This is a genomic window from Clostridium sp. BSD2780061688st1 H5 (genome assembly GCF_005845155.1).
Classification (GTDB): Bacteria; Bacillota; Clostridia; order Lachnospirales; family Lachnospiraceae; genus Claveliimonas; species Claveliimonas intestinigallinarum.
Genome location: NZ_SPGT01000008.1, coordinates 1 through 57,671, shown reverse-complemented (window position 1 = coordinate 57,671; position 57,671 = coordinate 1). Strand labels below are relative to the sequence as shown.

51 protein-coding genes (1 of these 51 running past the window's edge) are annotated in these 57,671 nt (G+C 54.4%); 8 read left to right on the top strand and 43 right to left on the bottom strand.

Annotated features, from left to right (window positions below):
• From FGQ86_RS06845 to ylxM, 7 genes are all read right to left on the bottom strand, one after another.
• Window positions 1–340 carry the 5' portion of a M20 family metallopeptidase gene (locus tag FGQ86_RS06845; protein ID WP_033125424.1) on the bottom strand. The gene continues 893 nt to the left of window position 1, outside the view, so the window shows 340 of its 1,233 coding nt (coding positions 1–340); it begins with the start codon at window positions 338–340; its stop codon lies beyond the left edge, outside the window.
• 259 nt (window positions 341–599) lie between these two features.
• Complete coding sequence (gene trmD / locus FGQ86_RS06840; protein ID WP_330637041.1) at window positions 600–1,421, bottom strand: tRNA (guanosine(37)-N1)-methyltransferase TrmD; 822 nt, start codon at window positions 1,419–1,421, stop codon at window positions 600–602.
• Window positions 1,418–1,930: a ribosome maturation factor RimM gene (rimM, locus tag FGQ86_RS06835; protein ID WP_138303288.1), complete on the bottom strand. Its 513-nt coding sequence runs from the start codon at window positions 1,928–1,930 to the stop codon at window positions 1,418–1,420. The genes trmD and rimM overlap by 4 nt, the downstream gene beginning before the upstream one ends.
• Before the next feature lie 84 nt (window positions 1,931–2,014).
• Window positions 2,015–2,245, bottom strand: coding sequence for a KH domain-containing protein (locus FGQ86_RS06830; RefSeq protein ID WP_076777611.1), 231 nt, complete (start codon window positions 2,243–2,245; stop codon window positions 2,015–2,017).
• An 18-nt stretch (window positions 2,246–2,263) separates the two neighbouring features.
• Window positions 2,264–2,509: a 30S ribosomal protein S16 gene (gene rpsP, locus FGQ86_RS06825; RefSeq protein ID WP_033125421.1), complete on the bottom strand. Its 246-nt coding sequence runs from the start codon at window positions 2,507–2,509 to the stop codon at window positions 2,264–2,266.
• A gap of 63 nt (window positions 2,510–2,572) precedes the next feature.
• On the bottom strand, window positions 2,573–3,934 hold the full coding sequence (gene ffh, locus FGQ86_RS06820) for a signal recognition particle protein (RefSeq protein ID WP_138303287.1): 1,362 nt from the start codon (window positions 3,932–3,934) through the stop codon (window positions 2,573–2,575).
• 32 nt (window positions 3,935–3,966) lie between these two features.
• On the bottom strand, window positions 3,967–4,311 hold the full coding sequence (ylxM, locus tag FGQ86_RS06815) for a YlxM family DNA-binding protein (protein WP_138303286.1): 345 nt from the start codon (window positions 4,309–4,311) through the stop codon (window positions 3,967–3,969).
• Window positions 4,312–4,452: 141 nt separating this feature from the next.
• On the opposite strand from ylxM, the gene FGQ86_RS06810 reads away from it, so the two are divergent.
• The 3 genes from FGQ86_RS06810 (at window position 4,453) to FGQ86_RS06800 (ending at window position 5,622) form a co-directional block, all read left to right on the top strand.
• Entirely contained in the window at window positions 4,453–4,692 is a 240-nt protein-coding gene (locus tag FGQ86_RS06810) for a chorion class high-cysteine HCB protein 13 (RefSeq protein ID WP_138303285.1), read from the top strand.
• 125 nt (window positions 4,693–4,817) lie between these two features.
• Window positions 4,818–5,378 carry a hypothetical protein gene (locus tag FGQ86_RS06805; protein WP_052083986.1) on the top strand — a complete coding sequence of 187 codons (561 nt, stop codon included), beginning with the start codon at window positions 4,818–4,820 and terminating at the stop codon, window positions 5,376–5,378.
• Entirely contained in the window at window positions 5,335–5,622 is a 288-nt protein-coding gene (locus tag FGQ86_RS06800; RefSeq protein WP_033125416.1) for a hypothetical protein, read from the top strand. Before FGQ86_RS06805 ends, FGQ86_RS06800 begins: the two co-directional genes overlap by 44 nt.
• Before the next feature lie 80 nt (window positions 5,623–5,702).
• Here the strand turns inward: FGQ86_RS06800 and FGQ86_RS06795 are convergent, their stop codons facing one another.
• Entirely contained in the window at window positions 5,703–6,167 is a 465-nt protein-coding gene (locus FGQ86_RS06795; RefSeq protein WP_138303284.1) for an acyl-CoA thioesterase, read from the bottom strand.
• A 119-nt stretch (window positions 6,168–6,286) separates the two neighbouring features.
• On the opposite strand from FGQ86_RS06795, the gene truA reads away from it, so the two are divergent.
• On the top strand, window positions 6,287–7,024 hold the full coding sequence (truA, locus tag FGQ86_RS06790) for a tRNA pseudouridine(38-40) synthase TruA (protein ID WP_138303283.1): 738 nt from the start codon (window positions 6,287–6,289) through the stop codon (window positions 7,022–7,024).
• A 66-nt stretch (window positions 7,025–7,090) separates the two neighbouring features.
• Here the strand turns inward: truA and FGQ86_RS06785 are convergent, their stop codons facing one another.
• The 3 genes from FGQ86_RS06785 to FGQ86_RS06775 are packed head-to-tail and all read right to left on the bottom strand — an operon-like array spanning window position 7,091 to window position 10,715.
• The gene (locus tag FGQ86_RS06785; protein WP_138303282.1) at window positions 7,091–8,461 is read right to left on the bottom strand and encodes a YjiH family protein; all 1,371 of its coding nucleotides are present in this window, start codon (window positions 8,459–8,461) and stop codon (window positions 7,091–7,093) included.
• Window positions 8,461–9,540 carry an iron-containing alcohol dehydrogenase family protein gene (locus FGQ86_RS06780; protein WP_138303281.1) on the bottom strand — a complete coding sequence of 360 codons (1,080 nt, stop codon included), beginning with the start codon at window positions 9,538–9,540 and terminating at the stop codon, window positions 8,461–8,463. The genes FGQ86_RS06785 and FGQ86_RS06780 overlap by 1 nt, the downstream gene beginning before the upstream one ends.
• Complete coding sequence (locus FGQ86_RS06775; protein ID WP_033125411.1) at window positions 9,540–10,715, bottom strand: pyridoxal phosphate-dependent aminotransferase; 1,176 nt, start codon at window positions 10,713–10,715, stop codon at window positions 9,540–9,542. The genes FGQ86_RS06780 and FGQ86_RS06775 overlap by 1 nt, the downstream gene beginning before the upstream one ends.
• A 103-nt stretch (window positions 10,716–10,818) precedes the next feature.
• Here FGQ86_RS06775 and FGQ86_RS06770 point away from each other — a divergent pair, with 103 nt between their 5' ends.
• Window positions 10,819–11,664, top strand: a complete 846-nt coding sequence (locus FGQ86_RS06770; protein WP_171031522.1) for a MerR family transcriptional regulator — start codon at window positions 10,819–10,821, stop codon at window positions 11,662–11,664.
• Window positions 11,665–11,755: 91 nt separating this feature from the next.
• Here the strand turns inward: FGQ86_RS06770 and FGQ86_RS06765 are convergent, their stop codons facing one another.
• From FGQ86_RS06765 to garR, 6 genes are all read right to left on the bottom strand, one after another.
• Window positions 11,756–12,502, bottom strand: a complete 747-nt coding sequence (locus tag FGQ86_RS06765) for a DeoR/GlpR family DNA-binding transcription regulator (protein WP_138303279.1) — start codon at window positions 12,500–12,502, stop codon at window positions 11,756–11,758.
• Window positions 12,503–12,534: 32 nt separating this feature from the next.
• Entirely contained in the window at window positions 12,535–13,938 is a 1,404-nt protein-coding gene (locus tag FGQ86_RS06760) for a gluconate:H+ symporter (protein ID WP_033125408.1), read from the bottom strand.
• Between the two features lie 30 nt (window positions 13,939–13,968).
• The gene (gene pdxA, locus FGQ86_RS06755) at window positions 13,969–14,967 is read right to left on the bottom strand and encodes a 4-hydroxythreonine-4-phosphate dehydrogenase PdxA (RefSeq protein WP_138303278.1); all 999 of its coding nucleotides are present in this window, start codon (window positions 14,965–14,967) and stop codon (window positions 13,969–13,971) included.
• Window positions 14,968–15,033: 66 nt separating this feature from the next.
• Window positions 15,034–16,338, bottom strand: coding sequence for a four-carbon acid sugar kinase family protein (locus FGQ86_RS06750; RefSeq protein ID WP_033125406.1), 1,305 nt, complete (start codon window positions 16,336–16,338; stop codon window positions 15,034–15,036).
• 221 nt (window positions 16,339–16,559) lie between these two features.
• Entirely contained in the window at window positions 16,560–17,987 is a 1,428-nt protein-coding gene (locus FGQ86_RS06745; RefSeq protein WP_138303277.1) for a four-carbon acid sugar kinase family protein, read from the bottom strand.
• Window positions 17,988–17,999: 12 nt separating this feature from the next.
• Window positions 18,000–18,887, bottom strand: a complete 888-nt coding sequence (gene garR / locus FGQ86_RS06740; RefSeq protein ID WP_138303276.1) for a 2-hydroxy-3-oxopropionate reductase — start codon at window positions 18,885–18,887, stop codon at window positions 18,000–18,002.
• Window positions 18,888–19,263: 376 nt separating this feature from the next.
• On the opposite strand from garR, the gene FGQ86_RS06735 reads away from it, so the two are divergent.
• Window positions 19,264–19,908, top strand: coding sequence for a GntR family transcriptional regulator (locus FGQ86_RS06735; protein ID WP_138303275.1), 645 nt, complete (start codon window positions 19,264–19,266; stop codon window positions 19,906–19,908).
• A gap of 16 nt (window positions 19,909–19,924) precedes the next feature.
• Here FGQ86_RS06735 and FGQ86_RS06730 read toward each other — a convergent pair whose 3' ends face one another.
• The 3 genes from FGQ86_RS06730 to FGQ86_RS06720 are packed head-to-tail and all read right to left on the bottom strand — an operon-like array spanning window position 19,925 to window position 21,819.
• A complete protein-coding gene (locus FGQ86_RS06730) occupies window positions 19,925–20,518 on the bottom strand; it encodes an HD domain-containing protein (RefSeq protein ID WP_138303323.1) in 594 nt (197 codons plus the stop codon).
• Between the two features lie 22 nt (window positions 20,519–20,540).
• Entirely contained in the window at window positions 20,541–20,945 is a 405-nt protein-coding gene (locus tag FGQ86_RS06725; protein ID WP_033125402.1) for a secondary thiamine-phosphate synthase enzyme YjbQ, read from the bottom strand.
• Window positions 20,946–20,961: 16 nt separating this feature from the next.
• Entirely contained in the window at window positions 20,962–21,819 is an 858-nt protein-coding gene (locus FGQ86_RS06720) for a patatin family protein (protein WP_033125401.1), read from the bottom strand.
• Window positions 21,820–21,969: 150 nt separating this feature from the next.
• On the opposite strand from FGQ86_RS06720, the gene FGQ86_RS06715 reads away from it, so the two are divergent.
• On the top strand, window positions 21,970–23,604 hold the full coding sequence (locus FGQ86_RS06715) for an ATP-binding cassette domain-containing protein (protein WP_033125400.1): 1,635 nt from the start codon (window positions 21,970–21,972) through the stop codon (window positions 23,602–23,604).
• A 126-nt stretch (window positions 23,605–23,730) separates the two neighbouring features.
• Here FGQ86_RS06715 and FGQ86_RS06710 read toward each other — a convergent pair whose 3' ends face one another.
• The 10 genes from FGQ86_RS06710 to FGQ86_RS06665 form a co-directional block, all read right to left on the bottom strand.
• Window positions 23,731–25,203, bottom strand: a complete 1,473-nt coding sequence (locus tag FGQ86_RS06710; protein WP_243127181.1) for a polysaccharide deacetylase family protein — start codon at window positions 25,201–25,203, stop codon at window positions 23,731–23,733.
• Window positions 25,204–25,377: 174 nt separating this feature from the next.
• Complete coding sequence (locus tag FGQ86_RS06705; RefSeq protein WP_138303274.1) at window positions 25,378–26,541, bottom strand: phosphoglycerate dehydrogenase; 1,164 nt, start codon at window positions 26,539–26,541, stop codon at window positions 25,378–25,380.
• A 2-nt stretch (window positions 26,542–26,543) separates the two neighbouring features.
• On the bottom strand, window positions 26,544–27,626 hold the full coding sequence (gene serC, locus FGQ86_RS06700; protein ID WP_033125397.1) for a 3-phosphoserine/phosphohydroxythreonine transaminase: 1,083 nt from the start codon (window positions 27,624–27,626) through the stop codon (window positions 26,544–26,546).
• 50 nt (window positions 27,627–27,676) lie between these two features.
• Complete coding sequence (gene ilvB, locus FGQ86_RS06695; protein ID WP_138303273.1) at window positions 27,677–29,356, bottom strand: biosynthetic-type acetolactate synthase large subunit; 1,680 nt, start codon at window positions 29,354–29,356, stop codon at window positions 27,677–27,679.
• A gap of 60 nt (window positions 29,357–29,416) precedes the next feature.
• Complete coding sequence (gene ilvD / locus FGQ86_RS06690) at window positions 29,417–31,096, bottom strand: dihydroxy-acid dehydratase (protein ID WP_033125395.1); 1,680 nt, start codon at window positions 31,094–31,096, stop codon at window positions 29,417–29,419.
• A 33-nt stretch (window positions 31,097–31,129) separates the two neighbouring features.
• Window positions 31,130–32,215, bottom strand: a complete 1,086-nt coding sequence (gene leuB / locus FGQ86_RS06685) for a 3-isopropylmalate dehydrogenase (protein ID WP_033125394.1) — start codon at window positions 32,213–32,215, stop codon at window positions 31,130–31,132.
• A gap of 181 nt (window positions 32,216–32,396) precedes the next feature.
• Window positions 32,397–35,342, bottom strand: coding sequence for a glucosaminidase domain-containing protein (locus FGQ86_RS06680; RefSeq protein WP_138303272.1), 2,946 nt, complete (start codon window positions 35,340–35,342; stop codon window positions 32,397–32,399).
• A gap of 167 nt (window positions 35,343–35,509) precedes the next feature.
• On the bottom strand, window positions 35,510–35,815 hold the full coding sequence (gene yajC / locus FGQ86_RS06675; protein WP_033125393.1) for a preprotein translocase subunit YajC: 306 nt from the start codon (window positions 35,813–35,815) through the stop codon (window positions 35,510–35,512).
• 100 nt (window positions 35,816–35,915) lie between these two features.
• Window positions 35,916–37,049 carry a tRNA guanosine(34) transglycosylase Tgt gene (gene tgt, locus FGQ86_RS06670; RefSeq protein ID WP_033125392.1) on the bottom strand — a complete coding sequence of 378 codons (1,134 nt, stop codon included), beginning with the start codon at window positions 37,047–37,049 and terminating at the stop codon, window positions 35,916–35,918.
• Between the two features lie 22 nt (window positions 37,050–37,071).
• Entirely contained in the window at window positions 37,072–38,793 is a 1,722-nt protein-coding gene (locus FGQ86_RS06665; RefSeq protein ID WP_138303271.1) for a peptidoglycan binding domain-containing protein, read from the bottom strand.
• 175 nt (window positions 38,794–38,968) lie between these two features.
• On the opposite strand from FGQ86_RS06665, the gene aroC reads away from it, so the two are divergent.
• Window positions 38,969–40,072, top strand: a complete 1,104-nt coding sequence (gene aroC, locus FGQ86_RS06660; RefSeq protein WP_033125391.1) for a chorismate synthase — start codon at window positions 38,969–38,971, stop codon at window positions 40,070–40,072.
• Between the two features lie 12 nt (window positions 40,073–40,084).
• On the opposite strand, the gene FGQ86_RS06655 is transcribed toward aroC, so the two are convergent.
• From FGQ86_RS06655 to FGQ86_RS06595, 13 genes are all read right to left on the bottom strand, one after another.
• On the bottom strand, window positions 40,085–41,755 hold the full coding sequence (locus FGQ86_RS06655; protein ID WP_033125390.1) for a nucleoside kinase: 1,671 nt from the start codon (window positions 41,753–41,755) through the stop codon (window positions 40,085–40,087).
• A 43-nt stretch (window positions 41,756–41,798) separates the two neighbouring features.
• Window positions 41,799–42,578, bottom strand: coding sequence for a Nif3-like dinuclear metal center hexameric protein (locus tag FGQ86_RS06650; RefSeq protein ID WP_033125576.1), 780 nt, complete (start codon window positions 42,576–42,578; stop codon window positions 41,799–41,801).
• Between the two features lie 4 nt (window positions 42,579–42,582).
• Window positions 42,583–43,302 carry a class I SAM-dependent methyltransferase gene (locus FGQ86_RS06645; protein WP_033125389.1) on the bottom strand — a complete coding sequence of 240 codons (720 nt, stop codon included), beginning with the start codon at window positions 43,300–43,302 and terminating at the stop codon, window positions 42,583–42,585.
• A 13-nt stretch (window positions 43,303–43,315) separates the two neighbouring features.
• Window positions 43,316–44,428 (bottom strand): RNA polymerase sigma factor RpoD, encoded by a 1,113-nt coding sequence (rpoD, locus tag FGQ86_RS06640; RefSeq protein WP_033125388.1) that lies wholly within the window; start codon window positions 44,426–44,428, stop codon window positions 43,316–43,318.
• Between the two features lie 39 nt (window positions 44,429–44,467).
• On the bottom strand, window positions 44,468–46,243 hold the full coding sequence (gene dnaG, locus FGQ86_RS06635; protein ID WP_138303270.1) for a DNA primase: 1,776 nt from the start codon (window positions 46,241–46,243) through the stop codon (window positions 44,468–44,470).
• Window positions 46,244–46,329: 86 nt separating this feature from the next.
• A complete protein-coding gene (locus FGQ86_RS06630; RefSeq protein ID WP_033125386.1) occupies window positions 46,330–47,337 on the bottom strand; it encodes a deoxyguanosinetriphosphate triphosphohydrolase in 1,008 nt (335 codons plus the stop codon).
• Window positions 47,334–48,854: a phosphate--AMP phosphotransferase gene (locus FGQ86_RS06625; RefSeq protein ID WP_138303269.1), complete on the bottom strand. Its 1,521-nt coding sequence runs from the start codon at window positions 48,852–48,854 to the stop codon at window positions 47,334–47,336. The genes FGQ86_RS06630 and FGQ86_RS06625 overlap by 4 nt, the downstream gene beginning before the upstream one ends.
• Before the next feature lie 641 nt (window positions 48,855–49,495).
• Window positions 49,496–51,169, bottom strand: a complete 1,674-nt coding sequence (locus FGQ86_RS06620; RefSeq protein WP_033125384.1) for an amidohydrolase — start codon at window positions 51,167–51,169, stop codon at window positions 49,496–49,498.
• A gap of 3 nt (window positions 51,170–51,172) precedes the next feature.
• Complete coding sequence (locus tag FGQ86_RS06615) at window positions 51,173–51,922, bottom strand: gamma-glutamyl-gamma-aminobutyrate hydrolase family protein (RefSeq protein WP_033125383.1); 750 nt, start codon at window positions 51,920–51,922, stop codon at window positions 51,173–51,175.
• Window positions 51,915–53,300: an amino acid permease gene (locus FGQ86_RS06610; RefSeq protein ID WP_033125382.1), complete on the bottom strand. Its 1,386-nt coding sequence runs from the start codon at window positions 53,298–53,300 to the stop codon at window positions 51,915–51,917. The genes FGQ86_RS06615 and FGQ86_RS06610 overlap by 8 nt, the downstream gene beginning before the upstream one ends.
• 50 nt (window positions 53,301–53,350) lie before the next feature.
• Entirely contained in the window at window positions 53,351–55,126 is a 1,776-nt protein-coding gene (ade, locus tag FGQ86_RS06605; protein ID WP_033125381.1) for an adenine deaminase, read from the bottom strand.
• 39 nt (window positions 55,127–55,165) lie between these two features.
• Entirely contained in the window at window positions 55,166–56,491 is a 1,326-nt protein-coding gene (locus FGQ86_RS06600) for an NCS2 family permease (protein WP_033125380.1), read from the bottom strand.
• A gap of 104 nt (window positions 56,492–56,595) precedes the next feature.
• Window positions 56,596–57,671: Zn-dependent hydrolase (locus FGQ86_RS06595; protein WP_138303268.1), on the bottom strand; the 1,076-nt coding region annotated here is incomplete at its 5' end.

Below are 57,671 nucleotides of genomic sequence, written 5' to 3'. Positions count from 1 at the left end.
TAAAATCCAGATCATTGTCCTCCCGTATGGGGAGGGCATCCATGTCCGCCCGCAGCAGAATACAGGGGCTTCCGTGTCCGATGACAGCTGTGATCCCCACTGCTCTCTCCATCCGGGGAAATCCCGCCTCCACAAAATCCTTTGTCACCTTCTCCGGGAGATCCCCGCCACAGTTCTTCCACGGTATTCCCATCTCGTCCAGACGTCTCCTGATGTAGTCCGCTGTCCCTGGCAGATCCATCCCGATCTCCGGTATCTGATGGAGATGCCTCCTGTCTGCTGTGATCTGCCCGCGAAGCTCCTCTGCTCTCTTTTTAATCTCGGCCGCTGTTGTGCCCATGATCCTCTCTCACCCGTCTTTCCTGAGATCAATGACGTAAGCGTAACAGCGCCGGATGTCCATAAAAAAAGAAAAGAGTCCCTCTGGCGGAACTCTTCGAACCGACAACTGCCCATAACACTCCATTGCGCATTGTCTCAATATGATGTAATAGTTGTTTAAATTATATAATTGCAATTATAATAGCATTTTCCACTGCCTTTCGCAACTATTTTTCGGAATTTTCCCGCAATTGCTTAGATTTTCCTCAAGTGTTCCCTTAAGCTCTCTCATCTCCAGAAATCTCTTTCTTCTCCAGGATCCCCTCCGCCAGCCGTCTCTCCGCTTCCGTCAGCTCCGCCTTCGCAAGGAGATCCGGACGCCTCATAGCCGTGCGGATGACAGACTGCTCCCGCCGCCACTTCTCGATATTGGCGTGGTGTCCGGACAGAAGGATGGGAGGCACCTGCTTGTCATGCCACACCTCCGGGCGGGAATACTGGGGATACTCCAGGAGATTGTCCTGGAAGCTCTCGAATTCCGCGGACACGTCATTGTGGAGGACTCCCGGCACAAGGCGGGAGATAGTGTCCACCATGACCATGGCGGGCAGCTCCCCGCCGGTGAGCACGTAATCCCCGATGGAGACGTAGTCTGTCACGATCTCCTCCAGCACCCTCTCATCGATGCCCTCATAGTGGCCGCAGAGGAGCACCAGGTCCTCCTCCCTGGCCAGCTCCTGGGCCATCTCCTGGTTGAAGGTCTGCCCCTGGGGGGAGAGATAGATGACCCTTGTCTTTGCGCCGCCCTGCGCAGCGCAGGGCCGGCCGTCCTGGCCTCCTTCGCTTTCCGCCCTGCGCCTCTCGATCTGTTCCTCAATGGCCCTGTAGGCCAGGTACACCGGCTCCGCCTGCATCAGCATGCCGGCGCCTCCGCCGTAGGGATAGTCGTCCACGCTGTTGTGTTTGTTGAAGGCATAGTCCCGGATGTTGACAGCCTCTATGGAGAGAAGGCCGTTTGCGATGGCCCGGCCTGTAATGCTGGTGCCAAGGCCGGACATCACCATGTCCGGGAAAAGCGTCATAATATGAAAGTGCATCATGGCAGAAGTCCCTCCATCAGATGAATGTACATCTCATTTTTTTCTGTGTCAACGCTGAGGATGCACTGGCGGATAGCCGGGATGAGAACCTCCCCGTGGCAGTCAGAGTCGATGATGTACACATCGTTGGCCCCGGTCTCCAGCACGTCCTTAAGAACGCCGAAGTGCTCCGCCGGCTCGTCGGTGTAGACGTCCATGCCGATCATATCGCCGATATAGTACTCGTCCTCCCCCAGGGGGGAGGCGTCCTCCCTGTCGATCATAAGGCTCTTTCCTTTGTATTTTTCTATGTCGTTTATGTTATCGATCCCCTTGAATTTCAGGATAGCGAACTGCTTGAAGAATTTTACATGTTCGATCTCCAGGGGGATCTGTTCTTTTCCAGTGTCAAGATATACTTTTTTCAGCTCTCTGAAATACTGTGCGTCATCTGTGGTGGGAAATACCTTCACCTCGCCGCGGATGCCGTGGGTGGAGGTGATGACGCCTGCCTGCAGTTGTTTTTCCATCTTTATTCTCCTTGTAAAGAAAAGCGTGTCCCGGAAGATCCCGACATACTGTCTCTTTGTCCCTTCCTGGACCCGCTCTTTTTCTTAACCAGCGATATCTACTACCACTTTCTTATCTTCTTTTGAGGCTGCTGCTTTCACGACAGCGCGGATTGCCTTGGCGATACGCCCCTGCTTGCCGATGACTTTACCCATATCTGAGTCAGCCACTTTCACTTCCACAATGGTTGTGCGGCCTTCTTCCTTCTCTGTCACAACAACGCTCTCGGGATCATCTACAAGTGCTTTGACGATGACTTCCACTAGTTCTTTCATACTGCGCACCTCCCAGTATTATTTTTCAATGCCTGCTGCCTTGAAAATCTTTCCTACTACCTCTGTAGGCTGCGCACCGTTGTTCAGCCATCTCTTAGCGGCCTCCTCGTCTACTTTGAAGACGCTGGGATCCTGATTCGGATCGTAAGTGCCGATTTCCTCGATGAATCTGCCATCTCTTGGGGATCTGGAGTCAGCTACAACAATTCTATAGAAAGGAGCCTTCTTCTGTCCCATTCTCTTTAATCTGATCTTTACTGCCATTTTGTTTCACCTCCACATATTTATTGATCTATATGGCACATGCGCTGTACACGCCTGTGCTGGTTAAAAAGGTAATCTGAATTTTCCCTTTTTACCACCTTTTCCGATCATCTTCATCATCTTCTTCATCTCGTTAAACTGCTTGACCATGCGGTTTACCTCGCTGATGTCCACACCTGCGCCTTTTGCGATGCGGTGCTTTCTCGAAGGATTCAGAAGATCCGGGTCACGGCGCTCCGCCGGAGTCATGGAATAGATCATGGCCTCCATCCGCGCCATCTTTTTCTCGGCCTCCTCGGCCTGGCTGTCATCTAACTGCATCCCCTTTTTACCGCCCAGGCCGCCCATGGCGCCCATGCCGGGAAGCATGCTCATGATACCGGAGAGCCCGCCCATCTTCTTCATCTGCTTGGTGCTCTCCAGGAAGTCGTCGAAATCGAACTGGTTTTTTTTCATCTTGCGGGTCATCTCTTTGGCCTTCTCCTCGTCGATCTCGGCTCCTGCCTTCTCGATGAGGGTCAGCACATCGCCCATGCCAAGGATTCGGGACGCCATCCGGTCCGGATAGAACTGCTCCAGATCCGACAGCTTCTCTCCCATACCCACGTAGAGGATCGGCTTGCCGGTCACTGCCTTGACAGACAGGGCCGCACCGCCTCTTGTGTCGCCGTCCAGCTTGGTGACGATGACACCGTCGATGCCGATCTTCTGGTTGAATTCCTCCGCCACATTGACCGCATCCTGTCCGGTCATGGCATCGATCACCAGGATCGTCTGGTGTACTTCCACAGTCTCCTTGATCTCCTGGAGCTCTGCCATCATATCCTCATCAATGTGAAGACGGCCCGCTGTATCCAGGATCACCAGATTGTTGCCGTTCTTGCGGGCATGCTCCAAAGCTGCCCTGGCGATGTCCGCCGGCTTGTGGCTGTCACCCATGGAAAAGACTTCCACTCCCTGCTTTTCTCCATTCACCTGGAGCTGTTTGATAGCGGCCGGACGGTATACGTCACAGGCCACAAGGAGAGGTTTCTTCCCTTTCAGTTTATATTTTCCCGCCAGTTTTGCGGTGGTCGTTGTCTTACCTGCACCCTGGAGACCTGCCATCATAATAACAGTGATGGCGCTTCCAGGCTGGAGCCTTATCTCTGTGGTCTCGGATCCCATGAGGGCAACCAGCTCCTCATTGACGATCTTGATGACCATCTGTCCCGGGTTCAGCCCGTTCATCACGTCCTGCCCGATGGCTCTCTCCTGCACGTTCTTAATGAAGCCTTTCACGACCTTGAAGTTGACATCAGCGGCCAGGAGAGCCCGCTTGATCTCCTTCATCGCCTCTTTGACATCGTCCTCTGTCAGCCGTCCCTTGCTCCGCAGGTTCTTGAACACATTCTGAAGTTTTTCTGTCAGACTGTCAAAAGCCATTCTCCAACTCCTCTTTGCTGCTCTATTACAAACTACAATTCGTCTATGATCTCTCTTGCTATCTCTCTGATCTCCCGGGCCAGCTGGCTGTTGTCCTCCGGATCATACCGGTCAAGCACCTGGCCTATCCGGTGTACCTTCTCCCTGACGGCAAGGAATTTCTCCACCAGATGAAGCTTGTCTTCATACCCCTGGAGCGTCCTGTCGCAGCGCTTTACCAGATCGTGGACTCCCTGTCTGCTGATCCCCGCCGCCTGGGCGATCTCGCCAAGGGACAGATCCTCCAGCACGGACTGCTCGTAGATCTCTTTCTGGTGACTGGTCAGAAGCTCTCCGTAAAAATCATATAGCAATGTCTGCTTTAAAAAATCATCCATCTCAAATCACCTGTGTTATCATATACCAAAGCTTTTCCGCTGTCAAGCATTTTTTCTTGACACTCTCTAAAATTTCTTTTTCACACATCCCGGAGCAAAGCATATGATGTACTGTAAACAAAATATGTTGGAGGCAATCAAATGAGCGATTTATCATCGAACTGCGGATGCGGATGTGACTCCGGTGTACGTTCCGGCTGTGGATGCGGAAGTGGATTTGGAGGAAACAGCTGTCTGTGGATCATCCTTCTTCTGTGCTGCTGCGGCGGCTTCGGACGGGGCGGCGGCGACTACGGATGTGGCTGCGGAAACGACAACTGCCTGTGGATCATCCTTCTCCTGTGCTGCTGCGGCGGTTTCGGAGGAAACGGCTGCTGCTAACAGCAAATGATACGGCTGCGTCCGATGGATATGTGCGTCTGTCGGGCGCAGCCTCCTTTTGCGCTGTCATATTTATCCCTTTTCATCCATATATATAGTTACAACGCTTCAGACAGGTGGGCTGTATGGATAAACGGACGCCGCTTCCCATGACTCCCTTTGACACTCTCACATCCTCCGGGGAACTGCAGATGCTGAAGCTCCTGCTGCCCTATACCCCTCCTGCCGCGCAGAGGATGCTCGCCTTTTTCATCCGGTTCACAGAGCTTCAGAATACGATCCGCTACTTCGGCATTTTCTCCCGGGGTCCGGAGCGGAAGGAGTTCCAGAGCACGCCTCCCTCCTTCACGGAGATGCTGGAGGAGCTGAAGCCCTATATGGGGGAAAATGAAGGAGCCGTGGACAGTATCCTCTCCGCCATGAGTATGATGGAGATGATGAAGGACATGGATCTGTCCGGCATGGGTTTCCCGGACATGTCAGGGGCGGATCCGGGGGGCACGGGAGATATCCTGAATATGATGAACCTTTTCCAGGGCACGCCCCGGGAGGACGATGTCCGGGAGGATGGCGGACGGGAAGACAGATGCCGCGAGGGCACAGAAGAGGGCAGCGATGATAACAGAAAAGGAGTGAACGACAATGGCACAGGATTGGATGAATCACCCGGCGATGGAACATATTGACCCTGTCAAGCTGGAGCTCATCAAAACAGCGGCGGCGCAGACCTCCGGAAAGAGCGGAAACACGCTGGCGGCCGCCATGATGGCACTCATCTCCTCCGCAAACAGGAAGGGGATCCGCTTCTCCCCCGAGGAGACCTCCCTCATTCTTGAAATTTTAAAGGAGGGCCGCTCCGACGAGGAGAAGAAACAGATCGACAGCATGGTCACTCTTGTCATGTCTCAGATAAACCGCCGAAAAAAATAAGGCCGGCGTCTGAGAGGTTTTGCCCCTCTGCCGGCACAGACATATAAATATAAATGATCAATATGGGACGGGAATGTGGGTTACAGCTTATAGTGCTTCCGCATCTCCCGCCTTTTTTCCGCGTTCTTCCACTCTTCCTTCTCTTCCTCTGTCTCCAGCTCCAGGCGGGGCACTCTGGTCGGATGGTCATTTTCGTCCAGAGCCACCATGGTGAAATAGGCTCTGTTGATCAGCGTCCTGTTCCGGTCCAGATCCTCCACGCAGGAATCCACCTTCACCTCCATGGATGTATTTCCCACGTAGGTCACCTTGCCGGTGATCACGATCACATCCTTCTGGTAGGCGCCCCGCAGAAAGCTTAAATTGTCCACGGAGGCAGTGATCACATTTTTCCTTGTGTGGCGCTTGGCCACAAGGCCTGCCAGCTCGTCCATCCACTGCATGAGCACGCCTCCGAAGAGACGCCCCGCCGCGTTCAGATGGTTGGGCCGCACCATGTGCACTGTCTCTGAGATAGACTCTGATACTTTTCTGCTCTCTGTCATTTTGCAATCTCTCCTGTCTGTCATTTGTTTGTTCACTGGACAGTATATCAGATAATCTGCTATACTAAAACTGGTTTTAAATGTTTTTTGTGATTTCAGGTTATATGAGGAGGAAGACCATGCGCAATATCAAGCTTACTATAGAATATGACGGCAGCCGCTACCAGGGCTGGGTCCGTCTCGGAAAAAACGAGTCCACAAACACCATCTCCAACAAGATCCTGGAGGTCATCCGGAAGATGACAGGTGAGGATGTGGAGCTCTTCTGCGGAGCCCGCACAGAGGTAGGCGTCCACGCCTACGGCCAGACAGCCAGCTTCAAGGCGAACACGGACATGAAGGACTATGAGATCCAGCACTATCTGAACCGGTATCTGCCCATGGATATCGCCATCATATCCGTGGAGGACATGCCCGAGCGCTTCCACGCCCAGCTGAACGCAAAGTCAAAGATCTACATCTACCGGGCTACCATCAGCGATGTGCCCAGCGTGTTTGATTTCAAGTACACCTTCCACTGCTTCCGCCGGCCGGATATGGACGCCATGAAGGAGGCCGCGCAGCTTCTCCTCGGGAGGCACGACTTTAAAAATTTCTCCACCGTAAAGCACAACAAGTCCACGGAGAGGGAGATGTACCGGATCGACATCTACGACGACGGGGAGGAGATGCAGATTTCCATGCACGCCGACGATTTCCTGCACAACATGCAGCGGGCCATCGTGGGCACTCTCCTGGACATCGGACTTGGCACGAGAAAGCCGGAGGACATCACCGCCATCTTTGCCGGAGAGCAGGCCGCCAGCGCCCCCTGCGATCCCAAGGGAATGTACCTGCAGGAGGTTCTCTACGAGTAAAAGAAGCAGACATCAGGAAAGGGAAGCCCCACGGCTTCCCTCTTTCTTTTCCTCACGTCTGGTTTTTCAGTATATAAGATTCGCAAACAGCACGATAAACGGTATGGCGATCAGCGTCCTCTCGAGGAAGATGGCAAAAAGCTTCCAGAAGCCCAGGGGCACCTCGCTCTTGATGACCACGGTTCCCACCTCGGTCAGGTAAATGATCTGCACAAGGGACAGGACGCCGATGATAAATTTTGTCTTTACCGCCACCTCGGTCCCCGCAATGAGCAGAGCCGGAATAAACATATCCGTGAAGCCCACCAGCGTTGCCGGCGCCACAGCAAAGGCATCCTCCACTCCAAAGAGCTGCAGATACAGGCCCATAGGATAGGAAATCCAGTCAAAGAAGGGCGTGTAGGTGGCGATGGCCAGGGCGATGACGCCCCAGGAGGCCACAATAGGGATCAGATCGAACAGCGTTCCCATCATAACCTCCAGCCCGCTTGTCAGCACAGTGTCCAGATGGAATTCTCCCGCTCTCTTGCAGCTTGACTCCAGGGCAAATCTCCATATTCCCTTCTCCTCCGGCCGATCCTCGGCCACCTGCCGTCCCGTCACCTCCCGATAGGTGTCCGGTATGGTGCGGATAGGCGGAATGCGCACGATGATCATCGCCAGGATGATGCCGATGAGGCAGATACACAGATAAAAGACGGGAAAAATGGAATCCAGCCCGATGGTATTTGCCACCATAAGGCAGAAGGGAACGGACACAAGGGAGAAGTTGGTCATGATATAGCCGGCTTCTCTTTTTGTGTAAAATCCCTTCATGTACTGCTCCCTCGTCAGGATGACAGCCGCATTGGCTGCCCCGAACCAGGAGGCGATCAGGTCCACGGACGCCCGCCCCGGCACATGGAACAGGGGGCGCACCACAGGCCGGGCGATCACCCCGAGGAACTCCATGATCCCGCAGTCTGTCAGGAAGGGGAGCACAAAGCTGAAGGCGATCAGGATGCAGAACAAGGTTCCGCAGAGGTCTATAATGGTTCCGCCCGTGTCTGCTGAAACGACGGTTTCCGGTCCCATTCCCGTCAGCACCATGACTCCTGCCACAGCCCCGATGATCTTGGACACCAGATAGAGGGGCGTAGTGCAGAAGGCTTTGCTCAGATACCGGTTCTTCCGGATAAAATCCGGCTTTGCGAAAAAGTCATAGGTACTGAGCACCGCCGACACCACGAGGAGAGTCACCACGATATAGATGAGACTTCCCCCAAAGAGGGCCTGAAGCCACATTTTCACAAAGTCCAGGAGGGTGGTAAAGGAGGTCTCGTAGGGGATGGGCACCAGGAACATGAGCACGCCGAAGGCTGACCCAAAAATAAATTTTAACAGGTTTTTCTTATTAATATAGGTACTTTCCACTGTTTTTTCTACCGCGTTCTCCATTATCCTTCCAGCTCCTCCACTTCTCTCATAGCCTCAAAAATCATATCCTCCGTCACCGGGTAGGGAATGTGCTCCATGTCCGGGCCGGTCACTGTCTCCCTGAGGACATCCCGCAGATACTCTCTGTCCAGGGGCACCTCCATCTCCCACAGGGTGGAGGGGATCCCCAGCTCTTTCAGAAAGCCTTTCACCTCTCTCATTCTATCCCAGTCCTTGTCCACCGCAAGCTGCACAAGGACACCGTAGGCCACTACATCGCCGTGGAGGTACTTCTCCTCAAAGCCTGGAAGGAGCACGAGTCCGTAGTATACGGAGTGGGCGATGGCGCAGTTGTAGTCGTCCAGCACCATCAGGGACACCATCCCTGTGCTGACAATATTGGCCAGAACCGCCTGCTGCAGGGCAAAGGAGGGCTCATGCCGCCTGCAGTCCACCAAAGCCTGCACGCCATGCTCCAGAAGGGGGCCGTAGCACAGGTTGCTGATCTCCCGGCCCAGAGCGGAGCTGTGATCCAGATGGTCGCCCCTTGCCGCAAAGTGACATTCAAAGAATTTTCCCATGGTGTCGCCCATGCCAGCCCGCAGATACTCGCAAGGGGCATCCGCGATCACCCGGGTATTGATAAAGCAATGTCTTGCAGGCTTGTCGTAAAAGTAAAAGCTGTCAAAATTTCCGTCCTCCCGGTACACAACGGACAGGGCTGTGGTGGCCGCACAGGTGGCTGCAATCGTCGGGAAGGTGAAGACAGGAAGGCCCGCCCTCTCTGCAGCGCCCTTGGCCGTGTCCAGCGCCTTTCCTCCGCCCATGCCAAAGATCATATCAGCCCCCAGCTCCTTCGCCCGCTGTGCCCAGCGGTCAATGGTCCGGTAGGTACAGTCCGCCCCGAACTCCACAGACTCCAGAACGACAAGTCCGCTCCCCTCCAGGGCCTTGCCGAGAAGCCCTTCCGCGGCGTCCATGGCCCTCCTGCCGCCGATCAGGAAAATCCTCTTTCCAAAAGGGAGACACACCTGGGGCACCTGTCCGTAGGCGTTCTCTCCGATCGTATAATTTGCAAAAAATACTGAATAAGCTTTCATCATAACAACTCCTGTAATTTACTGAGACGGTTAATGGCTTCGTCTATGGTTTCTTTTTCCCTGGCAAAATGCAGCCGGATCAGATGGTTCACTTCCTCCTTGAAGAAGCTGGAGCCAGGCACAGCCGCCACACCGATATGTTTTATCATCCACTCGCAGAACTCAAGATCCGTATAGCCCGCAAATTTGGGCAGGTCCAGGAATTTCTGTATGTCTATCAGGACAAAATAGGTTCCCTGGGGGACATTGTGGGACAGGCCGATCCTGTCCAGCCCGGCCAGGAAATAATCCCTCTTCTGGGTGTAGAGCTCTTTCAACTCCTCATAGTAGGAATCCGGGAAGTTCAGCCCCACCACAGCTGCCTCCTGGAGGGGAGCCGCCGCTCCCACAGTAAGGAAGTCGTGAACCTTCTTGGCCGCCTCCACCACCTCCGCAGGCCCGATGAGATAGCCCAGGCGCCATCCGGTGATGGAGTAGGTCTTGGACAGGGAGTTGCAGGTGATGGTGTGATCGTACATGCCCGGCAGGGAGGCCATGCAGGTGTGGCGGTATGGCTCATATACCATATGCTCGTACACCTCGTCCGTCACCACAAAGGCGTCATACTTTACGGCCAGCTCGCCGATGGCTGTCAGCTCTTCCCTGGAGAACACTTTCCCGCAGGGATTGGAGGGATTGCAGACAATGATGGCCTTCGCACCCTCCTGAAAGCCCTTCTCCACGAGGGCAATATCGAAGGTGTACTCCGGCGGCACCAGAGGGATGTAGATGGGATCTGCCCCTGATAAAATAGCGTCCGCCCCATAATTTTCATAGAAAGGCGAGAACACCATGACCTTGTCCCCCGGATTGCAGATGGTCATCATGGCGCACATCATAGCCTCCGTCCCCCCGCAGGTCACCACGATCTCCGTCTCCGGGTCAATGGTCCGGCCGATGGCCTTCCCCTGCTTTCTGGCCAGGGCCTGACGGAAATTCTCCGCCCCGAAGGTGATGGAATACTGATGGGGGCCTGCATAGGCCGCCCTGGCCAGGGCGTCCATGATCTCCTTTGGCGGATCGAAATCCGGAAATCCCTGGGATAAATTGATAGCTCCGTACTCATCGCTGATCCGGGTCATCCTGCGGATCACCGAATCGGTAAATGTGCCCACTCTCTCGCTTAATTTTGGCATAATGCATCTTCTCCTCATCTACTATTTTAAATTGACTGACTTGTCTATCCCGCTTATAATAAAGTATAACGTTACGGTATAGTCAAGGAGAATGTGTATAATTATGCAAAAATTAGATATTCCATGCATAAAAACCGGTGAATTCGCCGCCCTGTGCGGCACCAACAAAAGAACCCTCTTCCACTACGATGAGATTGGCCTGTTCTCCCCCGCCCTGACGGACGAGAAGGGCTACCGATATTACAGCGAGAACCAGTGCGACGTCTTCTTCACCATCACCTGCCTGAAGGAGCTGGGCATGCCTCTCAAAGAGATCAAGGCCTACATCGACCACCGCTGCCCCGGCGACCTGGAAGGGCTTCTTCTCCTGCAAAGGGAAAAGGTGGAGCGGGAACTGGAGCAGCTGCGCCGCATCCGGACCGTCATCGAGACCAAGCTCTCCCTCGTCCGCCAGGCCAGGGACTTCCGGGATGTGACAGACCTGTCCCCGGTCCTTCTGGAAAGGCAGAAGGAAAGAGAGCTGCTGGTACTCAGCAGCCCTCTTTACACGGATGACCACGATAAAATTTTTTCTGTCCTCTGCAGCCACATCGGCCTTTGCAGCAGGGAGCACATCAACTCCGGCCACCCCTACGGCGCCATGCTCCCGGTGTCCTCTCTGGAAAAGGGTGATTATGAGACCTATGCATATTTTTTCACCAAGACCTCCTTCTCCGTGGACGGCCTGCCCTCCGACACTCAAATTCATGTAAAGTCCGCCGGCACATACGCCGCCGTCTATCTGCGGGGCAACTACTACCGCTCTGAGGAGGCCTGCCAGGCGCTCCTTTCCTTTGCGCGGGAAAAGGGCCTGACGCCGGGCAGCTTCGTATATAAGGAAGCGGTCCTGGATGAGCTGTCCGCTGACGAGGAGGACTATCTGACTCGGATCAGTGTATTGTGCCGGTGAGTGTGCTTCGCGGCGGATATAGCTCATCACAGGCGCACGACAAAACCGCTGCGGGGCAGTCTGTTTTTCTGCCCCGCAGCGGTTTCACTCTTTACACATAAATCATTCTGACATCAGACTCTTCTGCTTTTCTCTTTTCCTCAGCGGTTAGCTCCCTCGTAGTGAGCACCGCCGTGTAATCCGACAGGTGATTGACCTTAGTCACAGCCTGCCTCCCAAATTTGGACTCATCCACCACAAGATACGCCTTCCGGCATCTCTGGAGAGCCTTTCTCTTCAGGAAAGCCTTATCCACTGTAGGAGTGAAGACCTCCAGCTCCTCGTTGATGGACGCGGCTCCGAAAAAGCCTATGTCAAACCGGAAATCCTCCAGCATCTGAGTCGCATAATATCCAAGCATGCTTCCGGTACTTTTCTGTACCATTCCGCCGCACAGCAGCAGCTCAGCCTGGCTGTTTTTCAGAAGCCCGGCAATCTCCAGGTCATTTGTCATGACCATGATGTCCGGCACGTTCTGGATCGCCTTGGCAATCTCGTAGGTAGTAGTCCCGGCGTCCAGATAGATGTTATCCCCCGCCGAGACAAGGGGCACGCACCTGGCTGCCAGCTTTACCTTCTCATGCTTGTGGCTGGTACTTTTGTCTGCATAGGTCACCTCCTGCTTTGCCACCGCACCTCCATGGCATCGCTCAAGTATATTGTCCTCCTGCAGTTTTTCCAGATCTCTTCTTATTGTCATAGTGCTGACCTGCAGATCATGCGCCAGATCATCCACCTGGACGCTTCCCTGCTCCCTGATCAGCTCCACGATCCTTGCCTGCCTCTCTGCTGCCAGCATACAAATCACCTCTTACGGATTATTGTACACGATTACATGAAAATACTCAATATGAGAACTTCAACAATACCAATGGCCCACGCGATGGTGGATGTCACTGACCACACCTGCAGCTGGTCCTTTGCCTCCTTCACACCCAGCGTTCTGTTTACAACCCAGAAATAGCTGTCGTTGAAGTAGCTGAAGAACAGAGAGCCCACGCAGCATGCGATAGCGCCCAGAGTGGGGTTCACGCCTGATGCGATGATGATGGGCGCGGAGATACTCGCGGCTGTTGTCATGGCCACTGTTCCGGAGCCCTGGATGAAACGCATCAGGGTGGCGATGATCAGAGGAAGCACGATGATCGGGATGGCTGTCTGGGCAAGGCCCTCTGCCATGTATGTGCCAAGTCCGGAGTCCTTGATGATCTGGCCGAGAGCTCCGCCTCCACCTGTTACAAGCATGATGATACCGGCCGACTCCATACCCTTTTCCATCTCTGTCAGAGCTGTATGTCTGTCAAGCCCTCTTCCAAGGGTGAAGATGGACAGGAGCAGTCCCAGGCCTACCGCGATGATGGGCTGGCCAAGGAAGATCAGCACTTCCATGATACCTGTTGTCTGTCCCACAGCTGTAGCTACTGTGTTGATGAGAATGAGGATGATGGGCAGGAACAGAGGAGCAAAGGACTCAAATGTTCCCGGCATCTTCTCGTCTCCCATGTGGAAAGCGTTCTCATAATCCGGCTCCTGGTAGGGCATTTCGACTACTTCACCGTCCTCGTTGGGGATGCGGTAGAATTTCTTTGCCAGAACCTTCTTTGCATAAACCACACAGCCGATTGCCATTGGAATGGCAAGAACCAGTGTCAGCAGAATAAATGTACCTACGTCGATCCCGAAGATACCGCACACACCCAGAGGTCCGGGTGTAGGCGGAACAAGGGAGTGGGTGATGACAAGTCCGGCGGCCAGAGCAGCTCCCAGACCGATCACAGATTTCTTTGTTGCTCTGGAAATAGCCTTGGCGATCGGTGAAAGAACCACAAATCCAGAGTCGCAGAAAATAGGGATGGATACAAGGAAACCAGTCAGGCACAGGGCCTCCTCCTCTCTCTTCTTTCCAAAGAGCTTCAAGAAGGTGTAGGCCATCCGCTTGGCCGCACCGGTCACCTCAAAGATCTGTCCCATCATAACGCCGAAACCGATGATGATACCGATACTTCCAAGAGTGCTTCCAAAGCCTCCCGTGATAGAGTTGACAATCCCCAGCGTGGTCCCGTCCTCCAGTGTGATATTGGACAGGGGCATCCCCCCTACAACGCCCACGATAACGGTACATACGATCAGCGCCAGAAACGCCTGAACCTTTGTCTTCAGTACAAGAAAAATAAGAACAATAATACCTACAGCAAGACCAAGCAACATTCTGTTGCCGTCCAGTCCTCCTATCATACAAATCCCTCCTTTAGATTATACATCTTGTTATTTTGTAAAATGAGGTGCGTATTTCGCGGCCAGCCGAATGGCTTCGATCATGCTCACAGCACTCACCTTTCCGGTGCCCGCTATATCAAATGCAGTGCCGTGGTCCACAGATGTCCTGAGGATAGGCATCCCATTTGTAATCGCGATGGTTTTCTCAAAATCCAGCGTCTTTGTGGCAATATGTCCCTGGTCGTGATACAGGGAGAGGACACTGTTGTACTTTCCAATGGCCGCCTGGTGGAATACGGAGTCAGCGCCGATGGGTCCTGCCACATCGTATCCCATCTTCTTCAGCTCCTCGATGGCGGGAATGATCTCCTCCACCTCCTCCCAGCCGAAGAGACCGTGCTCCCCGCTGTGAGGATTCAGGCCCGCAATGGCCATGGTTCCCTCCTTCACCCCGAGACGTTTCAGGGCCTCCGTGCATCTGACTACATAGTCCACGATTCGATCCTTCTTGATCATGTCCAGCATCTGGCGAAGAGACACATGCCTTGTCAGGAAGAATACCCGCATGCCGTTTGTCTCGAACATAGTCAGAGGATCCTCTGTACCTGTAAGGGCTCCAAAGATCTCCGTGTGTCCGATAAAATGGATATCACCCGCCTTCAGGGCCTCCTTGTTGATAGGTGTGGTGGATATCGCGTCCACTTCCCCGGCGTTCGCCAGCTCAATACTCTTTGCAATGTAGTCATAGGCAGCCTTCCCACACATGCCGCTGACCTTGCCGAACTCGAAGACATCCATATTCACATTGTCCAGGTCGATCAGGTTCATGATCCCCTTCTCATACTGCCCCTCCGAGGGCTTCTGAATGACGCGGATCTCCAGGTCCGCGCCCACGATGCGGATGGCGTTCTCCATGCATTTTTTGTCTCCCACAATGACGCAGTCCGCCACCTCTGTGACCGCCTCGGATGCCAGCGATTTCGCCACGATCTCCGGCCCAACGCCGGCCGGATCGCCCATGGTCACTGCAATAAGTGGTTTACTCATAATCTCATCCTCCCTTTTTCTTTCTACTGTGTATCTGAATAATAGTGTGTTTTGTATTATGTATTTTTAGATATACAGCTTCTCTTTCAGGTACGTGATGCATCTGTTGATAGCATCGTTCTGTCCCTGGCTGCCGCCCTTTGTGATAATATGAACTCCCTCGAACTCGCCCTTTAAGAACTGTCCGTAGGCGGCAAGAGGAAGCACCTCGTCCATCAGGCTTAAGCCCGCCGTGTCAAACCGCGCGCACACAGCCACTGTGATGTCCCCTCCGCTTGTGTACAGTCCTCTGAACTCAGGCTCTGCCTTAAAGATCCGGTAAGTGATCTCCGCGAAGCCGGAATTGATGCGGCCGGTCACCTCGTCCATGGAGCAGTTGTACTTCTCCATGTAGGGCTTAAAATCAATGCGGTTTTCCGGATAGATGCCGTCGCCGGTCACTGTAGAAACCACATTCAGCTTACATTCCCTAAGGATTTCCTCCGTCACCCGGCTGATCTCCTTCTCCCGCCTCTCATCGTCCTCGAGAAGCTCCTTTGTGTTCACAAACACATTGTGGGTCCTCTGGGAGAGCCACAGCTCCTCCATCTGGTTTCTCGTGTTTGGATGCACGCTTCCAACCACCGCAAGGATACGGCTCTTTTCCTTCTTCTCAGAGGGGGTGATCAGCTTTCTGGCAAGAGTAGCTGTGAAGACGCCCGGGTCAACGGCCACTACCTTCATTTTGCTTGTGATCACCGCGTCCGCGATGAGATCCAGATCTTCCTGGGTCACGCAGTCAACGGTAAGGATCCTGCATCCTTCCGCCACATGCTTTTTCATCAGGTCTGCCAGATAATGCTTACCGTGCATCAGATCCTTCATCAGGATGGAAGCCACCTTGTACTTGCTCTGCTGTTCAAAGAGCACCGCGTCCTCCGATATAGTGACCGGCGTCTTCGGGTCGATGGCGATGTCCGTTTTATGCAGCGGCAGTCCGTTCACAAGCATATAGCCTCCGATCACAATACGCCCCGATGAGGGAAAGCAGGGAGCCACAACCGCCACGTAATCCTCACCCAGGCAGTCCAGCATGGCATCTGTCTCGCTTCCCAGATTTCCCCGCAGGGTGCTGTCAATCCTCTTGGAGTAGACCTTGACATCATCGTTTTTCAGCAGAGTGCAGACATTGTGCACACGGTTGTAGGCGATTTCCGGGTCAACCCCACGGCTGTCCGTGGGATAGAGAACACAGTCACAATCCTTCAGGGTACTGAGCTCAATCCGCTCCGTATTCATGACCGTGTAGGCCGTGTAATTCATCTTCTTCAGAAGTACACCCGTGGCGTTCGCCCCTGTCAGGTCATCTGCGATTACTACACATTGAGGCATATCTCATTCCTCCTTCACGCTCCATTGTGTTTGTTTATGTTTGTATTGTACTTCTTATGTTTGTTTTTGTCAATTTAATCTAATTTTTATCAATCTTTTTGTATATCATGTATAAAATGCATGTTTATTTTTGTTTATTTTTACGTTTGTTTTCGTTGTATTTCTCGCACAATGAAAAGGCCGGTCCTTTCCACTGTTTTCTGTGTTATTTATTTGTCAGATCATCTTCCCCTTATCAGGATCTCCGCCGCCTCTCTGAGGGTATCCGCCTCCCCCACATTGCCAGGAAAAATCACATAGGGAATACCGGGAAATCTGCTCTCCTCCCCTGTCTGCCACACAGGGATACCGGGACAGATCTGTCCCAGCACATTAGCCCGCTTTACCGCCAGCGCCTTTGTACCCACATCACTGGAGGTGATGCCGCCCTTGGCAATGACAAAGGCCGGAGTCACAGACAGCCTTCCCACCAGAGACTGGACCGCATCAGAGATCCGCACAGAGAGCCGCAGCTCATCCTCCCTGTCCCCTGTGTCCGCTGTGATGAGGGCTCTTGTAGTGTAGCAGCACACGGTCCTGCCGCTTTTTATGCACGCCTCTTCTTTCTCAAGGCAGCGCTGCACCTCCGCTTCAAAGGCCGCGGCATCCTTCACCAAGGTGGCGTCAAGCTCAATGAACTCAATCTCCTTCAGCTCTTTTAGCGCCTCCAGCTGACGGGTCGTCTTTTCCGTATGGGAGCCCACCACAATGATACCGCCGTTTTCCGTCTCCTTCACCACCATCTGCTCTCTCGTGAGAAGAGGCTGGCTTGTGACGCCTCCCATGACCTTGACAATGGCTGCCGCTGTGCGCAGCATGAAGACCTTCCCCTTTCTCATAGCCCGGTAGAGAGCCACGCAAAATACCTTTACATCCGCATAGTCCACCGCATTGACAACGATCTTGTTAAAATCCTTTACAGCGAGCAGCTGCCCTTCTATCTTATCTATATCCATATTATGGATATCTTCCAGAGAAATACAGGTTACATCCTCTTTCCTGTAGGCGCCCTTTGTCTTTTCCTCTACATACTCCGGCATGGTAGCCGCCTTGTACCCAAAGGTTTTATCCTTCGCAAACTCCGTCTCGTTGGCCGGCACCAGCTCATCGCCGTATTTCACATAGTGCACATTGCCAATGGTAAACCTTCCCCCCTCCTTAAAGAAAGGACAGAGCACCTCCCCGTCGATCACCTTGCCGGTATTCTTTTCATAATCCGCCTTTAAAAGCTCCGTCTCCAGAGGATAGTGTCCCCGCAGGGTGCTGTCGCTGCGGCTAATAAATATGTATTCCTTCCCCGTCTCCTTGGCCACCTCGTCTACCACTGCCGCAATCTCATGGTGAGCCTTCGTCGTCTGCTCTTCCGTAAAGCCCCGGGAGTTGGTAAGCACGTAAAAGAGATTGTTCCTCTCCTCAAATCCCGCCCGGATACTGTCTCTGTCCCATCCCGTATAGACAGAAATGTCGTGGACTGTCTGCACTCCGGTGGGATCATCGTCCAGAACCACGAGCTTTTTATTGCTGGCCGCGATCTCCTCTCCCAGAAGTCTGTCTATATACTCTTCATCTATTTTTTTGTAAGAAGTCAAAATATCAGCGCTGATGGACATACTGTTCCCCTCCTAATCTACTTTTTTCACTTCCACGTCAGCCAGCTTCTCAAAATACTGTACAATACCGCAGTGGTCGTCCTCCATGTGGCCATGAATCTTCAGGGTCTGCAGGATCTCGTAGAGCTGGGCCGTATAGGGGATGGGAACGTCGATGGCGTGGGCTGTGTTGACCACATTCTTGATGTCCTTGTGGTTGATACGAATAGGTCCTCCTGGTTTAAAATTGCGCTCCACGATCATGGGGATCTTGGCGTCAAGCACCGCACTGCCTGCCAGGCCGCCCCGGATGGCCTCGTAGACCTTCACCGGATCCGCCCCGGCCTTGACGGCCATGACAAAGGCCTCGGACACGACAGCGATAGTATTATTTACAATGATCTGATTGGCCAGCTTTGTGACGCTGCCGCTTCCCGCCTCGCCAATATGAAGAGCAGATGAGCCCATAATATCAAAATAAGGCTTCAGGGCCTCAAAGTCCTTCTCCTCACCTCCTGCCATGATAGCCAGTGTCCCGGCCACAGCCCCCGGCTCTCCTCCGGACACAGGGGCGTCTACAAAGCCTACCCCCTTGCTCTTCAGTCTCTCATAGCACTCCTTTGACTCTACAGGTGTGACAGAGCTCATGTCACACACGATGCTCCCCTCTTTGATGGTGGAGGCCACGCCGCCCTCATCGAAGAGGATAGACTTTGTGATGTCCCCATTTGGCACGATGATGAATACGGTACCGCACTCTTCTCCGATCTGGGCATAGCTGGCCGCCTTTGCCCCGGCCGCGACCACATCTGCCACAGCCTCCTGGTTGAGGTCTGTCACCACCAGCTCCACGCCCGTCTTCAGAAGATTCTTTGCCATAGGTCTTCCCATAATTCCAAGTCCGATAAATCCTGCTTTCATACTTCATTCTCTCCTTTGCGTTTGTTTTTGACTGTTTTGCACAAATAATCCTGTTTTATATGTGCTTACTTGTTGTTTTTTGTTCTTTCTAACTACACTTTACTACATACCGGTATACCGGTAAATCCCTAAAATTTCTTTCTCCGTTTATGCCAATTTTCCCCTTTCAAATTTGGGCAGAATTCCCATAAACACTGGATTTTTACGTTATTTTATTAACGCTCTGCTCCGCCCGCTTCACTCATACAAAAAGTGGATTTTTCACAGGTTTCTATTGGATTTTATACAGGAAACAGTGTACAATAGAACTAGATTTTTTTAGAATTTTTATCTATCTTTGACAAAACACAGACAAATATAAAAGGAGCCCCGCGCCATGATGACATTAAACGAACAGGCCTATGAGCATTTAAAGAAAATGATCACAGAGGATCAGCTCTCCTACCAGGAGATCTACTCCGAGACCAAGCTCTCCCGGGAGCTGGGCATCTCCCGCACCCCCTTTCGGGACGCCATCCACAGGCTGGTGCAGGAGGGCTACATTGACATCATCCCCAGCAAGGGATTCCGCCTCCACCAGCTCACAAAGAAGGACGTGGTGGAGACCTTCCAGGTGCGCTCCGCCCTGGAGACCTACTGTGCCATGGAGATCACCCGGGCCTACACATCCAGAAGGGCAAAGCGGCTCTTCCGGGAGCTTCATTTCAATATGGAGGAAATGAAAGAAATCCTGGAGACCACGCAGTCTATCCAGGATTTCTGTACCTATGATTTTCAGTTTCATGTAGAGATCGTCCGCTATCTGGAAAACAGACAGTTTTCCGACATCTTTGACACCTTCATGTACCGGATGCAGCGGCTGGCCCTGATGTCCCTCTCCCACCCGGGCCGGATGGAGGACACCTACCGGGAGCATCTCGCCATCCTTGAGACTATGGAGGCCGGGGACACGGCCCACATCTACGACATCGCGCTGCGCCACATGGATGTGCCAAGAGGCATCAATCTGGAGGACCTCTAGTATGCCTCCCTCTCCATCAGAGTCTCCCTCCTGTGAGATTTTCTTTCAATTTCTCTGTCCTCATCTTCTTCACCGAGTCCTGGTTCACCCGCTCCCGCAGCGCCGCCATCCAGGGGATGTCCCTTGTCTCCTTCTCCCCGTAGGTGAGCTGCAGCTCATACTCCAGGGGCAGCCAGGTGGAGAGGTCCGCCTCGTTGTGCTGGATCAGGGCCTCCAGCTTGTCCATGGCGTTCACAAGCCGGGCCTCTGGCGTCTTCTTCTCGCGAACCTCCCGGAATATGTCCCTCATCTCCTCCTGCCGGGGCCGGGGCAGAAGGCGGGCGATCTCCTCCTGCGCCTCTTCTTCTGTCTTTTCATCCTCTCCTGTCTTTTCAAAGGCGGGAATATCTCCTGTGACCGCCTCTCCCATATCGTGGAAGAGAGCCAGCTCCATGACCCGGTTCATATCAAGCCCCGGGAACTCATCCCTCACAAGCCAGGCAAATACCAGCAGGCGGTACACATGCTCCGCCACGCTCTCATGGCGCCCGCTGCTTGTCCAGGAATGTCGGGTATTGCATTTCAGCTTCTCCGCCACCCCCAGAAAGGTAAGTAATGTATCGTGATCCATCATTTCATCCTGTCCTTTTACTCTAGCCCTCCAGTATCTTTACGTAGAAGGTCCTGTTTCTTGGTCCGTCAAAGTCGCAGAAATAGAGATCCTGCCAGATTCCCAGGATCAGCTCTCCGCCGCTTAGGATCATGGTCTGGGAAGGGCCAAAGAGGGTCGTCTTCATGTGGGCGTGGGAGTTGCCCTCCGCGTGGCGGTAGTAATCCGCCTTCGTGGGAAAGGCCTTCTCAAAGCCCTGGAGCATGTCCCGGACTACATCCGGATCCGCGTTTTCGTTGATGGTAAACCCGGCTGTCGTATGGGGCGAGAAGACTACCACGATGCCGTCCTTTGCGCCGCTCCTTTCAATGTCCTCCCTCACCATGTCCGTCACCTTGGTCATCTGCTGGGCGCCCCTTGTGGAAATGTGATGTTCAAACAAATGCATACCTTTTGTCCTCCTTCTATTTTTCCAGAAATCTCATGAGCTCGTCGTACTCTTTTCTCATCAGTCTGTAGCCATGCTCATAGAAATGCATCAGTGTGTCATAGTCCTTCTCCAGCCTGGATACCGTTGGGATGAGCGGCCGCAGGACAAAGATCTTCCCCTCTGACTCAAGCTGTTCTATGCGCTTCATGGTCCTGTTGTACACAATGCTCCTGTTCACAATGCTGCGGATCAGGTTCGGGTACTTTTTGTAGGCTCTCCTGTAGAGCTGTACTGTAGCCCTTGAGGGCATCTTTTTGCGGTAGCCTGGATTTCTCGTCAGCACGACGATGGATTTGCCGTTTCCAATCTCCATGGCCCTCTCTATGGGAATGGAATCCGCAAGTCCGCCGTCCAGATAGGGAATCCCATCCACATTGACCATGGGGCAGATCAGAGGCATGCTGCAGGACGCCCGGCAGATCTTCATGAGCCGCTGCCTGTCCGAGTCCTCAGTCATGTACTCCGCCCTGCCTGTCACACAGTTGGTCGTGACGATCTCGCACTCTATATCTGAAGAAAAATACGTGTCGTAGTCAAAGGGGAAAATTTCATTGGGATACCGGTCAAAGACCATGTCCATATCCATCAGGCTTTTCTCTTTGATAAATTTTCGGAAGCCGTAGTAATAATTATATTCCTTCTCCTTGTGAATCATGCAGTCTCTCGTCCTTCCGGGCTGCTTTGACACATAATCCACCGCGTTGCAGCATCCCGCAGAGACGCCGATGACATAGGATGTATAGAAATCCTTTTCCATCAGATAGTCCAGAGCCCCCGAGGTAAACACGCCTCTGGTCGCTCCGCCTTCCAGTACCAGTGTTGCTTTAACCATATCGTCTGCCTCCTTTTCAACCTATATTATAAACGCATTTTCCACAGATGAAAACCCTCCTTTTCTCCTTGCCATTTCCTCCTTTTTTTGCTAAGATAGGCTTTGTATGCAATGAAACCTTGAAAAGAGATTGATAGGAGAAAGATTACTATGATCAGTACAAGTAATGTGACACTGCGTGTCGGCAAAAAGGCTTTGTTTGAAGATGTAAATATCAAATTCACAGAGGGGAACTGCTACGGCCTAATCGGGGCCAACGGGGCGGGAAAATCCACCTTCCTTAAGATCCTCTCCGGACAGCTTGAGCCCACCAGCGGCGAGGTCATCATCACCCCCGGGGAGCGGCTCTCCTTCCTGCAGCAGGATCATTTCAAATATGACGAGTTTCCTGTCCTTGATACCGTCATCATGGGAAACGCAAGACTCTATGAGATCATGAAGGAAAAGGAGGTTCTCTACGCAAAGGAGGATTTCACGGACGAGGATGGCATCAAGGCCAGTGAGCTGGAGGCTGAGTTCGCCACGATGAACGGCTGGGAGGCTGAGTCCGACGCCGCCTCTCTCTTAAACGGCCTCGGCATTGACACAGACATGCACTACAGGATGATGAAGGATTTAAACGGTCCCGAGAAGGTGAAGGTCCTTCTGGCTCAGGCCCTCTTCGGGAACCCGGACATCCTGCTCCTGGACGAGCCCACCAACCACCTGGATCTGGACGCCATTGCCTGGCTGGAGGAGTTCCTCATCGGCTTTGACAACACAGTCATCGTGGTGTCCCACGACCGCTACTTCCTCAACAAGGTCTGCACCCAGATCGCGGACATTGACTACGGAAAGATCAAGCTCTACGCCGGAAACTATGACTTCTGGTATGAGTCCAGCCAGCTTCTCATCCGCCAGATGAAGGAGGCCAACAAGAAGAAGGAGGAGAAGATCAAGGAGCTGCAGGAGTTCATCTCCCGCTTCAGCGCCAACGCCTCCAAGTCCAAGCAGGCCACCTCAAGAAAGAGAGCCCTGGAGAAGATCCAGCTGGACGACATCCAGCCCTCCAGCAGGAAGTATCCCTACATTGATTTCCGCCCCAACCGGGAAATCGGAAATGAGGTGCTCACTGTGGATGGCCTCTCCAAGACCATCGACGGAGAAAAAGTGCTGGACAACATCTCCTTCACACTGAACAGGGAGGACAAGGTGGCATTTGTAGGCGGCAACGAGCTGGCAAAGACCACCCTCTTCCAGATTCTCATGGGCGAGATGGAGCCGGACGAGGGCACTTACAAATGGGGAGTCACCACTACACAGGCCTATTTCCCCCTGGACTACGGCAGTGAATTTGACAATGACTACACCATCGTGGAGTGGCTCACCCAGTACTCAGAGGAGAAGGATGCCACCTACGTGCGGGGCTTCCTGGGCCGCATGCTCTTCTCCGGGGACGACGGTGTCAAGCGGGTGAAGGTGCTCTCCGGAGGTGAGAAGGTGCGCTGCCTTCTCTCCAAGATGATGATCTCCGGCGCAAACGTTCTTCTCATGAACGAGCCCACCAACCACCTGGACATGGAATCCATCACAGCCCTCAACAACGGAATGATCAAGTTCCCGGGCGTGATCCTTTTCTCATCCAGGGACCATCAGATCGTGCAGACAACAGCAAACCGCATCATGGAGATCGTTCCCGGCGGAAAGCTGATCGACAAGATCACCACCTACGACGAGTATCTGGAGAGCGACGAGATGGCCAGAAAGCGCCAGACCTACACGGTCGCTGAGGGCGAGGACAACTAGAGCATACAGACTGGATAAAGTATATACACTATACAGACCATACGTATCCGCAAAATGTACGGACGAAAAAGAGAAGGCACATCCGCCTTCTCTTTTTTTCTGTCTTTTCCTATTTACTAAAATTTCCTATTTATTAAAATCCGTGTAGGTCTCCCCGGCCTTCATGTTGATGCCTCTGGCCTGGGCCATCTCGGAGACCGTCACAAGCTGGTACCCCTCATCCACCAGTCTGGGGATCAGCTGCAGGGCCGCATCCACTGTGGTGCTGTGTATGTCGTGCATGAGCACAATGTCCCCGTCGTCCGCGTTCTGGAGCACAGAGTTGATGACGGTCTGTGTATCCCCCTTCCAGTCCAGGGTATCCACATTCCAGAGAATCATGGGCATGCCCACGTTCTTCTTCACCGAGTCGTTGACAGCTCCGTAGGGCGGCCTCACCAGGGTCGCGCCCTCTCCGCAGGCTCCCTTGATCAGATCGTTTGTATCGCCGATCTGCTTTCGGATGTCCGCTTCGCTGATCTTGGTCAGCTCCGGATGGTTGTAGGAGTGGTTGCCCAGCTCACAGTCCGCCTCCAGTATCCTCTTGACCGTGTCCTCACGTCCCGGAATATTGACTCCCTGCAGGAAAAAGGTAGCGTGGGCATCGTATTTCTCCAGAAACTCCAAAAGCTCTCCGGTCCGCTCCCCCGGCCCGTCGTCAAAGGTGAGGGCCATCATGGGCTTGTCAGGATCGATACTGCTCTTCCGGGACTTCAGCTTCCCATCATCCCCGAAAACGCAGTCCAGTGTGCCGATCCTCTTTTTCCCTGTGACCATCTCCCCCTCCTGGGTGAAATAGTAGGTGGCTCCGTCCAGGTCAAACCAGCCGGCCGCCGCCTTCCCGTCCGACTGCAGATAGGCGCGGCTCTCCCCCTTGTCCAGCCACCTGTCGGTCTGCATGACTCCATCCTTGTCAAAATGGTAGTAGGTGACACCGATCTCCTGCCATCCGGTCACCTTCACGCCGTCCTCTCCGAAATAGTAGGTCTTTCCCTTCACATTCACGAAATCATTCTGGACATAGGTGTCGTCCCACCTTTTGAATTTGTCTCCGTCCCACTGTCCCACCTGGTTGAGGACAGTAAAGCTGCCGTCCTCCGTAAGGATAGAGATCTTCTTTTTCCACTCTCCCTTATCCCCCAGCTTCTTTGCCAGCTCCTTGTCCAGCTCTATATGGACAGGGTATTTTCCCTCTGTCGCGCCGTCGCTGTCGCAGAGCAGCTGGTAATGCTGTCCCGACCTCAGCTCCTCCACCAGATTCCAGGCCGTGTAGCCGGTCTCTTTGTCCAGCACTTTTTTCTTCAGCTTTTCCTCTTTCTTATCACAGGCCACCTTCGCCTGGAGATCCGGCATCTGCTCCCCCTGCTTGATGGACGCGGATTGCACCTCTATTGTAATGTCCGTCCTCGACACCCTGGCCGCCGCCGCGGCAGTCACTGCTCCTGCGGCCAGGATAAGGAGGATAGTCAGGGCTCCGATCATTCTCCTTATCCTGAGCCTGTGGACGAGCCATCTCTTCCTGGCGTTCATGGAACGGATATTTCTGCTTCTCTTTGACATATGTACCTCTTCTCCGGCATGTTTCTCTTTTGTTGTTATTTGCCGAAAAATATATAAAATTACTATATATTGTAGAGGATAACACCATATAGGGTACACTGCAATAAAAGTGACAAAGATGTAATATTAATTATCTTTCATGTAACAGTTTGTTAATAAAAAGGGGGTTCTGAATTAATTCAGAACCCTTACTCTTAAAACGCCCTCTATATTCCGCAGATCGTTTTCCACATTTGCGGGAATATCTGAGTCAATATCAATCATCGTATAGGCGTAGGCACCCTTGCTCTTATTGGAAAGATCGGCGATATTCATGTTGTCGGCCGCCAGAATCTTCGTAAACTGTCCCAGCATGTTGGGCTTATTGTAGTGCAGGAGCACAATGCGCCTGTTGTCCCCCGGCATGCCCATGTCGCAGTCCGGATAATTGACAGAGTTTTTGATATTCCCGTACTCCAGATAATCCATCAGCTGGCGCACAGCCATCTTCGCACAGTTGTCCTCCGACTCCTCTGTGGAAGCCCCCAGATGAGGAATCACGATGGCTCCCTTCACCCCGGCGATCACCGGTGTCGGGAAGTCAGACACATAGTGTTTCACCTGGCCGCTCTCCAGAGCGTCGATCATGTCCTCCTCGTTGACCAGCACATCCCGGGCGAAATTCAGAACAACCACGCCCTTTTTCATAAGTCCGATGGCGTTCTTGTCGATCATTCCTTTGTTGTTCGCTGTGGCGGGCACATGGACTGTAATGTAGTCGCAGTTCTTGTAGAGCTCATCCACTGTCTTGGCGTGATGGATGTTTCTGGACAGCCTCCAGGCCGCGTCCACGGAGACATAGGGATCAAAGCCAAAGACCTCCATGCCCAGATGGATGCCCGCGTTGGCCACCAGACCGCCGATGGCTCCCAGGCCGATGACGCCCAGCTTCTTGCCCTCCAGCTCACAGCCGGCGAAGGCCTTCTTTGCCTTCTCTGTGTCCTTGGCAATATTGCCGTCCTCCTCGTTTTCCTGAACCCAGTTGATGCCCCCTATGATATCTCTGGATGCCAGGAGCATGCCGGCGATGACCAGCTCCTTCACGCCGTTGGCATTGGCTCCCGGTGTGTTGAACACAACAATGCCCTCCTCCGCGCACCGCTCCAGAGGGATATTGTTGACACCCGCTCCAGCCCGGGCGATAGCCTTCAGCTCCTGAGAAAACTCCATTTCGTGCATGCCGGCGCTGCGGACAAGCAGTGCGTCTGCTTTTTTAGGATCACTAACAGGTACGTATTTTTCAGTCATAGCGTCTATTCCCACCGGGGAAATAGGATTGAGGCAGTAATAATGATACATGATTATAAGTTCTCCTTTTCAAATTGTGCCATAAAGTCTACCAGTGCCTGCACGCCTTCATAGGGCATTGCGTTGTAAATGCTTGCTCTCATGCCGCCCACAGTGCGGTGTCCCTTCAGGTTCTCAAGCCCCGCCTTCTTCGCCTCAGCGACGAATTTCGCGTCAAGCTCTTCATCCCCTGTCACAAAGGGCACATTCATGAGGGAGCGGTCCTCTTTGCGGACAGTTCCCTTGAACAGACGGCTCTGATCCAGAAAATCATAGAGAAGAGCAGCCTTCTTTTCGTTCCTCTCCTTCATCGCCGCAAGGCCGCCCTGGGCCTTCAGCCACTTGAACACCTTGCCGCAAATGTAGATGCCGTAGGCGGGCGGCGTATTGTAGAGAGACCCTGCATCCGCATGGGTCTTGTACTTCAGCATGGTGGGTGTGCCGGGGAGCACATCGTCTGTGATGAGATCCTCCCGGATGATGACGATGACCACGCCGGCAGGCCCGATGTTCTTCTGCACGCCGCCATAGATAACGCCGTACTTTGTCACATCCACAGGCTCGGAGAGGAAGCAGGAGGATACATCAGCCACCAGCGTCTTCCCCTTTGTGTTTGGGAGCGTCTTGAACTTCGTGCCGTAAATGGTGTTGTTCTCACATATGTACACATAGTCCGCATCCGGGGAGACGGGCAGATCCGAGCAGTCCGGGATATAGGAAAATGTCTTGTCTTCCGATGAGGCGATCTTGTTCACCTTCCCGTATTTCTGCGCCTCCTGGTACGCCTTTTTTGCCCACTGGCCGGTGACAATGTAGTCCGCCACCCTGTTTTTCATCAAATTCATGGGGATCATGGCAAACTGCTGGGACGCTCCCCCCTGCAGGAAGAGAACTTTGTAATTGTCCGGTATCTGCATCAGCTCCCGGATGTCGGCTTCCGCTTCCTCAATAATCCCGGCAAATGCCTTTGAGCGGTGACTCATTTCCATCACGGACATGCCCGTTCCCCTGTAATCTAACATCTCGTCTGCTGCTTCTCTGAGGACTTCTTCCGGCAGCACGGCCGGTCCTGCTGAAAAATTGTACACTCTGCTCATTGTTGATCCCTCCGATTTCTTTTTTATTTTCTAATTCCAGTTTCCTGATTCTAGTCAGCTTTTTTCATATCGGCCTCGTCAAAGGCGTCCCGGAGCGCCGCGCCGGGAGCCACCATAGGCCATACCTTCTCATCCTTGTCGATCTGGCAGTCAATGAGCACCGGTCTTCCAAGAGTCAGAGCCTTGGCAAACGCCTTCTGGAACTCTTCTCTCGTCTGCGCCCTGTAGCCCACAGCTCCCATGGCCTCCGCCAGCTTGACAAAATCCACCGCGTCGTTTAAGACAGTCTGGGAATATCTCTGCCCATAGAACAGATCCTGCCACTGGCGCACCATGCCGAGCACGTGGTTGTTGATGACCACCTCGATGACAGGCACGCTGTTTCTGGCTGCCGTGGCAATCTCATTCATATTCATACGCAGGCAGCCGTCCCCGGCAATATTGACCACCATCTTGTCCGGGCGCCCCATCTTTGCTCCGATGGACGCTCCCAGGCCGTAGCCCATAGTCCCCAGGCCTCCGGATGTCAGGAAGGTGCGGGGCTCTGTGAACTGATAGAACTGAGCTGCCCACATCTGGTGCTGTCCCACCTCTGTCACTATGATAGCGTCGCCCTTTGTCTGGCGGTAGATCTCCTCCACCACCCAGGGGCCGGACAGACCCTCCGCCGGATAGACGAGAGGATATTTCTCTTTGTAGCTCTGGATCTTCTCCTTCCACTGGCTGTGGTCCTGCTGCTCAAGCTGACTGTTGATCTTCTCAAGGATCACCTTCAGGTCGCCGATCACACCCTCTGTGATAAGCACATTTTTGTTCATCTCCGCCGCGTCAATGTCAAACTGAAGGATTTCCGCATTTTTCGCAAATTCGTTTACATTGCCGGTAACCCGGTCGCTGAAGCGGGCGCCGGCCACGATCAGCAGGTCACACTCGTCCACGCCGTAGTCTGACGCCTTTGTGCCGTGCATGCCCACCATACCCGTGTAGAGCTCATCCGTCTCCGGAAATGCGCCGTGTCCCATCAGGGTGTCCGCCACCGGGGCGTCCACCTTCCTGGCAAACTTATATAATTCCTCTGACGCGTCCGACAGGATAGCGCCGCCGCCCACACAGATAAAGGGACGTTTTGATCTGCGGATCATGGCAAGTGCCGTCTCCAGATCCTTCTCGTCTATATCCTGGGAGGGCACTACCTCTGTGGCCGGCTTGGGCGTGTACTCTGTCACTGCCCCTGTGATATCCTTGGGGATATCGATGAGCACCGGACCGGGACGGCCCTTCTTTGCGATGACAAAGGACTTGCGGATGGTGTCCGCCAGCTGGGTAATATCCTTTACAATATAGTTGTGTTTCGTGATGGGCATGGTGATGCCCGCTATATCGATCTCCTGGAAGCTGTCCTTTCCCAGGAGGGACACGCCCACATTGCAGGTGATGGCCACGATCGGGATAGAATCCATGTAGGCTGTGGCGATCCCTGTCACCAGGTTAGTTGCCCCCGGGCCGCTTGTGGCAAAGCAGACGCCCACCTTGCCTGTGGCCCTGGCATATCCGTCTGCCGCGTGAGCGGCTCCCTGCTCGTGGGAGGTAAGGATATGCCTGATTTCATTACTATGCTTATACAGCTCATCATATACGTTGAGGATGGCGCCGCCCGGGTATCCGAACACAGTGTCCACGCCCTGCTCCTTCAAACATTCCACTACAATCTCTGCACCTGTTAACTGCATAAATCTATCTTCCTCTTTCTTCTGATTTCCTCTGATTGTTCCATCCTTTTGGCTGTCCGCTTACTGCTGGCTGTTCTTCGGAACCTCCAGGACAGCTCCCCTGTTGCCGGATGTGACCATGGCAGCGTATCTCGCAAGATAGCCTGTGGTGATCCTGGGCTCTCTGGGCTGCCAGTTGGCCTTTCTCTGGGCCAGCACATCGTCCGGCACGTCCAGCTCAATGGTCAGCGCCGGGATGTTGATCTTGATGATGTCTCCCTCTTCCACGAGAGCGATGGGACCGCCCACTGCCGCCTCCGGTGACACATGACCGATGGATGCGCCCCTGGAAGCTCCGCTGAAGCGTCCGTCTGTTATGAGGGCCACGCTGGAGCCAAGTCCCATGCCCGCAATGGCGGAGGTGGGGTTAAGCATCTCCGGCATGCCGGGGCCGCCTTTTGGTCCCACGTAGCGGATGACAACAACGTCTCCCTCCTTGATGTCGCCGCCCTTGATGGCCGCGATAGCGTCCTCCTCACAGTCGAACACTCTGGCAGGTCCCTCGTGCACCAGCATCTCGTCCACTACCGCGGAGCGCTTTACTACGCTGCCGTCGGGCGCCAGGTTGCCCTTGAGCACAGCCAGGCCGCCTGTCTGGCTGTAGGGATTGTCGATGGGGCGGATAACCTCCGGATTTTTGTTCACTGCGCCTGCGATATTCTCTCCCAGCGTCTTTCCTGTGACGGTCAGACAGTCGGTGTGGAGAAGGTTCTTCTTGTTCAGCTCAGCCATGACAGCGTACACGCCGCCCGCCTCGTTGAGATCCTCTATGTAGGTGGGGCCTGCCGGCGCCAGGTGGCACAGGTTAGGAGTGCGCTCGCTGATGCCGTTGGCGAAATCAATCTCAAAGTCCATGCCGATCTCGTGGGCAATGGCCGGAAGATGCAGCATGCTGTTGGTGGAGCATCCCAGAGCCATGTCAACAGTCAGGGCATTTAAGATGGCATCCTTAGTGATGATGTCCCTCGGACAGATGTTCTTGCGCACAAGCTCCATGACCTGCATGCCGGCATGCTTTGCCAGACGGATACGCTCAGAGTACACCGCCGGAATGGTGCCGTTTCCGCGAAGTCCCATGCCAAGCACCTCGGTCAGACAGTTCATGCTGTTGGCCGTGTACATACCGGAGCAGGAACCGCAGGTGGGGCAGGTCTTGTTTTCATACTCCAGAAGGCCCTCGTCGTCCAGAAGGCCCGCCGCGTTGGCTCCAACAGCCTCAAACATGCTGGAGAGACTGGTCTTTTTGCCCTGTACCCGGCCTGCCATCATAGGGCCTCCGCTGACAAAGATGGTGGGGATGTTGATTCTTGCGGCAGCCATCAGAAGTCCCGGCACGTTCTTGTCACAGTTTGGCACCATGACCAGTCCGTCGAACTGATGGGCCATGGCCATGGCCTCGGTGGAGTCCGCGATCAGATCCCTTGTCACCAGGGAGTATTTCATGCCGATATGGCCCATGGCAATGCCGTCACAAACCGCAATGGCCGGAAATACGATGGGCGTTCCGCCTGCCATGGCAACTCCCATTTTTACAGCCTCCACAATCTTGTCCAGGTTCATATGCCCCGGCACGATTTCATTGTGGGAGCTGACGATACCGATCAGCGGACGATCCAGCTCCTCCTTTGTCAGTCCCAGCGCGTTAAATAAGGAACGGTGGGGCGCCTGCTGTGCCCCTTTCTTTACATTGTCACTTCTCATATTGTTCTACCTCCATCTGCAATTCTGTATATATTACGCGATATGCCCTGCGATCAGGTCGCCCATCTTCTCTGTGCCCACCTGATTCTTGCCCTCGGACATGATGTCAATGGTCCGCCAGCCTTCTCTCAGTACCTCGGCCACTGCCTTTTCTATGGCGTCCGCCTCCGCGTCCAGGTCAAAGCTGAACCGGAGCATCATGGCCGCCGACAGGATTGTGGCGATGGGATTGGCAATTCCCTTGCCCGCAATGTCAGGCGCGGATCCGCCGCTTGGCTCATACAGGCCGAATTTTGTCTCATTGAGACTGGCGCTGGCCAGCATACCGATGGAACCTGTCACCATGCTTGCCTCGTCAGAGAGGATATCCCCGAACATGTTCTCTGTCAGGATAACATCAAACTGCTTTGGATCCTTCACAAGCTGCATGGCACAGTTGTCAACGAGCATATGCTCCAGTGTCACCTCCGGGTAATCCCCGGCGACCTTCTCCACAACCTTTCTCCACAGTCTGGAGGAGTCCAGCACATTCGCCTTGTCCACGCTTGTCACCTTTCTGCGGCGCTTCATGGCTATGTCAAAGGCCCTCTTCGCGATCCGGCGGATCTCGTTCTCATTATACGTGAGGGAGTCGTAGGCTGTCATTACTCCATTTTCTTCCACCGTCTTCCTCTCTCCAAAATAGAGGCCGCCTGTCAGCTCACGCATGATCATCATGTCAAAGCCGCCCTCTGTGATCTCCTCCTTCAGCGGGCAGGCGCCCTTCAGCTCCTCGTAGAGAACAGCGGGTCTTAAATTTGCAAAAAGGTTTAACGCCTTCCGGATCTTCAGAAGGCCTGCCTCCGGCCTCTTGTCCGGCTCCAGCTGATACCAGGGAGAGGTCTTGGCATCCCCTCCGATGGATCCCATAAGCACTGCGTCGCAGTCCTTCGCTCTCCGGATCGTGTCGTCTGTCAGCGGTACACCGTGTACATCAATGGACGCGCCTCCCATCAGCAGCTGGTCGTAATCCATTGTATGTCCATACACTTCTCCTACTTTATCCAACACCTTCATGGCCTCTGTGACGATCTCCGGCCCAATGCCGTCCCCTTTGATAACTCCGATCTTGAGGTTCATATACTCCATCCTTTCTATGTACAACAAATTTCGCTATTTCATAATAATATCGCATTTTTATCGGTGTTTCAACCCTTTACCCTGTAAAAGCGTAAAAAAATAGAGTGTCCTCTGTTTTTTACAGGGCAATCAAAAAGGATATCACCGCCTGAGCAGGTGATATCCTGATCTTGTAAAATCTCTACTTTCTTGTCTTTTTCAAAGCCACTGCGCCGACAATAACTGCCACTGCGGCAACCGCAAGCACGATCCAGAGTATGGGAGCAGAAGTATCTCCTGTTCTCGGAGCTGCTTCTGTCTGGCTGCTGTTAGCGCCTCCCGAAGCGCTGCCACTATTCTGGCCATTCTGATCATTTATCTTCGCTGGAGCTGTATTGGTTAAAGTTGTACCGGTTGAACCTGATGTGCTTCCCGCGTCTCCTGTCGTACCGGATCCGCCAGATGTAGCTGAGGGGTCTGATGGATCCGGATCACCGGTCACCGCCGGGTCCGTCACATTCGGCTCTTCCGTAGTCCCCGGCTCATCCGTAACACCTGGTTCTTCAGAATTTTCTGGCTCGTCTGTGACTTCAGGCTCATCGCCCTCCGGCGTCTGTCCGCCGGAAGCATCGTTCCCTGCGCTTTCCTCATCCAGCGCTATGACAAACGGTGAGAGGCTGTCCACCTCCACTGTCACCGTTCCGTCTTGAGCGGTCGCTACATAACGTTCAATGTATGTAACGTCATCCGCCTTAGGATAATGAAGAATCAGAATACTTTGTCCGTTATACTGCTCATCCACAGCAAAGGTAACCTGTATCTTACTTCCATCCTTTACCGCTCCGTCCAAAGAGAGCTCATATACTCCAAGGATCGTCTTTCCGGCCGCTTCCTTTACAAGGGCCTGGTATTCCTCCGAATCACTGCCAATGGGTGTGACTGTAAGACTGGTGTTCTCAGCAAACTCGCCATTTACACCGATGCCTGACGTTTCATCCTTCAGATCCGCAGATACATATTCCTCACTGCCTCCGGCTCCATCCGGCGCCGACGGCTCCTCGCTCTCTTTTGGCACAACAGTGACTGCGGCCTGGCCGATCTGAGAGCCATCCGCAGCTGACTGGGCCTTTACGGTAAGCTGCCCGGCCGTCTCGTCCTCTCCCACAGTCAGCCTGCCGTTCTCGTCGATGACCGTCTGGCTGCTGGAGGCTCCCTCTACGGACCATGTCACAGACTGGGACGGATCTCCTGTTCCCTGCACAGACACGCCAAAGGTCTTTGCGTCTCCAGGATACAGACTGATCTCAGAGGGATTGATCAGCACGCCTGTCACGGTCACTTTTGCGTTTACCTGTATGGACTGGGAAACAGTCCTGGTCACATCGCCGCTTGTGTAGGAGATCTCCACGGCTGTCACATCGGTTGTGAGGGAATCTGTCCGATAGCTGACTTCACCGGTCACATCGGTAACAGAGCCGTCACTCCAGTTTGCCTGCACTGTCATCCCTGTGGGGTCAAAAGTCTCTCCCTCCGTGTAAACTGTCTTCTGCGGTGCCGCCGCGATAGATATGGAGTCCAGCGTCGCGGGCACTGGTTCGGGTTCAGGTTCTGGCTGTGGCTCGGGTTCCGGCTCTGATACCGCCGTTCCCTGATTTACGATCTGCACATAATCCGAGGAAATGTAGGCGTACATCGCGTCAAAGCTGTAGGCCCCGCTTCCGCTCATGACAGAGGTTCTGCCGCTGTCCAGCACCGCGTCGCTCTGGATCCTGTAAAATCCGTTTTCCGGCGTGCTGTCTTTGATGAGGACAGAGTAATTCGAAGCCTGCCCTGTGGTGTAGAGAACTGTGGATGATGTGCTGCTTGCATTTCTCACATTCACAGTCTGGTGGCTGGAAGCCAGCGTATCCTTCACACCTATAGTGTACTGGCCGTAATCCTGGCTACCCTGTGCCGCGTCAAGGGCGTAGGCCACATTGGCCGCCTTCTCACCCCAGTAGGGATCTGAGGCGTATTTCACATTGATGCCGCTGGCCTTGTTTCCAAGGAAGCCGCCGTTATACCTGCTGTCCTTGGGATAGAGATATCCTCTGGACATCCATCCGTTTGCGAAGTCGTTGATGCATGCCTCCGCGCTCGCAAAGGTATTCGCGCTTGTCCCCGGAGAGCTGTCAATAGCATTCAGGCCAAAAAGATTGTTCTTGCTCAGGGCAATACTGCTTTTCCCCCATGCGCTCTCGTTGGCCGCAACCCCAGTCATGAGGAGGGCATTTACACCGTATGTATTCTGACTGTCAATAAAAGCGCTTCCCTTATTCGCCATCAGTGATCCTGCCCCTGCTTTGCTGTTGATCATGGCGCTCAGGGTATCCGCGCTGTAGGATGTGGCGCTCCTGAGAGGCAGATACTGATAATAGTTGTAATACGGATCGCTGGGATTAACAGAATTTGCACGGGTATTATTCTGGTAATCAGAGAGCATCACTGCATAGTCTGTGTAGAAGTAATGTCCGTCGTAGCTGTAATATTTGGTCCCCGCGCTCAGATAGGACGGTGCCGGGCCATTGTCCAGCTTTGTCCTGTAGCCGGGCGTGGCCATGGTGTACACAATGCCGTGGAGAAGCCTTCCGTTTTCCACCTCATAGCCGCTCACCACAGCGGCCTTGGATAGGTCGATGACCTCCACCTCCGATGCGTTGACCCAGCCGATCACGCCGGACATCATAAACTTCACTTTTCCTCCGCTGGTCCCAAGATACGCGGCGTCAGCGCCGTAGTCTCCGTTTGTGTAGCCGAGGGCTCCTGTGCCGTCCTCCGTATACTCTGTGACCGCATTGTCCTTTGTGTTAAAGTTTACCACCTTGACTGATGACACTGCCATCCGTGCTGACCTTGCATATGTAGAAATGCTGGCTGAAGATGTCTCATCTCCATCTGTCATGCTGCCGTCAGAGTCACCCACCTCAGTGATATTTCCATTTTCATCCATAGCCGTGACCGTTTCTGTACGATATGGATTCTCATCCTGCAATTCCGGATACGTTTCCCCTCCCTGTGTATCCTCTTCTGCCTTGCTCTCCATGGCTGGAAGCCCCGTGAGCACCATGCACATGAAAAGCAATAGTATCAGCAATTTGCTTTTTTTCATTAGTTTGATTTCCTCCTTCCCCTTGATTAATTATTTATATAAACTGATACAGACTAACCGTAACACAAATTTCCCTTTTCTGCAAGTTTTAACCTTTTTTTACATTTTTCCGCGAATAAAAAAGAGCCGGTCACAGAAACCAGCTCTCCTGAAATCATATGATTCTCTTACTCCGCATCCGCCTTCTCTACCTGCGCAATAGCTGCCTTCTGCATGGGAATACGGCAGTTCTTGTTGCTTCCAAACTCCACGATCACGTCATCGTCTGTGATGTCGATGATCACTCCGTAGAAACCGCTTGTCGTGAGCACTGTATCGCCCACCTCCATGTCGGCGATCATGGCTGCCACTCTCTTCTGCTCCTTCTTCTGAGGACGCATCAAAATGAACCAGAAAGCGCCGATAATCACAGCATATAAAAGGATCAGTCCGATAGGACTGTTCAAAAAGCTGCCTGCTGCCAAAGTATACATAAACATTTCCTCCTAAATTACTCACTTTTTGACACTATTGTTATCATACACAATATCCGGGGTTTCATCAAGAGTTTTTTTCCGGTATATTGCTTTTTTATCACGATTTTCCGCCCTGCAGGCCCTCTAATGTCTTCTTTTTGTACTCCTTAAAGCGGCCCTCCTCGATGGCCTGGCGGATCTCCTCCATCAGATGATTGTAAAAGTACAGGTTGTGGAGCACACAGAGCCTCATCCCGAGCATCTCCTTTGCCTTCAGGAGGTGGCGGATATAGGCCCGGGAATACCTACGGCACGCCGGACACTGGCACCCCTCCTCGATGGGGCGCTCATCCAGCTCATATTTCGCATTGAAGAGATTTCTCTTTCCCTGCTTTGTGTATACGTGTCCGTGGCGCCCGTTCCTGCTGGGGTAAACACAGTCGAAAAAGTCCACGCCCCGGTCTACCGCCTCCAGAATGTTGGCAGGCGTTCCCACACCCATAAGATAGATGGGCTTTTCCTGGGGAAGATGGGGCACAACCGCGTCCAGTATGCGGTACATCTCCTCGTGGGATTCGCCCACGGCGAGGCCGCCCACAGCGTAGCCGTCCAGATCCATGTCAGCAATCTCCTTTGCGTGGCTGATGCGGATATCCTCGTAAACGCCCCCCTGATTGATGCCAAAGAGCATTTGGTGACGGTTGATGGTGTCGGTCAGACTGTTCAGCCTGTCCATTTCCCTCTTACAGCGCTCCAGCCATCTGGTGGTACGGGCCACGGATCTCTCCATGTACTCCCTGTCCGCCACGCTGGAGGGACACTCATCAAAGGCCATGGCAATGGTGGAAGCAAGATTGGACTGGATCTGCATGCTCTCCTCAGGCCCCATGAAAATCTTTTTCCCATCTATGTGAGAGTTGAAATACACTCCCTCCTCCTTTATCCTGCGCAGGCCCGCCAGGGAAAACACCTGGAAGCCGCCCGAGTCTGTGAGAATGGGCTTCTCCCAGGACATGAATTTGTGCAGTCCGCCCAGCTTCCTGATGATCTGGTCTCCCGGTCTCACATGCAGGTGATAGGTGTTGGACAGCTCCACCTGTGTGCCAATCCGCTCCAGATCCTCTGTGGACACGGCTCCCTTGATCGCTGCCGCCGTTCCTACATTCATAAATACAGGGGTCTCTATGACCCCATGTACTGTGTGGAGCCGGCCTCTCCGGGCCGCCCCGTCTCTTTTTAAAAGCTCATACATTCCGAAAATTCCTTATCTATCCTTAATAGTGGCATACAACCGGGGTTCCGGCCTGGATGTTGTCATATACCGTTCCGGCCACTGACGGGGGAAGGTTCACACATCCGTGGGTTCCACCGCCCTGGTAAATGCTCCCTCCAAAGGAGGAACGCCAGTTAGCGTCATGGAGTCCGATTCCGCCGTTAAATGGCATCCAGTATGTGACAGGTGACTCCCACTCATATGTCCCGTCCGCCTTCTTCGGCCCTCTCAGAGTTGTGTTCATCTGCTTGTAGGCGATAGAGTAGACTCCCTGGGGTGTGCCGTTGCCCTCAGCCGGGTTGCCTGTAACACAGTCCGTCTCCACCACGCACTGTCCATTCACATAAACCCACACGTGCTGGTTGGTCAGATCGATCTCCACGTAGCTGCTTCCGTAATCATTTCCCTCGTGGGAGGCGGCCCGCCTTGCGTACTGGGGCTCTCGCGTCACAGTCTCCGCGTTCTGGATATTGGCCGTAAGGGCATTGTACTCTGCCTCCTGGTCAATCTGCCAGCCGTATGTCCCGCCGGACACCTCCACTGTATTTCCCAGACTTGTGACTATTGTCCTTGTCTTCCCGTAGGTGTCGTATTTGTTCGCCAACTCCTGGATGTAGCTGCGCACCGCGTCCTGGTTAAAGGTCACATTCATACTGTCGTCCACAGTCACCCACTGGGAGATGACGGATGAATCCACCACCTCTGTGTATGGATTAAAATCATAGGTGATATTTGCTCCCAGATAGCTGTTCATGGCGTCCCTGGCAGCCGCCACCTCCGGAGAGTCAGCGGTGAAGGCGGGCATCACATAGCAGTCCTCCGCCTCCATATCCAGAGTGGACTGAAATCCGCTTATAGCTGTATTGACCGCCTCTGTAAACTTCTCTGTGTCGATCTGTGAGCCGATCACCTCGTCCTGGATCACAAACTCTGTATCCTGGAATACAGGACGGGCCGACTGGGGAGCTGTCTGCTCCTCGGGCTGCATGCACTTCAGACCCGCGATCACTTCATTTAGCTTGTCTTTATCGTATTCCACTCCCACAGAAGCCGTAATCTCCGGATGGTTCCAGAGAGCCGTGATCCACAGAAGGGGATTTTGCTTTTTCAAAAGGGTAGTGACCTCGTCTCCCTCTACATAGGTAAGGTCTATGTCGTCCCCATCGATGCTCTCTGATCCACCGTCGATCTCCTTCAGTGTGAGCTCATAGTCCTTGACCTGCTCCTCCATATAGCTCTCCACTGCCCCGGCAGCCTGAGCGGAAAACTCTGTGCCGTTGATCCTTGTGTAGAAAAAGAAGTGCCTGGTAAAGAACAGAGCCACGCCCAGATAGGCAAGCACCAGCACACCCAGGATGCCCAGAAGGACGATCAACACCTTCTTTTTTCCTCTTTTCTTTCCGCCTGTCTTTTCCTCGGGCTCCAGTTCATCCTCATCGCTCATAAACGCGTCGTCTTCGTCATCTTCTCTGTCATAAAACTCCTCATTGTCATCCAGGCGGATCACGCCGTCATCGCCGTCAAAGGGATCCTCCTCCCCCTCGCTGAGCTCCTCCTCCAGCTCCTGGAGAGAGTCTGTATCCGGCTCCTCCGACTCCTCTCCCGCCTGGACGTCCTCCGCAGCGGAGTCCTGCAGGCCATCGTAGATCTCTTTCATCGTCTCTTCGAGAATTTCTTCTGAGGAGCGCTCAATATCCTCCCGGCTGTTTTCTTTCTTGCTCATACAAATCTGCTCCCTGTCTCTATATTTATACTTATAGCTACACTTTTACACAATACGTAGTAATTATAGTGTCCCGGCTTTCTCTTGTCAACAATCCGCCTCTTGTTTATAATAAATCTTAATATATCTTAACAGGATTTAACAAACAATTTACAAAATAAAGGAGCGATGCATCATGGCAGGTTCTACACTTGGAACACTTTTCACCGTCACCACCTGGGGCGAGTCCCACGGTCCGGCCCTGGGCGCCGTCGTGGACGGATGCCCGGCAGGGCTTCCACTCTGCGAGGAGGACATACAGCGCTACCTGGACCGCAGGAAGCCGGGACAGGGAAAATTTACCACAGCAAGGAGAGAGGGGGACCGGGCACAGATCCTCTCCGGCGTATTTGATGGAAAGACCACCGGCACCCCCATTTCCATCCTGATTAAAAATGAAGATCAGAGATCCCGGGATTACAGCTCTATCAAAGATTGCTGCAGGCCCGGCCACGCAGATTACACCTTTGACCGCAAATACGGCATCCGGGACTACCGGGGAGGCGGCCGCTCCTCCGGCCGGGAGACAGCCGGGCGGGTAGCCGCTGGCGCCGTGGCGGCAAAGCTGCTGGCCGAGCTTGGCATCCATTTTACGGCCTACACAAAAGCCATCGGAGATATCAGCATCCCCGATGGCGCATATGATTTCAGTCAGATCACAGAAAATCCTCTTTATATGCCCTCCCGATCCCACGCTGAGGAGGCCGCCGCTTTTCTGGAGGACTGTATCAGAAGGCAGGACTCCGCCGGCGGCGTTGTAGAGTGCAGGATCGACGGCCTGCCCGCGGGCATCGGCGAGCCTGTCTTCCACAAGCTGGACGCCGCCCTGGCTGGAGCCGTCATGTCCATCGGCGCTGTCAAGGGCGTGGAAATAGGCGACGGCTTTGGAGCGGCCCGCTCCTTTGGGAGCAGGAACAACGATCCCTTCTACGCGGACGAAAGCGGCGTACACAAGCGTACAAACCACGCAGGGGGCACTCTGGGCGGCATCAGCGACGGCAGCGCCGTCATCCTGCGGGCCGCCGTCAAGCCCACACCCTCCATCTCCCGGGAGCAGGACACCGTGGACAGGGAAGGAAACAATCTGAAGATCTCTATCCAGGGCCGACACGACCCGGTCATCGTCCCCCGGGCTGTTGTGGTGGTGGAGGCCATGGCCGCCCTCACTGTGGCTGACCTCCTCATGATCCGCATGAGCTCCCGTCTCTCTGACATAAAAGCTTTCTACAGCGGCCGCTAGAAGCGGCCCTGACTACACCCGGAAGCATCCTCCGCCGATAAACTCCCGCAGCAGGGAGTTGGCCGGCACGAGGGTGCTTTCAATTCCCACAAAATAGTCCAGGAATTTCAGCAGTCTCTTCGCCTCCAGATATTCCCGGCAGTCCCTCTCAATTCCGAAGAGCAGGGGCTCCACATACTGCTTCAGCACAGCCAGCTCATAGATCAGAGCCGAGTTGAACATGACGTCCGCCTCCTCCTGGTAGGGGAAAATGTTCTTCTCCTCCCCTCTTCTCACAGAGGGCCACATAGCTATGGTTCTCCTGGCCGAGGAGCCTCTGGTCCTGGCATCCCTGACAAGCCGGCGGATCAGGCGGCCGTCCGTGGTGGGGATCCGGTTGTGCTCATCTATGTTGAGCTGGGTCAGAGCGCTGATGTAGATCCGGAATTTATTCTCGTCGGGCAGGGAGAGGGTCAGCTTGGGATTCAGGCAGTGAATCCCCTCGATCACAAGCACATCCTCAGCTCCCAGCTTTTTCGGCTTTCCCCCGAATTCCTTGTGCCCGGTCTTGAAATTGAAGGTGGGCAGGACAACCTCCTCCCCATCCAGGAGGCGCCTCATCTGGTCGTTGAAGAGGTCTGTGTCCACCGCCTCCAGGCACTCAAAGTCAAAATCCCCGTTTTCATCCCTTGGGTTCTCCTCCCTCTCCACAAAATAGTTGTCCACAGAGATGGGATGGGGTACCATGCCGGCGGCCCGCAGCTGAATGGACAGGCGGTGGGAAAAGGTAGTCTTCCCCGATGAGGAGGGGCCGGCGATGAGGACAAATTTGGCCTCCCTCCGGCCGGCGATCTTCTCCGCGATCTGAGCGATCTTCTTCTCCTGGAGAGCCTCCTGCACCAGCACCATATCCCGCATATCGCCGCCCTTTGTGATCCGGTCGTTGAGAGAGCCCACGGTCTCGATCCCCTGCATATCCCCCCATTTTGTGGACTCCTTCATGACCTGAAAGAGCTTGCTCTTGGGGGCAAAGGGAGCCAGGCTGCGAGGCTCCCTTCTGGAGGGCATCTGGATGACAAAGCCCTCATCGTAGAGATAGAGGGCAAAATATCGCAGATAGCCGGCCGACGGCACCATATAGCCGTAATAATAGTCCTCAAACTCATTCATGCTGTAGATGTTGACCTTGGAGACGCGGCGGTACTCAAAAAGGCGCTCCTTGTCGTGCATGCCATGTCTGCGGAACAGGGCCACAGCCTCATCCGTATGTATGGTCCTTTTGCGCACCGGCATGTCCTCCTCCACCATGGAGCGCATCCTCCCCTCTACCTGGTCCAGGAAGGACCGGGTCAGGGGGAAATCCGCATCCATGGTACAGTAATATCCATCCCCCATAGAGTAGTGGATCCTCACCTTCCGTATCCCCTCGTGGTGGGCGGCGTCGTAGATGGCCTTGACCAGCATGAGACACATGCTCCTCTTGTAGGTGCTGTGTCCGATCTCGTCCCCTGTAGTCTCAAAGACAAGACTGCAGTCCCCCTGCAGTGTCTTGTGGAGCTCCTGCAGCTTCCCGTCCACAAAGACCAGCACGATATCATTCTCATGGTTCTTCTGGAAATCCCCGGCGATCACCCTGTAGGGCGTGCCCTCCGGATACTCCCTTGTCTCTCCATCCGCCTCGATCCGATACATCTTCCGCTCCATGACAAACCTCCTGTATGCTCCGTTTTACGTCAGCGCCCTGCCGTCACACGATCTGGAAGGGATGGCGCACCGGCGCGGCCTTCACCTCCACGCCCTTCAGCCTCTCTTCCAGATACGCTTTTACATCCTCTATAAAAATGTGCTCGATCCCGTAATGCCCGGCATCAATGATGGCCAGGCCCTGGGCCACCGCGTCAATACCTGTGTGGTGGTCGATATCCCCTGTGATGAGCACATCCGCCCGCTTGTCAAGCGCCGCCTTCACCATGCTTTTCCCGGATCCCGGGGAGATAGCGATCCTGGATACCATCTGTTCCATATCCCCGAACACCTTCACAGCCCCCAGGTGGAATCGGTCCTTCACAGACCAGCACACCTCACTGAGCGGCACCGGGCTGGCCAGATCCGCCACTCTGCCGATCCCCTCCGGCTGCTCCCCCTCTCTTGTCACCTCCAGCACCTCCGGATTCTTCAGCTCCATCTTCTTTCCCGACAGCTCAGCCATCCCCAGCACATCGTAGTTGGTGTGCATGGCGTAGTAGGAAATGTCGTTCCGCACCAGCTTCAGGATGCGGGCCCCGATAAAGTCCAGATTGTTGATTCTCTTCAGGCCGGAGAAGATCATGGGGTGATGGGTCACAAGCATGTCGGCCCCCCACTGCACCGCATCCTCGATGGCCGCGTCATCCGCATCCAGAGCCACATAAATGCGCTTCACTTCCTTGTCATCTCTCCCCACAAGGAGTCCCACATTGTCCCAGTCCATGGCATAGTCGGCCGGGTAGGCCTCCTCGATCACATCCATCACATCTTTGCAAAGCATTGTCTCACTGCTCCTTTCCTTCATACACGTCCAGCGCCTCCCGGATCTCCTCCAGCTCTCTGTCTACTTCTTTTTCCCGCAGAAGGGCTCCCGGCGTCCCCGCCTTCTCCAGGCGTAGGAGGATCTCCTCCCGGATACGGCGCTCCCGCAGAAGATAATCCCGCAGTACCGGGTGCCGGCGGGCAAGGAGATCTCTGCCGTAGAGAAGCTCCACCCTGGACCAGGGCCGTGTCTCCGGCCGTCCTTCCTCTGCGTGAACCGCCTTCATCATGGGATAGTACTTCCCGTCCTCCTCCACCATCTCCTCCCGGATGACTGTATAGTCATGGCTCTCCAGATAGGCCCGAACCCGCTCGATCCCGGACTGGGGCTGGAGGATAAATTCCTTCACAGAAGCGGTAACGGAAGGGCTTGCCTCCAGAATATGTATCACCAGTCCTCCGCCCATGCCCGCTGCGATGATTGTATGCACCTCTCCGGGCTTTAATGCGGAAAATCCGTCCGACAGCCGCAGCTCGATCCTGTCTGACAGCCCCTCCGCCAGGATATGCTTCCTGGCCCTCTCAAGGGGCCCCTCATTGACATCCATGGCGATCAGCCTTACAGAGGGATCTCTTTTGGCCAGCCAGATAGGAATATATCCGTGATCCGTGCCAATATCCGCGACAGAGGCGCCCTCTGTCACAAGACCTGCCACGGCAGATAGTCTCTTTGATAGTTCCATAGGCGCCTCTTTCTTAATCCAGATAATCTCTCAGTTTTCTGCTGCGGCTGGGATGCCGGAGCTTCCGGAGCGCCTTCGCCTCGATCTGGCGGATACGCTCTCTTGTTACGTCGAACTCCTTGCCCACTTCTTCCAGAGTGCGGGCACGGCCGTCGTTCATGCCAAAGCGCAGGCGGAGCACCTTCTGCTCCCTGTCTGTCAGGGTGTCCAGCACTTCGTCCAGCTGCTCCTTGAGGAGGGTAGCCGCAGCCGCCTCCGCGGGAACCGGCACATTGTCGTCCTGGATGAAGTCGCCCAGGTGGCTGTCCTCCTCCTCACCGATGGGAGTCTCCAGGGACACCGGCTCCTGGGAGATCTTCAGGATCTCACGGACTCTGTCCACAGGCATGTCCAGCTCCTCCGCAATCTCCTCCGGGGTGGGCTCACGTCCCAGCTCCTGGAGAAGCTGTCTGGAGACGCGGATCAGCTTGTTGATGGTCTCCACCATATGCACGGGGATACGGATAGTCCTGGCCTGGTCTGCGATAGCCCGGGTGATGGCCTGCCGGATCCACCATGTGGCGTAGGTACTAAACTTAAATCCCTTCTCGTAATCAAATTTCTCCACCGCCTTGATAAGGCCTAGGTTTCCCTCCTGGATCAGATCCAGGAAGAGCATGCCTCTGCCCACATAGCGCTTGGCAATGCTCACAACAAGACGCAGGTTGGCCTCTGCCAGACGTTTCTTGGCGTCCTCGTCGCCCTCCGCCATCCTCTTGGCCAGCTCCACTTCCTCCTCAGCGGACAGAAGGGGCACCTTTCCAATCTCCTTCAGGTACATGCGCACCGGATCCTCGATGCTGACGCCGTCGGGGACAGACAGGTCGATCTTCTCCATGTCCACCTCGTCCTCGTCTGTCAGCATGAGATCCGCGTCGTCCGGGCCCTCGTCGTCATCATCCATCCGGAGCACATCGATGTTGTTCGCCTCCAGATATTCAAAGACCTTGTCCATCTGGTCGGAGTTCAGCTCCATGTCAGCAAAGAAATCGTTGATCTCTGTGATCTCCAGCACATTTTTCTTCTTTCTGGCAAGGGCCTTCAGGTCATTCAGCTTCTCCGTAAATTTTACCATGTTCTCGTCCATGCAGTGTCCATCCTCTCATTGCTTGTTTATATTTTATCCCTAATTAATAGAAATATGCAGTTTGTCCGGGGCCTGCAGCGCCCGCTTTTCCTCCATCAGCCTCTGGAGTCCGGCAATGTCTGTGGGGGCCAGCCGCCGGGCCGCCTCCTCTATGCTGTTCTCCTTCACACGGAGGATCGTCTCCCGGAGCGCCTTCTCCTGCTCCTTGACAGTGGGAAGCTCGCGGATCCTCGTGTTGAAGAGCTCCGCCACCCGCCGGTGTTCCTCCTCGTCTGTAAAGAAGTTGATGATCCGGGCCGGATTGACATCCCCCACCTCATACTGTTCGTACAGCTTCTCCGCCACAGTGCGCAGCAGATCCTCTGTAAAGTCGGCAGGGGAGATATATTTTTTGATCTGGCGGAAGATGTCCTCCCCTTCCAGCATCCAGGTGAGGAGGATCTTCTGGGATTTCAGGTGTCGGTCCTCCTTCTCCTTTTCCCGGTCGCCGCTTGTCCTGGGGCGGGCGGCTGGCTTTGCCAGTCCTCCCTCCACCGCCATGCGGGTCACCAGTTTGCGCAGATCCTGGCTGCTGACCGAGTAGGCCTTCGCCACAGCGTCTATGTAGTTTCCCCTCTCGATCTCCTCGTCAAAGGTGTTCAGCCGCCGGGCCGCCTCCTTCAGGAACTCAGTCTTTCCCTCCGGGCTTGCCATGTCGTAGTCCTTCTCCAGCATTTCCAGGTCAAACATAAAGCTGTTCCTGGCGCCCCGGATCCTCTCCTCAAAGGCCTCCGCACCCAGGTTCTTGATAAATTCATCCGGGTCCTTGTAGGGATCCATCCGGATCACCCTGGCGGTGATGCCCGCGGCCCGCAGGATCGGCGCGGCCCGCAGGGCTGCCTTCGTCCCCGCCTCATCGCTGTCGTAGGTGAGGTAGACCTCCTTCACATACCGCTTGATAAGGGAGGCGTGCCCCGACGTCAGGGCCGTCCCCAGGGAGGCCACCGCGTTGGTAAATCCCGCCTGATGCAGGGAGATCACATCCATATACCCCTCGCACAGGAGAAAATAGGGCTTCCTTGAAGTCCGGGCCCTGTGCAGGCCGTACAGATTGCGGCTCTTGTCAAAGACAACTGTCTCCGGAGAATTCAGATACTTGGGCTTGGCGTCGCCCATCACCCGGCCCCCAAAGCCGATAACACGGCTGTTGGCATCCATGATGGGAAACATGACCCTGTTCCAGAATTTATCATAGGGGCCATGCTTCTCGTCGATGGAGATGAGCCCCGCCTGGGACAGGATTTCGTCACTGTATCCCTTTGTCTTCAGGTACCGGTACAGGTCATCGCTGTACTTGTTGGCATAGCCCAGGCCGAAAGCCAGGATCGTCTCATCGCTGAGCTCTCTGTTTTTCAGATAGTCGTAGGCCGTCTTTCCCTGAGGGGCCTTGAGCTGGGCGTAAAAATATTTGGCCGCCAGCTTATTGATCTCCAGGATCCTGGCCCGCAGGTCCGCCTTCTGCTTTGCCGCCTTGGAGTACTCCTCCTCCGGAAGCTGGACCCCTGCCCGCTCCGCGAGGAACTTCAGTGCCTCCACAAAAGAATAGTTCTCGTACTCCATCAGGAAGGTAAACACGTTGCCTCCCGCCCCGCAGCCGAAGCAATAGTACATCTGCTTATCGCGGCTCACTGAAAAAGAAGGAGATTTTTCGTTATGGAAAGGGCAGAGACCAAAATAGGAGCTGCCCTTCTTCTGTAATTTTATGTAGCTTGATATCACATCCACAATGTCATTTCTCGATCTGACTTCCTCGATCACTTCGTCCGGATAATACATCAGCTGTCGTCATCCTCTTCTCTGCTTTTTTTATGGCTTTAAAATTGCCTACATTTATAATATTCGACAAAACTTCTTCATTTCCTTTAATTTTTCCATGATTCCGGGATAAAAAATTCCTGAAACTTTTTCACCGCGTAGGAGTCTGTCATGCCTGCTATGTAATCGCACACCACCCTCTCCTTCGTGTCCCTGCCCTCATCGATCATATCCAGATACTGACGGGGGATAAACTCCATATGATCCAGATACCAGCCATACAGGCTCTGGATCATGCCGATGGCCTTTGTCTCCTCCCCCTTTGCCACCGGGTTCTGGTACACATTCTCAAAGAGGAACCTGCGCAGTCCCATGGTGGCTGTCCGGATGTGTTCCGACATGATGATCTCCGGCCGGTCCATACTGTGGGTCACCACATCGTGGATCATGGTGTTCAGCCGCATCCGGGTAGTGTGCCCCAGCACGTCCGTGAATTCCGGGGGCAGATCCTCTTCCGTCAGGATACCGCCCCGGATGGCATCGTCGATATCATGGTTGATGTAGGCGATCTTGTCTGAGAGACGGACAATCTGCCCCTCCAGCGTGTGGGGCCTGCCGCTGGACTTGTGGTTCCGGATACCGTCCACCACCTCCCAGGTGAGATTGAGCCCTCTGCCCTGCTTCTCCAGGATCTCCACCACCCGGACGCTCTGCTCATTGTGCCGGAACCCTTCCGGGCACACCTGGTCAAGAGCCCTCTCACCGGCGTGGCCGAAGGGGGTGTGCCCCAGGTCGTGGCCCAGGGCAATGGCCTCCACCAGATCCTCGTTGAGACGGAGGGCCTTGGCAATGGTCCTGGCGTTCTGGGACACCTCCAGGGTGTGGGTCAGCCTGGTACGGTAGTGATCACCCTTGGGCAGAAGAAACACCTGGGTCTTCTGTTTCAGTCTTCGAAAGGACTTGCAGTGGAGGATCCGATCCCTGTCTCTCTGGAATACAGGCCGGATGTCGCACTGGGGCTCCGGTCTCTTTCTCCCTCTGGATCTGCTGCTCAGGGTGGCGTAGGGACTTAAATTGGCTTCCTCCCTGGCCTCCATCTCCTCCCGGATGTTCATGCTCTCTTCCCTCCCGTCTTGATCCTCTCCTCAATGGCCTCCACCACCGTGCGCAGGACCTTCAGTCTGGCGTAGTATTTGTCGTTGCCCTCCACCACGATCCATGGTGCGTTGGCCGTGGAGGTGCGGATCAGCATCTCGTTGACAGCCACCTCATACTGATCCCACTTCTCCCGGTTCCGCCAGTCCTCCTCCGTGATCTTCCACTGCTTCTCCGGGTTTTCCTGCCTCTCCCTGAAGCGCCGTTCCTGCTCGTCCTTGTCGATCTGCATCCAGAATTTCAGCACAATCACGCCCTCCCTTGTCAGGGTCCTCTCCATGTCATTGATCTCCCGGTAGGCTCTGCGCCACTCACTCTTCGTGCAGAAGCCCTCGATCCTCTCCACCATGACGCGGCCGTACCAGGTCCTGTCAAAGATAGTGATGTGACCGGCCTTCGGCATATCCTTCCAGAACCGCCAGAGGTAGTGGTACTGCCTCTCCACCGCGTTGGGAGACGCGGTGGGGTGCACCACGTAACCCCGCGGATCCATCTTGGCTGTGAGTCGCTTGATAGCGCCTCCCTTTCCGCCCGCGTCCCAGCCCTCGAAGCCCAGGACAACCGGAATTCTCCGTCTGTACAGCTCCCCGTGGAGTTCCCGGATACGGTTCTGCAGTACCTTCAGCTCCCTCTCATACTCCTCCCGTCCGCAGGACAGACTGAGATCCACCTTGCCCAGGATCGACTCCATCAGCTCCTTCGTCTCCGCTGCGTCCGTGCCGGGCCCTTCGTCCCTGCCGGCCCTGTCGTCCGCCAGCGAGCCCTCCACCTTTTCGATCTGCCTGGCGAGCATCTCCTCCACGATGGAATAGATTTTCACAGTGGCAAATCGCCGGTCCACTGCCTCCACAATATGCCAGGGCGCCTTCTCCGTGTCCGTGCGGGCCAGCATCTCCTCGTTCATCTCCTGGTATTTGTCAAATTTCTCGTTTCTCCTCAAATCCCCTTTTGTCACCCGCCAGGCGGTGTCCCTGGAGGCAAGAAGCCTGTCAAATCTCTTCTTCTGCTCCTTTTTATCAATGGCCAGGAAAAGCTTTATGATCACCATGCCGTCCTCTGTCAGCTGATCCTCAAAGGACAGGATAGACTCATAGGCGTCCGCCAGTTCCGGCTTTTTCACCTTTTTGTCAAACCGATCCTTGAGAACCCTCGTGTACCAGCTCGTGTCATAGATGGCGATGCGTCCCTTTTCCGGCAGCTTTGTCCAGAATCGCCAGAGGAAGGGATGGAGCTTCTCCTCCTCTGTCTCACTCTTCACCGCATACACACGGAAGCCCCGCGGGTCCAGGGCCTGTATCAGCTTTCCGATCTGCAGCCCCTTACCGGCAGCTCCAAATCCCTCAAAGGCGATCATAACAGGGATATTCAGCTCCTTGCACCTGCGCTGCAGCTTGCCAAGGCTCTTCTCCAAATGCTCCATCTTCTCTTTGTACTCTTCTTTTCCCATCTTCTTCGTGAGATCCAGCTTTTCTAACATAACGCGCCTCCCTCCTATTTTTTTCAGAATATTTTCTTTTATTATACATCATTCTCCTGTATTTAACAGACAAAATGCAAAAAGATTGCAAAACAAACACAAAAAGCCCGTACAGACTCTCATCTGTATGGGCAAAATATAGCTTCAGGTGTATGTCCGGGTTTTTATTTTGATTTTGTCTCTTCCCTGTCCCCTTTCTCCGCGCTCCCCGCAAGGGCGGCATAGATCTGGTCTACGTCATAGTCCGGGGCAAACCGGCGGGCCGTCTCACAGATGAGGCTGACCCTCTCCTCCTTGTCAGTATAATACAGTTTCTTCCCTCCGTGCAACTTTTACATAAATTTTTCATCATTTCCGGGTAATCCGGCAGATATGCCCGATACGTCAGATATGAATGGGAACCGCTTTTTGAATGATGCGGTTCAAGAAATGTCCCTTCAAGCTAGAAGGTATCCTAAGTTTACATCGTATTATGGCTTTTGTCAACCTTTTCCCCTGGCTGCCTGTAAAGGCCGGAAAACCATACTATCTCACTTGAAAATGCGCCCCGCGGATATCCGCAGGGCGCATTGTTATAAATTATCTGTTGTATTTTTTCTTTCGTCCATTTTACTATAAGCGGGTTGTTTTTCAATATTTTTTCAGGCCCGCTCGTACACCTTCTCGCCGTCAATATAGGTGGCCAGTATCTTGCTCTCCCGCAGCTCCTCCGGATCCGCGAGGGAAAAGAGATCCCGGTCCGGAATGATGAAGTCCGCCAGCATCCCTTCCCGGATCCTTCCCTTGAGGTCTTCCTCTCCAGAGGCGTAAGCGCCCTCCACGGTGTAGGACCGCACCGCCTCATAGACGGACATTCGCTCCTCGGGCCGGTAGGCGGGCCGCTCCTCCCCTGTCAGACCCCGGCGGGTCACAGCCGTGTAAATGTTGGGCAGAGGCTCACAGGACTCCACCGGGCAGTCCGTGCCAAAGGATACGTGGACTCCCTTGTCCGCCAGCGTCTTCCAGGCGTAGGAGGTGTCTGCCATGTCCCCGGTCCTCTGCCTCACGATGTGCATGTCGTAATCAATGAAGATGGGCTGCACAAGAGCCATGACGTCCTGCTTCCTGAAACGATCCAGAAGCTCCCCGTCCGTGATCTGCACATGGACGACCCCATCCCGGAATGACTCTTCCGGCTTTCTGTTTTTCTTATCCCTCTCCAGAGCGTCCAGCACCATCTCGATGGTTCGATCCCCAATGGCATGAACCAGCACGGGATAGCCCAGGTCGTGGGCTGTCTTCACCAGCTCATCCAGCTGTTCCTCCGTGAAGATAGTAAGGCCGCAGGTGGAGGGATCGTCTGCGTAGGGACGGCGCAGCCCCGCTGTCCTTGCTCCCAGGGAGCCGTCGCCCAGCAGCTTGATTCCTGTCACCCGCAGATGATGGTCCCCCCCGCCGTACCGGAAGCCATCCTCGTAGTACTTTCGTATCAGCTCCGGTCTCTGGCGCAGGCTCTGCTGGCAGATGCGGATCTTCAGCTCTCCCCTCTCCAGCAGATCCCGGTAGACCGAGAAGAGCAGGTGATAATCCTCATCAGGCATAAAACCGATGTCGTCCGTGTGTATGGTGGCAAGCCCGTAGGACAGGGCCTCCTCCTGCCCCTTCAGGATAATATCCTCCAGGATCTCCCGGTTCAGGATGTGAACCTGGCTTCTGATACGGTCCAGCACCTTTTCCCGGAAGATACCCAGAGGCTCTCCCGCCTCGTCTGTGAGGGCGAATTCCCCCAGCTCCTGCACCTTCTCCTTTGTCAGCCCCAGGAGCCGCATGCCGGCAGAGCTTAAGACGCCCACATGCTCACACACCCGCAGAGCGATGACCGGCCGGTCTCCCACTGCCGCATCCAGATCCTTCGCCGTAGGGAACCGCTTCTCCCCTTTGGTGAAATAGTCCTGGTTCCAGCCTGTGGCCTCCAGCCAGGCGTTTTCATCCGTCCTGGCATCCGGTCCGCAGGATCCCCGCTGGCCGATGCTGTCGCGGAGGCACTGCTGTATCATCTCTATGCTGTCACAGCCGTTTAAGTCCACATTGATGAAATGCTTGGAAAATCCCACAAAGTGCATGTGGGAGTCCTGGAAGGCAGGGAGCACGCTCCTCCCGGAAAGATCTGTGAACGTCACACTCTCCCCCTCCGACTCCAGCCGCCGGGCGTATTCCTGCGCTTCCTCCCGGCTACCCACAAAGGTGAACACCCCGTCCCGGACAGCAAATGCCTCGGCCTTCGGCCTGTCCTCATCCATGGTTGTCACAGCCGCGTTCGTAAATATCTCTGTCATTCTTTACCGCTTCCCTTCCAAAGAGACACATTGTTCGATCAGCTTCCTAAAAATACCAAGCTGCTCCTTGTTTCCGCAGGATGCCATCATCTCCGGGTGCCACTGCACGCCCATGACAAACTGGCCCTCCTCCATGTACTCCGCAGCCTCCACGATGCCGTCAGATGCCGTGGCCGTCACTGTCAGCCTGGGGGACACATCCTTGACAGCCTGGTGGTGCCAGGAGTTGACAAACGTCCCGTCCGGAAGGAGCCCGGCAAGGACACTGTCCTCCTTGATCCGGATCCTGTGGGTACCCTGGTAGCGCTCCGTATTCTGGGTATGCTTGATGCAGTGCTCCCTCTGAGAGGGGATGTCCTGGTAAAGCGTCCCGCCAAAGCAGATATTGATGATCTGCAGGCCCTTACAGATGCCAAGTACAGGCTTTTTCTCCTCCAGAGCGGCTTTAAAGAGCTCCATATCGTAGACATCGATCTCCCGCATGGAGTATCCCTGGCCCTGGATGCCCTCCTCTCCGTAGAGAATGGGATCCACATCCGCCCCTCCTGACAGGACGATCCCGTCGCAGAGCCGGGCATGAGAACGAATCACCTCCGGATCATCGCTGACCGGCAGGAGCAGGGGGATCCCCCCTGCCCGCTCCACGCTGGAGGTGTAGTCCGTGTGTATGTACTGCCGCAGGTTCCCTGTAAAGACTCCGTCATTTTCGATGGGAGTTAAATTTCCCGATATTCCGATCACCGGCCTACGCATGTTCCTTCTCCTCCTCGCCATATTTCTTTCTAAAGTAAAGATAGAAAAAGATGCCAACTACCGGGACGATCAGTCCGGTCAGGGCAGTCACCGGATCCTCCATCAGGTTGTTCACCATCAGCCCCACAAAGAGGATGACTGTGATGACAACAGATACCGGATAGAGCCATACCTTGTAGGGCCGCTCCAGATCCGGATATTTTCTCCTGTAGACAAACACCGCTGTCACCGCCAGACAGTTGAACAGCATGCCGCAGAATACCACAAGTGAGGTGAGCTGATCCAGATTCCGCAGGCATACAAGGATGATGGAAATGATCATCTGAGAGATCAGGCTGGCTGCCGGAACGCCGTTTTTGTTCAGTGTGCCCAGCTTTTTGAAGAAGATCTTCTCAGCGGACATGGCATAGTAAATACGTGAGAAAGCCAGGACCATGCCGTTTAAGCAGTTGAACATGGCCAGCAGCATACCGATAAGAACGATGATCTTTCCGGCAACACCAAAGAGTCTCTCCGCCACTGTGGTTCCCAGATACAGGCTGCCGCTCTCGATCATGCTCTTCGCCTCGTCCAGGGGGATCACCCGCAGCAGCGAGTAGTTGAACAGGGCATAGAAAATGGCAACGCCGCCGATTCCCAGGATAATGGCAAGAGGCAGGTTTCTCTTGACGTTCTTGATCTCCTCCGCCACTGCGTTCAGGTTGGTCCAGCCCTCATAAGCCCAGAGAGAGGCCACTGTGGCAAAGGCGATCATGCCGAAGACAGAGCCCGCTGTCAGCGGTGATCCGTCCGGGGCCGAGGCCGGCACCGGATTTAAGTCCGGCGTCTGGTTGCCCAGCACAAGAGCTCCAATCATGATGATAAAAATGGGGAGCAGCTTGGCCACCATGAAAAATGTCTGCAGGTTGGACGCCCCCTTTACCCCTCTCAGGTTGAAGAGCGTCAAAAGCACGATCAACGCGATGGCGATCAGCTTAATGTGAAGCTGGGTAAGCCCGGGGATAAAGTCCACGAGAGCTGTCGGGATGGCCACCGCGATGGCTGCGATGGAGCCGGAGCTGGCCAGGATCCACTGGGTAAACCCGTACATAAATCCAAGTACCGGGTGGTAGGCCTTGCTCAGATATACAAGCTGCCCTCCCGCCTTCGGGTCAGAGGCTCCCAGCTCCGCAAAGCACAGGCCGCCCAGCAGGGACACAAGGCCGCCCAGCAGCCAGCAGATCAGGGCCAGTCCCAGACTGTAGTTAGAGCGCTGGAGCACATAGGATCCCAGGTAGAAAATACCGGAGCCGATCATAATGCCGCAGATGACGCTCATACCGCCGAACAGGCCGATCTCCTTCTTAAATTCTCCGTTTCCGGATTTTTTCTGTTTCATAATCTTTCATTCCTCCAATAACCAGAATTTGTATCGTACATGCAGACTGATCACGCAAACAGGGGGATCAGTTCCTTTTTCAGCACGTCCACCATTCCCAGATCGGACATTTTTACCTTGGGAATGACAGGAAGGGCCAGTGTTACAATTCGCAGGAGCGGATTCTCAAGCCCTGTAAGCCCCAGCTCCCTGTTAGCCTCCTTCATGGCCTGGCTGTCCTTTGCCAGCTCCGCGGCGTCTTTCAGGGAAATAAGCCCTGCCAGGGGCAGCTCAAGCACATGGAGCAGACGTCCGTCCTTGACCGCACTCATACCGCCTCCGCACTGGATCAGCGCCTTTGCCGCTGCCAATGCATTTGCCGCGCTGTCGTAGACAACGGTCAGGTTGTGGCTGTCATGGGACACTGTGGATGCCAGGGCGCCGCAGGTCGTCCCAAAGCCCTTCACAATACCTAAGCCGATGGTGTCATGGCCTTTATGCCTGTTTACCACAGCCACGAATTTGAGATCCTCTCCCTCCAGGCATACATACCCGTCCTTCACCGGCAGCTGGGCTGTGGTCAGCTCTGTGGAGGAGAGATGGATATCCGGGTACTCCATCACATTGACTGTCACCGTTCCGTTTTCCACCGGAGCCTTGATCCGGAAATCCTCCTCCGTCAGCTCTCTCACATACATGGTGTTAACCTTTTCCAGAGGATACTCTCTATCCTCGATGGGCACAGACATCTGTCCCATCTCGGCCACCAGCTTTCCGCCGAAAAATACATAGTCCGGCTTCAGCTCCCTTAAATCGCTCACAATGAGCATGTCCGCCACATATCCCGGGGCAATGGCTCCCAGGTTCTCAAGGTGGATCTCTCTTGCCGTGTTAAAGGTGGCGCTCTTGATGGCTGTCACCGGGTCCATGCCGCTTCGGATGGCCGTTCTGACCACATCGTTCATGTGGCCCACGTGCAGGATGTCATCCGCCTCCCTGTCGTCTGTACAGAGACAGAAATGGTCAAAGAACCGGACGCCTTTCACGCCCTCCCAGATCTCCTCCACATTTTTCGTGATAGAGGACTCTCTGGCGTCCACAAACATACCGCTGCGAAGCTTCTCCAGCGCCTCATAGCGCTCCCTGGACTCATGGCAGGTATTGGGGCCGCCGCAGAGGTAAGCTGACAGCATCCTTCCGGAGACAGAAGGGGCGTGTCCCTGCAGGTACAGTCCTTTTTTGTCCATCACGTCAATAATGTCCATCATCCGGTCTTCCCCGTGTATCACGGCCAGGAAATCCATCACCTCAGCCAGGCCGATAACCCGGTCCATGGAGGACAGCTCCTCGATCTGTCCGGCAAAAAATTCCGCTCCAGCATTCTCCAGTCCCGGCACCGCCGGCACGCAGCTGGGAATATCGATGAGCTGCCGCATAGGCAGGTCATCTCCCGCCTCGTGCATGTAGCGCACTCCCTCCATGCCGCACACATTAGCGATCTCGTGGGGGTCTGTGACAACTGTAGTCGTCCCGTGAGGGATCACCCCTTTGGCAAAATTCCTGGGAGTCATCATCGAGCTCTCAATGTGCTCGTGGGCGTCGATAAAGCCGGGAATCAGATACCTTCCTCCCCCGTCCACCACTTCTTTTGCCTTGTCCAGCTCCGTCCCGGGATTTTTGTATTCCACATGGGCGATCATCCCGTCATAGACAAATACATCCGCAGGATAAATTTCCCCTGTGATCACATTGACAAGCTGCACATTGGTGATGGCCAGATCGCTGTCGATCTCGCCAAGGGCTGCACGGAGCAGCTCCTTTTTATTTTTCGGTTGAATTTTCATCATATACCGCCTTTCTGCAGACTACCGGTCTGCCGCTCTTCCTTATGAGAGGAAATACAGGATCAGTGGGATGCACAGGACATAGAGAAATGGATGTACCTCCTTCCATCTGCCCGTCAGCAGCTTGATCACTCCGTGAGCGATAATGCCGGCAGAAATACCGCCTGCAATGGATCCTGTGAAGATCGTGAACATGATCATGACAAAGGGGCCAAATGCCTCTGTAAAATCAGAGAAGTCGATATTCTGGATGCCCTGGATCATGAGGAAGCCGACAAAGATGAGGGCCGGTCCTGTGGCCGCGTTGGGGATCATCAGCACAAGGGGTGACAGGAACACCATCAGAGCAAAAATGATAGCTGTGATCACACTGGCAAAGCCTGTGCGTCCGCCCGCCTCCACTCCGGCGCTGGACTCCACAAAGGTGGTCACTACCGTGTTACCTGTACATGCTCCCACGCAGGTTCCAATGGCATCCACGAGGAAGGGCTTCTGGATATTCGGCAGGTTTCCATTCTCATCCAGCATACCTGCCTTAGCTCCCACACCGAGAACCGTTCCCAGGGTGGAGAAGAAGTCTCCGCAGAAGGACACAAAGATCAGCGGGATAGCGGAGAAGGAGAGCACCTCCTTAAAGTCAAAGGCAAACATCAGATTGCCAAGCCCGTCAAAATCCGGCACCTTTGCCAGCGTCTCCGGAACCGTCGTCACTCCGAGAGGAATGCCCAGCACCGTGACCGCCACAATTCCGATGAGGATGGCCCCTGTTACCTTGCGTGCTGTCAGCACCGCGATCAGTATCAGACCGAAAATGGCCAGGTACACAGAGGGCTGTTTGAAATCACCCTGGCTGATGCCATCCACAAATGTGCCGATCCCACTGTTCTTAAATCCAAGATAGGCGATATAAAATCCAATGGCCGTGCTGATGGCAATCTTCAGGTTTTTGGGGATTGTCTTTACAATGAGATCCCGCACACCGAACACGGTGAGCAGCACAAAGATCGCTCCTGAAATCAGGATCAGTGACATGATGCCGCCGAAGGAAATAGCCCCCGCGATCAGCATAGCGCCGAACATGGCATTATTTCCCATCCCGGTGGAAAGGGCAAATGGCATATTGGCATAGAGCGCCATAAAAAGCGTGATGACAGCGCTGACAAGAGCGCAGGTGACAAGGATGGCCTCCTTGGTGATCATCACCCCGTTGGTGTCAATGACATAGTCGGCATCCCCCACCATAAGGCTCGGCTGTACGACCAGAATGTACGCCATCGTCATAAATGTAGTGATACCAGCTATTGTCTCCACTTTGAAGCTTGTTCCCCGCTCCTGAAAGCGAAAGAAGCTGCTGATTTTTTCTTTCATTAGTTACCTCCTCTTACTCTTCTTTTCTGTGATACTATATTTTATCCTCCCTGAGGGCCGCTCATACCGGCTCTGTCCGAAGGCTAAAACCATTTCTTTATCCCTTACAGGTATTCTTTACAGGCTGCTGTCTCCCTTATCATCTCCATGAGCACCTGGGCTCCTGCCCCGCAGTCCTCCGGCAGAGTGTACTCCTCCTTCCGGTGGGAGTATCCTCCCTGGGATGGCACAAAGATCATGCTGACAGGACAAAGTCCTCCAAAATTCATGCTGTCGTGGCCCGCGCCGCTCATGATCCGGCACCGGGAATAGCTGTTTCTGTCACAGATCTCCTCCATCCTCTTTTTCAGCTCTTCATCGCAGACTGTTCCGGGCAGCGACTGATCCAGCGCTCTTGTGATCCTGACATGCTCCTGTTCTTCCAGAGTCGCCTCAAAGCGCTCCATCTCTCCCATGACATCCCGTATATCCTCGTCCCGGACACTGCGGATGTCCAGGGAAAAACGAGCTTCCCCACAGATAATGTTGCAGGTCCCGGGACGCACCTCTATGCGCCCCACTGTAGCCACGCAGTCCTTCCTCGCCCTGGCCAGCTCTGTCACCCGCAGGATCCATCTGCTCATGGCCGGGACCGGATCTGACCGCCCGCTCATGGGCGTGGCTCCCGCGTGGGCGCTGCTCCCGGCAATGGTCACTGTGTACCGCTCCAGTCCCGCAATTCCCTCCACAACGCCGATCTGGCAGCCTCCCTTTTCCAGAACCTGCCCCTGCTCAATGTGAAGCTCCAGCATGGCTTTTATCCGATCCACCCTGCAGGTATCCAGTTCTTCCGGGGAAAGCCCGTAGGATCTCATAGCGTCGCGCAGGGAGACGCCGTCCCCATCTTCAGACGCCAGCCCCTCTGGCAGTACCTTCCCGCAGATAGCCTTGCTCCCGATCATGCCGTACCCAAACCGGTTGCCCTCCTCGTCCTTAAAGCCCACCACCCACACAGGGCAGCCTGGCACATATCCGCCTTCTCTCAGCGTCTGCACTGCCTCGATAGCTCCCAGCAGTCCCAGGCACCCGTCAAATTTTCCTCCCTGCAGAACTGTATCGTAGTGGAGGGTGTCCCAAAAGTCACGAAGTGACTGAAAGGACACCCGACTATAAAAAAGGAGAACGGTTACCACGCCGTTCT

What these genes read in the sequence shown, in the direction of transcription:
- rimM (WP_138303288.1), bottom strand. Translation starts at nt 1,930, where the DNA reads ATGGAAAAACAACTGCAGGCAGGCGTCATCACCTCCACCCACGGCATC.
- ylxM (WP_138303286.1), bottom strand. Translation starts at nt 4,311, where the DNA reads ATGGATGATTTTTTAAAGCAGACATTGCTATATGATTTTTACGGAGAG.
- FGQ86_RS06715 (WP_033125400.1), top strand. Translation starts at nt 21,970, where the DNA reads ATGATCAGTACAAGTAATGTGACACTGCGTGTCGGCAAAAAGGCTTTG.
- FGQ86_RS06650 (WP_033125576.1), bottom strand. Translation starts at nt 42,578, where the DNA reads ATGCTTTGCAAAGATGTGATGGATGTGATCGAGGAGGCCTACCCGGCC.
- tgt (WP_033125392.1), bottom strand. Translation starts at nt 37,049, where the DNA reads ATGTATGAGCTTTTAAAAAGAGACGGGGCGGCCCGGAGAGGCCGGCTC.
- FGQ86_RS06630 (WP_033125386.1), bottom strand. Translation starts at nt 47,337, where the DNA reads ATGAACATCCGGGAGGAGATGGAGGCCAGGGAGGAAGCCAATTTAAGT.
- ffh (WP_138303287.1), bottom strand. Translation starts at nt 3,934, where the DNA reads ATGGCTTTTGACAGTCTGACAGAAAAACTTCAGAATGTGTTCAAGAAC.
- yajC (WP_033125393.1), bottom strand. Translation starts at nt 35,815, where the DNA reads ATGTATACTTTGGCAGCAGGCAGCTTTTTGAACAGTCCTATCGGACTG.
- ade (WP_033125381.1), bottom strand. Translation starts at nt 55,126, where the DNA reads ATGATGAAAATTCAACCGAAAAATAAAAAGGAGCTGCTCCGTGCAGCC.
- FGQ86_RS06610 (WP_033125382.1), bottom strand. Translation starts at nt 53,300, where the DNA reads ATGAAACAGAAAAAATCCGGAAACGGAGAATTTAAGAAGGAGATCGGC.
- FGQ86_RS06710 (WP_243127181.1), bottom strand. Translation starts at nt 25,203, where the DNA reads ATGTCAAAGAGAAGCAGAAATATCCGTTCCATGAACGCCAGGAAGAGA.
- FGQ86_RS06750 (WP_033125406.1), bottom strand. Translation starts at nt 16,338, where the DNA reads ATGCCTCAATGTGTAGTAATCGCAGATGACCTGACAGGGGCGAACGCC.
- leuB (WP_033125394.1), bottom strand. Translation starts at nt 32,215, where the DNA reads ATGAACCTCAAGATCGGAGTTATCAAAGGGGACGGCATTGGGCCGGAG.
- FGQ86_RS06795 (WP_138303284.1), bottom strand. Translation starts at nt 6,167, where the DNA reads ATGACAGAGAGCAGAAAAGTATCAGAGTCTATCTCAGAGACAGTGCAC.
- FGQ86_RS06645 (WP_033125389.1), bottom strand. Translation starts at nt 43,302, where the DNA reads ATGGAACTATCAAAGAGACTATCTGCCGTGGCAGGTCTTGTGACAGAG.
- truA (WP_138303283.1), top strand. Translation starts at nt 6,287, where the DNA reads ATGCGCAATATCAAGCTTACTATAGAATATGACGGCAGCCGCTACCAG.
- FGQ86_RS06770 (WP_171031522.1), top strand. Translation starts at nt 10,819, where the DNA reads ATGCAAAAATTAGATATTCCATGCATAAAAACCGGTGAATTCGCCGCC.
- FGQ86_RS06765 (WP_138303279.1), bottom strand. Translation starts at nt 12,502, where the DNA reads ATGCTGGCAGCAGAGAGGCAGGCAAGGATCGTGGAGCTGATCAGGGAG.
- FGQ86_RS06730 (WP_138303323.1), bottom strand. Translation starts at nt 20,518, where the DNA reads ATGGATCACGATACATTACTTACCTTTCTGGGGGTGGCGGAGAAGCTG.
- FGQ86_RS06655 (WP_033125390.1), bottom strand. Translation starts at nt 41,755, where the DNA reads ATGGAGCGGAAGATGTATCGGATCGAGGCGGATGGAGAGACAAGGGAG.
- FGQ86_RS06810 (WP_138303285.1), top strand. Translation starts at nt 4,453, where the DNA reads ATGAGCGATTTATCATCGAACTGCGGATGCGGATGTGACTCCGGTGTA.
- aroC (WP_033125391.1), top strand. Translation starts at nt 38,969, where the DNA reads ATGGCAGGTTCTACACTTGGAACACTTTTCACCGTCACCACCTGGGGC.
- FGQ86_RS06735 (WP_138303275.1), top strand. Translation starts at nt 19,264, where the DNA reads ATGATGACATTAAACGAACAGGCCTATGAGCATTTAAAGAAAATGATC.
- garR (WP_138303276.1), bottom strand. Translation starts at nt 18,887, where the DNA reads ATGAAAGCAGGATTTATCGGACTTGGAATTATGGGAAGACCTATGGCA.
- FGQ86_RS06625 (WP_138303269.1), bottom strand. Translation starts at nt 48,854, where the DNA reads ATGTTAGAAAAGCTGGATCTCACGAAGAAGATGGGAAAAGAAGAGTAC.
- trmD (WP_330637041.1), bottom strand. Translation starts at nt 1,421, where the DNA reads ATGATGCACTTTCATATTATGACGCTTTTCCCGGACATGGTGATGTCC.
- FGQ86_RS06725 (WP_033125402.1), bottom strand. Translation starts at nt 20,945, where the DNA reads ATGCATTTGTTTGAACATCACATTTCCACAAGGGGCGCCCAGCAGATG.
- FGQ86_RS06780 (WP_138303281.1), bottom strand. Translation starts at nt 9,540, where the DNA reads ATGAAAGCTTATTCAGTATTTTTTGCAAATTATACGATCGGAGAGAAC.
- FGQ86_RS06830 (WP_076777611.1), bottom strand. Translation starts at nt 2,245, where the DNA reads ATGAAAGAACTAGTGGAAGTCATCGTCAAAGCACTTGTAGATGATCCC.
- pdxA (WP_138303278.1), bottom strand. Translation starts at nt 14,967, where the DNA reads ATGAGTAAACCACTTATTGCAGTGACCATGGGCGATCCGGCCGGCGTT.
- FGQ86_RS06620 (WP_033125384.1), bottom strand. Translation starts at nt 51,169, where the DNA reads ATGACAGAGATATTTACGAACGCGGCTGTGACAACCATGGATGAGGAC.
- serC (WP_033125397.1), bottom strand. Translation starts at nt 27,626, where the DNA reads ATGAGCAGAGTGTACAATTTTTCAGCAGGACCGGCCGTGCTGCCGGAA.
- ilvD (WP_033125395.1), bottom strand. Translation starts at nt 31,096, where the DNA reads ATGAGAAGTGACAATGTAAAGAAAGGGGCACAGCAGGCGCCCCACCGT.
- rpsP (WP_033125421.1), bottom strand. Translation starts at nt 2,509, where the DNA reads ATGGCAGTAAAGATCAGATTAAAGAGAATGGGACAGAAGAAGGCTCCT.
- FGQ86_RS06805 (WP_052083986.1), top strand. Translation starts at nt 4,818, where the DNA reads ATGGATAAACGGACGCCGCTTCCCATGACTCCCTTTGACACTCTCACA.
- FGQ86_RS06745 (WP_138303277.1), bottom strand. Translation starts at nt 17,987, where the DNA reads ATGTCCATCAGCGCTGATATTTTGACTTCTTACAAAAAAATAGATGAA.
- FGQ86_RS06760 (WP_033125408.1), bottom strand. Translation starts at nt 13,938, where the DNA reads ATGATAGGAGGACTGGACGGCAACAGAATGTTGCTTGGTCTTGCTGTA.
- FGQ86_RS06615 (WP_033125383.1), bottom strand. Translation starts at nt 51,922, where the DNA reads ATGCGTAGGCCGGTGATCGGAATATCGGGAAATTTAACTCCCATCGAA.
- FGQ86_RS06785 (WP_138303282.1), bottom strand. Translation starts at nt 8,461, where the DNA reads ATGGAGAACGCGGTAGAAAAAACAGTGGAAAGTACCTATATTAATAAG.
- FGQ86_RS06775 (WP_033125411.1), bottom strand. Translation starts at nt 10,715, where the DNA reads ATGCCAAAATTAAGCGAGAGAGTGGGCACATTTACCGATTCGGTGATC.
- FGQ86_RS06800 (WP_033125416.1), top strand. Translation starts at nt 5,335, where the DNA reads ATGGCACAGGATTGGATGAATCACCCGGCGATGGAACATATTGACCCT.
- dnaG (WP_138303270.1), bottom strand. Translation starts at nt 46,243, where the DNA reads ATGTATTATCCGGACGAAGTGATCGAGGAAGTCAGATCGAGAAATGAC.
- ilvB (WP_138303273.1), bottom strand. Translation starts at nt 29,356, where the DNA reads ATGCAGTTAACAGGTGCAGAGATTGTAGTGGAATGTTTGAAGGAGCAG.
- FGQ86_RS06705 (WP_138303274.1), bottom strand. Translation starts at nt 26,541, where the DNA reads ATGTATCATTATTACTGCCTCAATCCTATTTCCCCGGTGGGAATAGAC.
- FGQ86_RS06600 (WP_033125380.1), bottom strand. Translation starts at nt 56,491, where the DNA reads ATGAAAGAAAAAATCAGCAGCTTCTTTCGCTTTCAGGAGCGGGGAACA.
- FGQ86_RS06720 (WP_033125401.1), bottom strand. Translation starts at nt 21,819, where the DNA reads ATGGTTAAAGCAACACTGGTACTGGAAGGCGGAGCGACCAGAGGCGTG.
- FGQ86_RS06680 (WP_138303272.1), bottom strand. Translation starts at nt 35,342, where the DNA reads ATGAAAAAAAGCAAATTGCTGATACTATTGCTTTTCATGTGCATGGTG.
- rpoD (WP_033125388.1), bottom strand. Translation starts at nt 44,428, where the DNA reads ATGGACGAGAACATGGTAAAATTTACGGAGAAGCTGAATGACCTGAAG.
- FGQ86_RS06665 (WP_138303271.1), bottom strand. Translation starts at nt 38,793, where the DNA reads ATGAGCAAGAAAGAAAACAGCCGGGAGGATATTGAGCGCTCCTCAGAA.